This is a genomic window from Spirillospora albida, assembly GCF_000718255.1.
Classification (GTDB): domain Bacteria; phylum Actinomycetota; class Actinomycetes; order Streptosporangiales; family Streptosporangiaceae; genus Spirillospora; species Spirillospora albida.
The window spans coordinates 1-54,228 of record NZ_JOFJ01000020.1 but is presented as its reverse complement, the minus strand read 5'-3'; the positions used below and the strand labels follow the sequence as shown (position 1 = coordinate 54,228).

Below are 54,228 nucleotides of genomic sequence, written 5' to 3'. Positions count from 1 at the left end.
GGCGCGGGGGCCGGGTTTGGCTTCTCCATTCCTGACGGGTCGCGTGTTGATCTTCGCGACGCAGGCCGGGATGGGGGCGCCCTCCTCGTGGTCGCGGGCCCGGTACGCGCTCGGGCTCTCGCCGACCAGCTCGGTGAACCGCGAGCTGAACGACCCGAGGGACGTACAGCCGACCGCGAAGCAGACCTCCGTCACCGACAGATCGCCCCGCCGCAGCAGCGCCTTGGCCCGCTCGATCCGCCGCGTCATCAGGTAGCTGTAGGGCGTCTCGCCGTAGGCGGCGCGGAAGCTCCGCGAGAAGTGGCCCGGCGACATGAGGGCGACCCGCGCCAGCGCCGGGACGTCGAGGGGCTCCGCGTAGTCGCGGTCCATCGCGTCGCGGGCCCGGCGCAGCCGCACGAGGTCCTCCAGCTTCACACGTCCACCATGCCACAGGACGCGTCATGCGCTGACCTGGCCGGTAGCGGCGCGCGTCCATGGGGGACGCGCGCCTCGGCGGTCAGACCGGGTAGCGGTTCACACCGGACAGGAAGGCGGCGTTGGCCGTCGGGTCGGTGCTCCAGCCGCTCGTGTGGGTGCTCGGGTCGTAGCCGGGGACGTGGAAGAAGGCGAAGTCGGGGGGCCGGGACTGGAAGTTCAGGTACCCAGGGATGTAGGCGTAGCCGTCGACGTACCTGTGCGTGCGGTTCTTGAGCGTCTTGACGTGGACGTGGGCGACGACGTGGACGGTCCAGCCGCCGTGCTGGACCTGCCAGACCAGGCCGTACGTCCGGTCCCACTTCTTGTTCGACGGGTGCGCGTCGTGCAGCCAGACGAACAGCGGGGCCGGCTGGTCCTGCTCCAGCTTCGCCATGATGTCGGCGCCGGTGAAGTCGGGTACCGCTCCACCGCGACGGCACTTGTTCGGATCCCATCTCGGGTCCGGATCCGCCATGTCAGCCTCCTTGCTGAGAACCGGCGAGGTCGTCCTCACGGTAAGCAGCGGTGGGCACGCTTTGTAGTCGGAAGGCCACATGCGGTCCGGTTCGGCGGAGTTCCCGGGAACACGAGAGCCCGCCGGGCGGTGGGCTCGGCGGGCTCTTCGGGGCGGCTACTTCTTCTTGGGCTTCTTGGTGGAGGGGGCGGCGCCCTGGTTCTTGACGGCCTCGATGGCGGCCTTGGCGGCGGCCGGGTCGAGGTACTCGCCGCCGCGCTTGAGGGGGGCGAAATCGTCGTCGAGTTCGTAGACGAGGGGGATGCCGGTCGGGATGTTGAGGCCGACGATGTCGTCGTCGGAGACGTCGTCGAGGTGCTTGACGAGGGCGCGCAGCGAGTTGCCGTGCGCGGCGACCATGACGGTCTTGCCGGTGGCCAGGTCGGGGACGATCGAGTCGTACCAGTACGGGAGGAGGCGGTCGACGACGTCGGCGAGGCACTCGGTGCGCGGGATCAGCTCGGACGGCAGCGACGCGTACCGGAGGTCGTTGACCTGGGAGAGGGGGTCGTCGTCCTTGATGGGGGGCGGCGGGGTGTCGTAGGAGCGGCGCCAGACCATGAACTGGTCCTCGCCGAACTCCTCGCGGGTCTGGGCCTTGTTCTTGCCCTGGAGGGCGCCGTAGTGGCGCTCGTTGAGCCGCCAGGAGCGCTCGACCGGGATCCACAGGAGGTCCGCGACGTCCAGTGCGATGTTCGCGGTGCGGATGGCGCGCTTCAGCAGGGACGTGTGCACCACGTCGGGCGTGATGTCGGCGTCGAGCAGCAGGTCGCCGCCCTTGGTCGCCTCGCTCTCGCCCTTCGCGGAAAGGTCGACGTCAACCCAGCCGGTGAACAGCCCTTCGGCGTTCCACACGCTCTCGCCATGCCGCAGCAGTACCAAGGTCGCCATGGTCAGAGCTTATCGGCACCGGCCGTCAGGACCGATTCGCCGGGTCCGCGAAGGACGCGAACGCCTTCAGGTTGGCGAGGCTCTCGCCGCGCTTGACGCGCCAGTCCCACTCCTTCTGGATGGACGTCTTGAAGCCGCGTTCGAGGGCCTTGTCGAAGTTCTCGTCGGAGTAGGTGAGGACGCAGCCGAGGATCCGGTCGATCTCGTCCGGGGTGATCGAGGCGAGGGGCAGCTTGCCCACGATGTGGACGTCGCCGACGTCGTCGAGGGCGAACGCCATGCCGTACATGCGGCCGTTCTTCTCCAGGAGGAAGCGGTAGAAGTCGGCGTGGTTCTCGTCGGGGCGGCGGCAGAAGAACGCCTCGACGTGCAGGCTGTGGTCGCCGATGATCAGCCAGGTCATGGTGGCGAGCTTGTGGGTGCCGGGCAGTTTGACGAAGAACGCGTCCTCGCGGGGCTCGTCGTACTCGAGCTCGGACGCGTCCAGGGCCTGCCGGATGGTCTCGGCGGGGGTCACGCGGTCACCTCCGCGGCGAACGTGGGCGTGAGGGCGGGTGGGGCGAGACGCACGGCCGGGAGTGACATGGCACCGGTATACACCTCGAGGAGTCGGTCGACGGTGGCGTCCCAGCCGAAGCCCTCGGCATGGCGGATGGCGCCGCGGGCGAGGCGGGCGCGCAGGCCGGGTTCGTCGTGGAGGCGGCGCAGGACGCCGGCGTAGTCGGCGGGGTCGTGGCCGCCGATCAGCACGCCGGACTCGCCGTCGGCGACGGCGGTGCAGAGGCCGCCGACGCGGGACGCGACGACGGGCGTGCCGCACGCCTGGGACTCTACGGCGACGAGGCCGAACGACTCGCTGTGGGACGGGACGACCGTCACGTCCGCGGCCCGGTACCAGTCGGCCAGGACGTGCTGGGGGCTCGGGGGCTCGAAGCGGACGACGTCCGCGATGCCGAGTTCGGCGGCGAGCGACTGGAGGCCGTCCGGGCGGCATCGGCCGCTGCCGCTCGGGCCGCCGACGACGGCGACGACGAGTTTCGAGCGCAGCGACGGGTCGTCCGACAGCATGCGGTGGACGGCGCGCAGCAGCACGTCGGGCGCCTTCAGCGGCTGGATCCGGCCGACGAACAGCAGGACGTAGGCGTCGCGGGGCAGGCCGAGGCGGCGGCGGGCCGGGCCGGTGCGGTGCGGGAGGAGACCGCGGGCGAGCAGCGGCGGTTCGGGGCGGAACATGCCGAGGTCGACACCGGGGCTGACGGTCGCGACGCGGGACGGTTCGGCGCCGTACAGGTCGACGAGCTCGCGGGCCTCCTTGTCGGTGTTCGCGACGAGCTGGTCGGAGGAGGCGACGACCTGCTCCTCTCCGAGGACCCGTTCGGGCGGGTCGGGCTTGTCCCCGTCGGCCAGCGCGAGGTTCTTGACCTTCGCCATCGTGTGCATCGAATGGACGAGCGGGACGCCCCAGCGGCGCTTCGCGGCCCACCCGGCCTGGCCGGAGAGCCAGTAGTGGGTGTGCAGGAGGTCGTAGTGGCCGGGGTCGTGGGACGCCTCCGCGCGCAGCACGCCGGACGTGAACCCGCACAGCTGGCGGGGCAGTTCGCCCTTGTCCAGCTCCTCGAACGGCCCGGCGACGACATGCCGGACGAGCACGCCGGGGGCCAGCTCCGCGACGGACGGCAGGGCCCGGGAGGTCGCGCGGGTGAAGATGTCGACCTCGATCCCCCGCGCGGCGAGGCGCTTGGCGACCTCGACGATGTAGACGTTCATGCCGCCCGCGTCGCCGGTACCCGGCTGGTCGAGGGGGGAAGTATGAACACTGACCGTCGCAACCCGGTTGATACGACGCGGCACCGGACACCACCTCCGGTAGTGCAACCTATCGACCGGTTTAGGTGTTCCCGTACGGCGGTCCGCAACCGTACGTACAGGTCACAGTGACCCACCTCACCGGCGACCCGGCTGTGCGCGCCGCGCCGCGGCCTGGAAGGCTTGCCCCATGCGTAAGACCGCGGTAATCACCGGAGCGAGCAGCGGGATCGGGGCCGCCACGGCGCGGCGCCTGGCGGCGGAGGGGTTCAACGTCGTCCTCGCGGCGCGCCGCAAGGACCGGCTGGAGGCCCTGGCCGAGGAGATCCGCGCGGACGTCCCCGGCACCGGGACCGTCGCGGCCGTCGAGCTGGACGTGACGTCGCAGGCGTCGGTGGACGCGCTGGCGGAGGCGCTCGGCGGATGCCACGTCCTCGTCAACAACGCGGGCGGCGCGCTCGGGCTCGACAGCGTCGCGACGGCCGGGCTCGACGACTGGCGGGCGATGTACGAGACGAACGTGATCGGGCTCGTGCGGGTGACGAAGGCGCTGCTGCCGAAGCTCATCGAGAGCGGTGCCGGGCATGTCGTGAACATCACGTCGCTGGCGGCGCACGTCCCGTACGAGGGCGGCGGCGGGTACAACGCCGCGAAGCACGCCGCGTACGCGGTGAACGAGGTGATGCGGCTGGAGCTGGTGGACCGCCCGGTCCGCATCACGGAGATCGCGCCGGGGATGGTGAAGACGGAGGAGTTCTCGCTCGTCCGGTTCCGGGGCGACGCGGAGATGGCCGAGAAGCCGTACCAGGGCGTCGCGGAGCCGCTCGTGGCGGACGACATCGCCGACTGCGTCGCCTGGGCGGTGACGCGGCCCCCGCACGTGAACATCGACCGCATCGACGTGCAGCCGCGCGTCCAGGCGGCCCCCCACAGGATCCACCGCGAGGGTTAGGGCGCGACGGCGCTCCAGGGCAGGGTGACCTCGCCGGCGCGCCAGCGGCGGCGGCCGTGGGGCGGGCGCGCGCGGACGGGGAACTCGCGGGCGAGGAGTTCCACGGCCTCGGTCCAGCGGGCGCGCGGGCCGAAGGCCGAGTGCGGCGCGGCGGTGGCCCAGCAGCGGTCGAAGGCCGTGAGGAGCGCGTGGACGGGCTCGCCCGGCACATTCCGGTGGATCAGCGTCTTCGGCAGCCGTTCCGCGAGCGCGGACGGGCGGTCGAGGGTCGGCAGGTGCGCCGCGAACGTGATGGTCTGCGGGCCGTCGGGGGTGAGGGCGACCCAGACGGCGCGGCGGCCGATCTCGTCGCAGGTGCCCTCCACCAGGACGCCGGACGGGGCGAGGCGGGCGGCCAGATCGTCCCAGGCCCGCCAGGCGGCCGCCTCGCCGTACTGGCGCAGGACGTTGAACGCCCTGATCAGGACGGGTGGACGGTCGACCGGCAGCTCGAATCCGCCCAGCCGGAACGCCAGCCCGTCGTGCGGTCCGGTGGCGGCGAGGAAGGCGTTCCCGGCGGCGACCCGCGCGGGGTCGATCTCGATCCCGACGACCTCCAGGCGCGGCGCGACCGCGCGGAGGCGGGCGTGGAACTCCGCGGTCGTGACGGGGGACGCGCCGTAGCCGAGGTCGACGGCGAGCGGCCGGTCGTCCGAGCGGAGGGCCGCGATCTGGGTGGCGGCGACCCAGCGGTCGACGCGGCGCAGGCGGTTGGGCGCGGTCGTGCCCCGGGTGATCTCCCCCTGGGGTCTGCGCGTGCGGGCCACCCCGGAATCATGCCCGCCGCACATCACCGAACGTGATTCGGTTACGGTGATCTCCGGCGGACCACCCCGAAGGAGGGCCGATGCTCGATCTGGCGACCCTGCACGAGGCCATCGCGGCCGAGATCCCCGACCGAGAGTGCATCGTGTGGCGCGATGGGACGGCCACCTGGCGGGAGGTCACCGAGCGGACCCGCCGGCTGGCGCACGTCCTGCACGGGCACGGCCTCGGCCTGCGGGACGCCGGCCCGACCGAGGAGTGGGAGTCGCCCCACGACCACCTCGCCCTGTACCTGCACAACGGCCCGGAGTACCTGGAGGGGCTGCTCGCGGCGCACAAGGCGCGGCTCGCCCCGTTCAACGTCAACTACCGGTACGTGGACGCCGAGCTCGCCCAGCTGTTCGCGGACGCCCGCCCCGCCGCGATCATGTACCACGCGCGGTTCGCGGACGCGATCGCCCGCGTCGCCGCGAACCTCGACCCCGCGCCCCTCCTCCTCCAGGTCGCGGACGAGTCGGGCACGCCGCTCCTGCCGGGCGCCCTCGACTACGAGGACGCCCTCGCGAAGGCCCCGGCCGACCCGGTGGCCGGTGTCCGGCCCGACGGCCGCGACCTGCACATCCTCTACACCGGCGGCACCACCGGGCTGCCGAAGGGCGCGCTGTGGCGGATCGGCGACCTGATGCTGGGGCCGCTCGGCCTGCGGCGCCGCGACGGCTCCCCGATCACCGACCTGGACGAGGCGGTGGCGCGGGCCGTCCGGGGCACCGCGCGCGTCCTCGTCGGCCCGCCGCTGATGCACGGCGCCGGGACCTGGTCGTCGCTCGGCGCGTGGATCGGCGGCGGCTGCGTGGTGTTCCCCCACCGGGTGGACGGCCTGGACGCCGCCGACCTGATGGCGACCGCCGAGCGGACCCGCGCCACCCGGATGCCGCTGGTCGGGGACGCGTTCGCGCGGCCCATCGTGGCGGCGCTGGAGGCGCGCGAGCACGACCTGTCGTCGCTCCGCTCGATGGTCAACTCGGCGGCGGCGATCAGCCCGCAGGTGAAGGCGCGGCTGCTGGAGCTGCTGCCCGGCGTCCGGCTGGTGGACGTGCTGGGGTCGTCCGAGACGGGCTTCGCCGTGACGCGCGCGGGCGCCGGCGCCGACCCGTTCCTGCCCGCGGCGGGGACGGCGGTGCTGAGCGAGGACCTCACGCGCCGGCTGGAGCCCGGCGAGGACGAGATGGGCTGGCTGGCGAAGGGCGGGTCCGTCCCGCTGGGGTACCTGAACGACCCCGCGAAGACCGCGAAGACGTTCCGGACCGTGGACGGGGAGCGCCTCGTCGTCGCGGGCGACCGGGCGCGGCTGCGGGCCGACGGCATGGTCGAGGTCCACGGACGCGAGGCCACGGTGATCAACACGGGTGGCGAGAAGGTGTTCGCGGAGGAGGTCGAGGGCGTCCTGCGGAACCTGCCCGGGATCGAGGACGCGCTGGTCGTCGGGCGTCCGAGCGAGCGGTGGGGCACCGAGATCGTCGCGGTGGTCCGGCCGGGCTCCGCCCCGGACGACGCGGCGCTGCGCGCGGGCTGCGCCGCCGAACTGGCCCGCTACAAGATCCCGAAGGCGTTCGTGCGGACGGACGACGGCCTCCGGCTGCCGAACGGCAAGGCGGACTACGCGGCGGCCCGCGCCCTCCTCGAGGAGAGCTGAGCGAAATGGCGTTCGGCCCTGTACGCGCCCCTTCGGCGCGGGGAATCATGGGGAGATGCCGGACATCGAAAGCCTGCTCGCCGACCTGACCGCCGAAGGCGACTCCCTCGACGCCCTGGTGGCGGAGCTGCCCGCCGACCGGTGGGCCGCCGCCACCCCGGCCGAGGGCTGGACGATCGCGCACCAGATCGCCCACCTCGCCTGGACCGACGATCAGGCCGTCGTCGCCGCCACCGATGCCGACGCGTTCGTCCGGCTTCTCGAGGAGGCGATCGCCGACCCGGCCGGGTACGTCGAGCGGGGTGCCGCCGAGGGCGCCGGAGAGGACCCGGCGAAGCTCCTCGCCCGCTGGCGGGACGGCCGCGCGCGCCTGGGCCGCGCGCTCGCCGCCGTCCCGCCCGGCACGAAGGTCCAGTGGTTCGGCCCCCAGATGAGCGCCGCTTCGATGGCGACGGCCCGGCTGATGGAGACGTGGGCGCACGGCGAGGACGTCGCCGACGCGCTCGGGGTCGTCCGCGCGCCGACGGCCCGGCTCCGGCACGTCGCGCACATCGGCGTCCGCGCCCGCGACTTCGCGTACCGCAACCGCGGCCTGGAGCCGCCCGCCGAGGCGTTCCGCGTCGTCCTGACCGGCCCGGACGGCGACATCTGGACCTGGGGACCCGAGGACGCCGCCCAGTCGGTCGCCGGCCCCGCCCTCGACTTCTGCCACCTCGCGACGCAGCGCCGCCACCGCGCCGACCTCGCCCTCACCGCGGACGGCCCCGACGCCGACCGCTGGCTCGACCTGGCGCAGGCCTTCGCGGGCCCGCCCGGCTCCGGCCGCTCCCCCCGAACCGGCAGGTGAGACGTTCACCACCTTGGCGTTCACACCGACCGAGGGTGGAGAAGTCTCCGGGTATGACGATTCTCATCGCGTTCGATGGTTCCGACGACGCGCAGGCCGCCATCGAGTTCGCGGCGCGGCACCTGCGGCCGGAACCGGCCGTGATCCTCACGGTGTGGGAGCCGCTGCTGTCGCGGATCACGTGGGCGTCGCCGCTGGCGGCGACCGCGCCGATGGTCGGCATCCCCGAGACGGGCGACACCCTCCCCGAGGAGCTGCACGCGAAGCGGCTCGCCGAGCAGGGCGCGGACCTCGCCCGCGCGGCCGGCCTGGCGGACGTCCGGGCGGTGGCCGCGCGCGGCGACGGCCCGGTCTGGGCCACGATCACGGACGCCGTGGAGCAGCTGGACGCGTCGATCGTCGTCACCGGCTCGCGGGGCCTCGGCGGCGCCCGCTCGGTGCTGCTGGGCAGCGTCTCCACGCGCGTCCTGCACCACGTCCACCGGCCCACGCTCATCGTCCCGCCGGCGGGCAAGCCGAAGGACTAGCGGAGAGCGCTCGCGAAGACGTCGTAGGCGTCCCGCGCGAACAGGACGAAGCGGGCCTCGCTCACGCGGGTGGACGCCGACCGGACGGCCGCGAGCGCGATGCGGGCCGCGTCGTCCATGGGCCAGCCGTAGACGCCGGTCGAGACGGCGGGGAACGCGACGGACGCGGCGCCCAGGTCGTCGGCGACGCGGAGGCACTCGCGGTAGCAGGACGCCAGCACGGCGGAGCGGTCCTCGGTCGCCGAGTAGACGGGGCCGACGGTGTGGATCACCCAGCGGGCGGGCAGCAGGCCCGCCGTGGTGGCGACCGCCTGGCCCGCGGGGAGCCCCCCGCCGTAGTGGGACGCGCGCAGCCTCCGGCATTCGGCGAGGATCTCCGGGCCGCCCCTGCGGTGGATGGCGCCGTCGACCCCGCCGCCGCCCAGGAGGGATGAGTTGGCCGCGTTCACCACGGCGTCGGTCTTCTGCTGGGTGATGTCACCGTGCACCAGGGTGATGTCCATGCGCCCTCCGCGTCCGGTTTGCGGCAGAATTATCCCACTCGGGCCAGGCGAAACGCACCCGGTCGCCCGTCGGCGGTACCCTCGTGGCGGACGGAGGCGAGACGACCACAACGGCGTGAAGTCGCGGAGGTAACCCCCTTGAAGATCCTGCTCGCCGGTGCGACCGGAGTCGTCGGGCGCCGGCTGCTCCCGCTGCTCGTCCAGGCCGGCCATGACGTGACCGGGACGACGCGCCGCACGGAGCGCTCCCGGATGATCGCCGACCTGGGCGGGGAACCGCTGGTCCTGGACGTCCTGGACGCCGACGCCGTCCGCGCGGCGGTCGAGGCGGCGGCGCCCGACGCGGTGATCCACCAGCTGACCGACCTCAGCGATGAGGACTTCGCCGCCAACTCCCGGCTGCGTGTGGAGGGCACCCGCAACCTGGTGGACGCCGCCAAGGCCGCGGGCGTCGAGAAAATGATCGCCCAGAGCATCGCGTGGCTGTACGAGGCGGGCGACTCCCCGGCGGTCGAGACCGACGCCCTCGACCCGTCCCTGCCCCCCTACGAGGGGATCGCGGCGCTGGAGAGCGCCGTCGCCGAACTGCCGGACGCGGTGGTGCTGCGCTACGGCGCCCTGTACGGCCCGGACACGTGGTACGCCCCCGACGGCGCGATCGCGTTGCGGGCCAAGGCGGGCAGCCTGCGCCTCACCCCGGCGTGGACGTCGTTCGTGCACGTCGACGACGCGGCGGCGGCCGCGCTGGCGGCGCTCGACTGGCCGTCCGGCCCGGTGAACATCGTGGACGACGAGCCCGCCACGACGGCGGAGTGGCTGCCGGTGTTCAGCGCGGGGCTCGGCGCGCCGAGCCCCGGCACGGCCCGGCACGCTGCGGCGACGGGACGTCCGGTGTCGAACGCGAAGGCGCTCGGGCTGGGCTGGAAGCCGAAGGTGCCGTCGTGGCGGGCGGGCTTCGCCGAGATGGGCTGATCGCCCGCACCTCTCCGGGAACGTGACAATTCCGGCCCGGCTCAGCCGAACTGGAACGAGCGCTTCGCCAGCCCGAACCAGAACCCGTCGATCACCGAGCGGCGGGTCGTCTCGGCGGCGGCGCCGAGCGCCATGAACAGCGGCGCGAAGTGCTCGGTGCGCGGGTGCGCGATGCGGGCGGCGGGGGCCTTGGCGCGGAAGTCGAGGAGCCCGTCGATGTCGCCGGTCCGGACGGCGCGGTCGGCCCACGCGTCGAACTCGACCGACCAGGCGGGCGGGTCGGCGTCCGCGCCGGGCCGCATCTCCCGCAGGTTGTGGGTGGTGAACCCGCTCCCGATGATCAGCACGCCCCGGTCGCGCAGCGGGGCCAGGCGCCGCCCGAGGTCGAACAGCTTCTCCGGTTCCAGGGTCGGCATCGACATCTGCAGGACGGGCACGTCCGCGTCGGGGTACATCTCCTTGAGCGGAACGTAGGCGCCGTGGTCGAGGCCGCGGGTCTCGTCCTCCCGCACGTCGGGGATCAGCTTCCGGACGTCCGCCGCCAGGTCGGGCGCGCCGGGCGCGTCATAGGTCACCTGGTAGTAGCGCTCGGGGAAGCCCCAGAAGTCGTAGACGAGCGGAACCCGCCGGGTCGCGCCGATGCTGAGCGGCGCCGCCTCCCAGTGCGCCGACACCATGAGGACGGCCTCGGGCCTGGGCAGCCCGGCGGACCAGCGGGCCAGTTCGGCGGTCCAGGTGGTGTCGTCGGCGAGCGGCGGGGCGCCGTGGCTGAGGTACAGAACGGGCATCGGGCTGGTCATGGCGGGCTCCTGTCCCTAATAGTTGAGAGTTCAAGAATAACCGTTCAAACTTGAACTTTCAAGACTTGAGCGTTCAAATGACCAGGTAGGCTGGAAGCATGACCGAGACCCGCTGGCTGGACGACGACGAGCAGGAGACCTGGCGCGCCTTCCTGTGGACGTCGCGCCTGCTCGGCGAGGCCCTGGACCGGCAGCTCCAGCGCGACTCCGGGATGCCGCACGCCTACTACATGATCCTGGCGATGCTGTCGGAGGCGCCGGACCGCCGGCTCACGATGACCGAGCTCGCCGCGATCGTCCACTCGTCCCCGAGCCGGCTGTCGCACGCCGTCAACCGGCTGGAGGAGGCCGGCTGGGTCCGCCGCGCCAGGCACGAGACCGACCGCCGCACGACGATCGCCGAGCTGACCGACGCCGGGTACGCCGCCCTGGCGGAGGCGGCGCCCGGCCACGTCGCCGAGGTCAGGCGCCACCTGTTCGACCCGATCGACCGGGAGCGGATGCTCGCCTTCCGCGACACGCTCCACTCCCTGCTGGAATCGCTCGACCCCGACCGCCGGGCGCCCTGCGCCCCCGGCGAGGGATGAGCACCGCCCCCGGCGAGGGATGAGCACCGCCCCCGGCGAGGGATGAGCACCCCGGGGAGCGCTAGTCGGCGAAGGTGACCGCGTGCGTCTTCGCCTCCGGGTGCGCGGCGGCGAGCAGGCGCAGGCCCTCCGCCTCCAGGTCGTCGCGCGCCCCGGGCGGAAGGGGCGCGAACGGGTCGAGCCGCAGGACGGCCTCGCCGCGCCTCTTCTCGATCTTCCACATGCCGTGGACGAACCCGTCCACGAGGAACGTCGCGCGGATGATCCCGTTCACGGTGAAGACCCGCTTGCGGTGCTCCTCGGTGATGATCCGGGCCCGGTCGGCGTGCGACAGCAGGAGGTTGTCGAAGTCCGGGACGAACCGGACGGGCGCGGGCGCGGCGGCGCCGGGACGCGGGGCATCGGGCAGGTCGTAGAGGGTGCGCCCGTTCTCGTCCCGGAAGGCGCGGAGCCGCGGGGCGAGCCGCTCGACGACCTCGCCGAGCCGGGTGAGGCCCGACCAGTGCTGCGCGTCCCGCACGGAGGCCGGGCCGAACGCCGCGAGGTAGCGCAGGACGAGCTCGTCCACGGTGAAGCCCGGACCGGTGCCGAGCCACGCCTCCAGCGTCGTGTGGCGGGCCGTTCCCGACGCGCCCCAGATGCCGCGCGGGGGCACCTGCACGAGGGGCAGCATGCACCGCACCCCCCAGTTGAGCTCGGCGGCGTCCGTGCCGGGCCACCGCTCGGCGAGGATCTCCCGCAGCTCCTTGTCGGAACGCGGCGCCTCCTCCAGGTGGGCGCGGGCGTGGGCGGCGACGGCCGGGAGGTCGACGCCGTCCAGCGCCCGGCCGCGCGGGCTCTCCAGGTACCGGTCGAGGATGACCTGGGTCAGCGGCCGGATGCCGTGCGCGTCCCGCGCGCTGACCAGGTGCAGCGTGCCGCGCATCAGGACGATCCGCAGCGCGCGCCGCTCGCGCATCAGCCCGGCGACCTCGTCGAAGGCGAAGTCCGCCAGCCGGCTCCACAGCCCGATGTACGGCGGGTTGGGAGCCTGCGACTGCATGCCGACGAGATGCTCGATCGCGTCCAGGGCGGGCATCGCGTGCCGTTCCAGCAGGAGCTGCCGGTCAAGGTAGGCGCGGTTCAGCTCGCGAAGGGTCAGCCGGTCGGCCGTCATGATCCTCCAAGTTCTCGGGGGGCGGGTCAGCCGTCGTAGCGGCCGCGCAGCTCCTGCCAGGTGGGGGCAGGGCCGGGCAGTTCCTCGGCACCGGTCAGGTGGAGCGCGTCCAGCATCAGGGCGAGGTAGCGGTGCTGCAAGCGGTTCATGCGCTCGTCGTCGCCGATCCGGATCGTGTGCAGATGCTCCAGCAGGACGCTGATGTCCCCGACCTCGATCTCCGGGCGGAGGGCGCCGGCCTCCTTGGTCCGGTCCAGGAGCCGCTGCGTGGCTGCGTGGATCTCGCGGCCCTTGCGGCTCATGTCCTCGGTGACCTCGAAGCTCCCGGCGAGCCTCATGGTCAGCGACCCGGCGCCGATGTCGAGGCAGCGGCGCATGAACCCGGCGAACGCCGCCCACGGGGCCGCGTCGTCGGCGAGCGCGGCCTCCACCTCGGCGAGGTAGCGGTCCATGCCGTCCGCGGCGAGCTTCTGGAGGAGGTCCTCCTTGCTCTTGTAGCGGCGGTAGAGGGCGCTGATCCCGACGCCCGCGTGCTCCGCGACCGCGGAGATCGGCGCCCCCGGGTCGGCGGTGAACACGGCCCGCGCCGCCTCCCGGATCAGCTCGTCGTTGCGCGCCGCCTGCGCCTTCCGGCCGCTCATCGGCGCCCTCGTCGTCTCCATGGACACCATCATAGCGGAACGAAGAATTCCGTTCTACAGGGCTCCCATCGCGGCGCGCACCTCGTCCAGGGTCTCATCCGCGATCGCGTTCGCGCGCGCGTTCCCCTCCTCCAGGACTCGGCGGAGATGGGCGCGGTCGTCGATCAGCTCCGCCCGGCGCGCCCGGATCGGACGCAGGAACTCGTTCACCGACTCCGTGACGACGCGCTTCAGCGCGGCGGAGCCGCCGTCGCCGATCTCCGCGGCGACCTCGTGCGGGTCGCGCCCCTGGCAGAGGGCGGCCAGGAGCACGAGGTTGGAGACCTCGGGGCGGCCGTCGGGGTCGTAGGCGATGTGCCGGTCGGAGTCCGTGACCGCCCGCCTGATCAGACGGGCGGTCTCGTCCGGCGTCCCGGACAGGGCGATCGCGTTGCCGCGGCTCTTGCTCATCTTGCGCCCGTCGGTGCCGAGCAGCAGCGGCGCGGACGAGAGCAGGGCGTCCGGGACGGGGAACAGCGGCCCGTACCGCTCGTTGAAGCGCCGCGCGACCAGCCGGGCGATCTCCTGGTGCGGGAGCTGGTCCCTGCCGACCGGGACGAGGTTCGCCTTGCAGAACAGGATGTCGGCGGCCTGGTGCACGGGATAGGTGAACATCAGCCCGCTCACGGTGGCGCGGCCGGACGCGGCGATCTCCTCCTTCACCGTGGGGTTGCGCTGGAGCTCGGCCACGGAGACCAGCGACAGGAACGGCAGCATCAGCTGGTTCAGGGCCGGGACGGCGCTGTGCCGGTAGATCGTGGCCCGCGACGGGTCCACGCCGGCGGCGAGGTGGTCGGCCACGAGGTTCTCGACGTGCTCGCCGAGGTGGTCGGCCACGTCCCGGTCGGTGAGGACCTGGTAGTCGGCGATCAGGACGAACAGCTCGACGCCCGCGTCCTGGAGCCGGACGCGGTTGGCGAGGGTGCCGAAGTAGTGGCCGAGATGGAGGGGGCCGGTGGGCCGGTCGCCGGTCATGATCCGGAACGCGGACGGGTCGGCCAGCACGCGGTCTTCGAGGGTCTCCACGGTTCTCTCTTCCTGGTCGGGGGCCTGCGGACGGCCTCCACGGGGAAGAGGAGAGGGCCGTCCAGTGGACGGCCCGGGGCATGTCGGGGTCGGCCGTCCTAGGACGGCCGCCAGCTGCGGCATACGGTCTGCATGGCGCCAGACTACCCCCGCGACGATCGGCTGTCGGCGGATTATCCGTCACGGGATCGGTTGGTAGCGTGGACGGCATGACCGCCATGGCCCCCTCGCGCAACGCGCCCGACCTGTCGTTCCTCCTCGACCACACCGGGCTCGTGCTGCGCTCGCAGATGACGGCGGCGCTCGCGGAGATCGGCCTGACACCGCGCATGCACTGCGTCCTCGTCCACGCGATGGAGGAGGAGCGCACCCAGATCCAGCTCGCCGAGATCGGCGACATGGACAAGACGACGATGGTCGTGACCGTGGACGCGCTCGAGACGGCCGGCCTCGCGGAGCGCCGCCCTTCCGCGACGGACCGGCGGGCGCGGATCATCGCGGTCACCGAGAAGGGCGCGAAGGTCGCGCACCGCAGCCAGGAGATCGTGGACGCCGTGCACCGCGCGGCGCTCGACGCGCTCCCCGCGGACGAGAGGGAAATCCTGCTCCGCGCCCTGAGCCGCCTGGTCGGCGGCCACCTGTCGGTCCCGGCGGAGAGCCCGCGCCCGGTGCGCCGGCCGCGCGAGCGCCAAAGTTAGGCCCGTGAGAGATCGTCTCTAACAAAACTATCTGCTAGCGTCTCTCCTGTTCCCCCTCGGACAGGAGACCGACGATGCGTTCCCTCTTCCAATCGCGCGGCGCCGCCCTGGGCGTGCTGTCCTCCGCCGCCCTCATGACGATCCTGGACGGCTCGATCGTCACCGTCGCGATGCCCGCCATGCAGCGCGACCTCGGCTTCTCACCCGCCGGGCTCAGCTGGGTCGTGAACGCCTACCTGATCGCGTTCGGCGGCCTGCTGCTGCTCGCCGGGCGGCTCGGCGACCTGATCGGCCGCAGGGCGATGTTCCTCGCCGGCAACGCGGTGTTCACGGCCGCGTCCCTGCTCGCGGCCGTCGCGACCGGTCCCGGCACGCTGATCACCGCGCGGTTCCTCCAGGGCGTGGGCAGCGCGATGGCCTCCGCCGTCATCCTCGGCATCCTGGTCACGCTGTTCACCGACCCCGCCGAGCGGACGCGGGCCATCGGCGTGTTCGCCTTCACCGGGGCCGTCGGGGCGTCGCTCGGGCAGGTGCTCGGCGGGGTCCTCACCGACGTGCTGAGCTGGCACTGGATCTTCTTCATCAACGTGCCGATCGGAGTGGCGGTCATCGCCCTCGCGCTGCCGGCGCTGCCGCGCGACACGGGCGCCGGCCTGGCGTCCGGCGCGGACGTGCTGGGCGCGCTGCTCGTCACGTCCGGCCTGATGCTCGGCATCTCCGCGGTCGTGGGGATCGAGCGGCACGGCCTCCTCGCCGGCCGCACCCTCGCCCTCGGCGGCGTGGCGGCGCTGCTGCTCGCCGGGTTCCTCGTCCGGCAGGCGACGGCGGCGGACCCGCTGATGCCGCTGCGGGTGCTGCGGTCGCGGACGGTGGCGGGCGCGAACGTCGCGCAGATCCTCACGGTCGCGGGAATGTTCGCCTTCCAGGTCCTCGTGGCGCTCTACATGCAGCGGGTCCTCGGGTACGGGGCGCTGGAGACCGGCCTCGCGATGCTCCCGGCGGCCGTGTCGATCGGCGCGGTGTCGCTGCTGGCGTCGGCGCGGCTGAGCCGCCGGTTCGGGGAGCGGGCGGTGCTGCTCGCGGGCCTCGTCCTGCTGGTCGCGGCGATGGGGTGGCTGGCCCGCGTCCCGGTCCGGGCCGACTACGCGACCGACCTGCTGCCGGTGATGGTGCTGATCGCGGGCGGCGGGCTCGTCCTGCCCGCGCTGACGGGCCTCGGCATGTCCGGGGCGCGCGAGGACGACGCCGGCCTCGCGTCCGGTCTCTTCAACACCACGCAGCAGATCGGGATGGCGCTCGGGGTCGCGGCGCTGGCGACGCTCGCCGCGTCCCGCACCGAGCACCTGGTCGCGGACGGCCGGGACCAGGCCGCCGCGCTGACCGGCGGATACCAGCTGGCGTTCACGGCGTCGGCGGGGCTGCTGGCCGCCGCCTTCCTCGTCGCCCTCCTGCTCCCCCGCTCGGCCCGGCCGCAAGACGACCCGGTACGGGGTGAGGACGACTCAGTGCGGCATGACGAGCAGCAGCAGGGGAAGCCCGGCGACGACCGGGACGGCCGCCGCGGCGGCGGCGCGGGTCGCGCGGGGCAGCGACTCGGGCTCGAGGAGCCGGTTGACGCGGGCCATGACCGGGATGTCCGGGGTGTTGGCGACACCGAGGGCGCCGCGCGGAGCGGGGCCGGGACGAGCGGCGGCGAAGCGCAGTAGGGCGGTCGCGAGTTCGCGCGGCGGGCGTCCGTGCCGGGCACGGTCGTCCGCCGCCATCTCGATCAGCAGTTCCACCGCGTCCAGACATCGCCCGACCAGGCCGAACTGGGGGAACACGTGCCGCAGCGACGCGAACGGCAGCAGCACCAGGTCGTGCCGCTCGCGGGCGTGCGCGCGCTCGTGCGCGAGGACGGCCGCCAGCTCGCCGCTGTCGAGCAGATCGAGGGTGCCCTTGCTGACGACGACCTTGGACGAGCGGACGCCCGGCACGCAGTACGCGGCGGCGCCCGGGTGGTCGACGACGAGGGTGCCGGGGACGGCGGCGTCACGGCGCGACACGAGGGCGAGCAGCGCGCGGTGCCGGCGGCGCGCGCCGACGACCCGGACGACCGCGTACGCCAGCATCACGAGCAGCACCGCCGTGAGGGTGACGGCGGCGAGCAGCGCGGCGAGGTTCACGACGCCCAGCCGGGCGGCGCCGTCGCCGGGCAGGCCCGCCAGGCCGCCCGCGACGCCCCGGCCGTAGGGGAGCATGGCGGCGCCGAGCAGCGCGCCGATGGTGGACAGCCCCCAGCAGAGGCCGAGGGCCTGCCAGAGCGCGATGCCGATGCGCGGCGCCCGCCACGTCCACCGGGCCGCGGACAGCAGGTGCGCCCCGCCGACGGAACCCAGGGAGAGCACCGCGAGCAGGGCGGCGCCCATCATGCGGGCGGTTCCTTGCCCGTGACGCCGTCGAGCGCCTGCCGCAGGACGTCGATCTCGTCGCTGGACACGGAACGGACGAAGTGGACCAGCGCCGCGTCCCGGTCGCCGGTCTCGTTGAGGGCGCCGAGCATCAGCTCGGCGATGTACCCCTCGCGGCTCTCGACGGGGCGGTAGCGCCAGGCGCGGCCGTCGCGCTCGCGGTCGAGGAAGCCCTTCTTGGCGAGCCGGTCGAGGACGGTCATGACGGTGGTGTGCGCGAGGTCCCGGTCACCGGCCAGGGCACGGCTGACGTCGCGTGCGGTGGCCGCGCCGGAGCCGGCGTCCTCCCGCGCCCACAGAACCTCCATGACCGTGCGTTCAAGCTCTCCGAGACCCTTCACGCAGGCCAGATTATCCGACTGAGAGCGATGTCACCACGGCGGGTAGTACTACCCACTTAAGTACTACGATGTGTAGTACTACGGTCTGTCGTATGAGCACCGTCGCGTTACTCACCGGCGCCCTCGACGGGGGCGGAGCCGCGTCCCCGGCCGACTTCATGGCCGCACGCCAGCAGATGGCGTTCACCCTCGGGTTCCACATCGTCTTCGCCTCGATCGGCATCGGGCTGCCCGCCCTCACGCTGCTCGCCGAATGGCGGTCCCTGCGCACCGGCGACCCCGTCTACGCCGAACTGGCCCGGCGCTGGATGAAGGCCGCCGGCGTGCTGTTCGCCGTCGGCGCGGTCTCCGGGACCGTCCTGTCGTTCGAGATGGGCACCCTCTGGCCCGGCTTCATGGACACCTACGGGCAGGTCTTCGGCGCCGCGTTCGCGCTGGAGGGGATCGCCTTCTTCATCGAGGCGATCTTCATGGGCGTCTACCTGTACGGCTGGGACCGGCTGACGCCGCGCGCCCACTTCATCGTCGGCGTCCCGATCGTGGTCGCGGGCCTGATGTCGGCGACGTTCGTCCTCACGGTGAACTCGTGGATGAACCAGCCGCGCGGGTTCAAGCTGGTCGATGGGGAGGTGACGGACGTCGACCCGCTGGCCGCGATGTTCAACCCGGCGACGCCCGTCCAGGCGGCGCACCTGATCCTCGCGTCCCTGATGGTCTGCGGGTTCCTCGTCGCGTCCGTCTACGCGGTCGGGTTGCTCCGCGACCGCAGGGCCGGACGGGACGACCGCTACAACCGGCTCGGGTTCGCGATCCCGTTCTCGCTCGGCGCCGTCTGCGCGCCGCTGCAGGTCCTCGTCGGGGACTTCGCCGTCCGGTTCGTCGCCGACAGCCAGCCCGCGAAGTTCGCGGCGATGGAGGGCATCGAGCACACGCGGGCGGGCCAGCCGTTCAAGTTCGCGGTCTTCGAGATCCCGAACGCGCTGTCGCTGATGCTGCGGTACGACGCGCACGCGACGCTGCGCGGGATGGACTCCGTCCCGGCCGGCGAGCGGCCGCCCGCCGAGGTCGTGCGGGTCGCGTTCGAGCTGATGATCGTGCTCGGCGTGCTGCTGCTGGCCCTCGCCGCCTGGTGGGGCCTGGCCTGGTACCTGCGCCGCCGCCGCGCCGCGCGGGCCGGGCTGCCGTGGCACCCCTGGTTCCTGAGGGCCGCCGCGCTCTCCGGCGCCGCGGCCGTCATCGCGATGGAGGCGGGCTGGACCGTCACGGAGGTCGGCCGGCAGCCCTGGATCGTCTACGGCGTCATGCGCACCGAGGAGGCCGTCAGCCCTGAGCCCGGCCTGCGCTTCGGCCTCTACGTCGTCCTCGTCGTCTACGCGTTCCTGGCGTTCGCGACCGTCAGCGTCCTGCGCCGGATGCGGCACGAGTACGAGCCCGCGGTCCCGGACGCGCCCGCGCCCGAGCCGTCCCCCGAGAAGACCGGAGCCGCGTCATGACCCACGCCGACGTCGCCCTCGGGCTGATCCTCACCGGGCTGTCCGCCTACCTGCTGTTCGGCGGCGCCGACTTCGGCGCCGGCCTGTGGCACCTGGTCTCGCGGCGCCGCCGCGACCAGGAGGTCATCGAGCACGCGATGGGGCCGCTGTGGGAGGCCAACCACGTCTGGCTGATCTTCGTGGTGGTCATGACCTGGACGGCGTTCCCGCCGGTCTTCGCGGACGTGATGTCCGCGCACTGGGTGCCGCTGTCCCTCGCCGTCCTCGGCATCGTGGCGCGCGGCAGCACGTTCGTGTTCGCCAAGGCCGACCCGGACCAGCGCTGGTACCCGTGGCTGTTCGGCGTCTCGTCCGTCCTGACGCCGTACTGCCTCGGATCGGTCGCGACCGTCGTCGCGACCGGCGGATCGTCCTGGCTGAGCGCCGCCGGGACCTACGGGGGCGTGCTCACCACCGCGCTGTGCGCCTACCTCGCCGCCGTCTACCTGATCTGGGACGCGCGGCGGCTCGGCGACACGACCGCCTCGCTGCGGTTCCGGGGCTACGCGCTCATCTCGGGCGCGGCCGTCGGGCTGCTCGCGCTGCCCGGCGCGGCGGCGCTGGGCGTCCGGTCGCCGCTGATCCTGCTGTCGGCGGCGTCGGGCGCGCTGTCGCTCGCCCTGCTGATCCGCCGCGCGTACCTGTCGGTGCGGGTGACGGCCGGGCTCGCCGTGGCGTCGGTGCTGTGGGGCGCCGCGGACATGGCCGGGCTCGACCTGGACGCGGCGGCGGCCCACCCCGCCGCGCTCGACGTCGTGTTCGTCGCGCTCGGGGCGGGGGCGCTGATCCTCGTCCCGTCGCTGGCCTGGCTGTACGTGCTGTTCCAGCGCGGCCCGGGGCGGCCCGCCGGCACGGCGGCCGACACGGGCCGCTGACCGCCCCGCCGTCCCCTACGGAACCGGTTCGAGCTCCAGCTGCTCCGCGACCGGCCGGGGGGACGGCGGCGGCTCCGGCGGCTCCGGCGGGCGGCCCCTGCCGGGCCACCACCAGTTCGCGTGGCCGAGCAGGCTCATCAGCGCCGGGACGAGCACCAGCCGCACGATCGTCGCGTCCAGCGCGACCGCGACCGCGAGGCCGAGCGCCATCATCTTCACCGTCGGGTCCGGCTGCGGCACGAAGCTGGCGAACACGAAGATCATGATGAGCGCGGCGGAGGTGATGAGCCGGGCGGTGGCCCCGATGCCGGTCACCACGCTGCCGTGCGGATCGCCCGTCCGGTCGTACTCCTCGCGGATCCGCGACAGCAGGAACACCTCGTAGTCCATGGACAGCCCGAAGATCAGGGCGAACATGAACAACGGGATGAACGACATGATCGGGATCGCCTGGTCCACACCGAACAGCTGCACGCCCCAGCCCCACTGGAACACCGCGGTGACCACCCCGAACGACGCGGCGATCGACAGCAGGTTCATCAGCGCGGCCTTGATCGGCACGACGATCGACCGGAACGCGATGACGAGCAGGATCAGCGCGACCCCGACGACCGCGACGACCACGACGGGCATCCGCTCGCCGACCGTGTCCGCGATGTCGATGATGGCGGGGTTCTCGCCGCCGAGGTGGACGACCGCGCCGGGATGGGCGTCCCGGACGGCGGGGATCTCGGTGCCGCGCAGCCGGTGCACCAGGTCGGTCGTCGCCTGGGTGTGCGGGGCGCCGTCCGGGATCACCCGCAGGGTCGCGGTCGTCCCGGTGACGACGGGCTCGCCGACGAACACCACGCCGGGCGTCTCGGCGATCCGCTGCTTCAGCTCCTGCGCGAGCAGCACAGCGCGCTTGTCGGGCTTCTTCGCGAGGTCCGGGGCGCCCTTCACCGGCGGCGCGGGCGCGGGGGCGGGAGCGGGCCCGACCGGGCCGGTCAGGCCGCCGAGGCCCGCCCGCCCCTTGACCACCGGCACCTGCGGCCGCGGCGCCCTCTCCTGGCCGGGCACCTTCGCGACCACCACGAACGGGCTGTAGTGGCCCGGCCCGAACTCCTCCGCGACGATGTCGTACGCCTGCCGCGCCTCCATTTTGGGCGACGACATGCTGTCGGCCATCACGCCGAACCGCAGGCTCAGCGTCGGGATCGCGAGGGCCAGCAGCACCAGTGTCGCGACGATCGCGTAGGGCCAGGCGTGCCGGTCGACATGCCGTCCCCAGGACGTCCACCGCTCGGAACCGCGGTCCGGCCGGACGCGCGGCAGCCGGTACCTGTCGATGCGGTCGCCGAGCGCGCCGAGCACGGCCGGCAGCAGCGTCAGCGACGCCACCACCATGATCGCGACGGCGAGGGCGGCGGCGAACCCGATCCGGCCGATGAACGCGATGCCGGACAGGAACAGCCCGCAGATCGCGAACACGACCGTCCCGCCCGCGAACACGACGGCGTGGCCGGAGTGCGCCATGGCCCGCCCGACCGCCGTCTCGACGTCGTCGCCGTCGGCGAGCTGCTGCCGGTACCGGGTCACGACGAACAGCGCGTAGTCGATGCCGGCGCCGATCCCGAGCATGGCGGCGACCATCGGCGCGGTCGGCGCCAGCTCGAACAGCGACGCCGAGAAGTGGATCAGCGAGTAGGCGACCACCATCCCGCACAGCGACACCAGGATCGGGATCCCCGCCGCGAGGTAGGAGCCGAACGCGAGCAGCAGGACGATGAGCGCGAGCAGGATCCCGAGGCCCTCCTGCGGCCCGCCCTTCGGCTGGTTGACGATCATCGCGACGATGCCGCCGAACTTCACGTCCACGCCCGCCATCCGCGCGGGCTCCACGGCCTCTTCCAGCGCGTCGAGGTCGGCGGCGCTGACATCGCCCATCGTCCCGACGAAGTTGAGCCGGACGACGACGGCGTCGTCGCTCTTCAGACCGCCCAGGCCCGGCGCGTAGGGGTTCTCGGTGAACGCGACGCGGTCGAGCCTTGAGACGTTGTCGATCGCCTTCCCGATGGCGAGGGCGACCCGCCAGTCGCCGGGCGAGGCGTCCGGCGTCTCGTGGAAGACGATCGTCGCGGTCGGGCCGGTCATCGCGGGGAAGTCGGCGCTCAGCGTGTCGATGGCGCGCTGGGTCTCGGTGCCCGGGAGCGTGCCCTGCTGGACGAACATGCCGCCGTGGGTCATCCCGAGGACACCGGTGGCCAGCATCAGCACGGCCCAGACCTCGAAGACCGCGCGCCGCCGCCGCACGCAGAACCGTCCCAGCGCGTCGAGGAATCGGGCCATGGCACCAGGACAACATGCAGCCGTGCAGAATTGCAATAGATGCAAAATTGCAGCCGTGGTAAAATGAGTGACATGCATCACGCCGAGCCCGCGAGCGCTCCGCCGGAGCAGGGCCTGCGCGAGCGGAAGAAGGAGCGCACCCGGCGCGCGATCGCCGGCGCCGCCCTGCGCCTGTTCGCCGAGCGCGGCTACGAGGAGACGACGATCGCCGACATCGCGGCCGCGGCCGAGGTGTCCCCCCGCACGTTCTTCAGCTACTTCCCCAGCAAGGAGGACGTCGTCTTCGCCGAGATCGACGACCGGCTCGCCGAGGTCGCCGACCGCCTCGCGCACCGCCCGGCGGACGAGCCGCCGCTGGAGACGATCCGGCACAGCGTCGTCGCCGTCCTGGAGGCGATCGTCAGCGAGCACGGCGCGTACAGCGCCGTCCAGGTCGGCCTGATCCTGGAGCGGCCCGGCCTCCAGGCGCGCGCGCTCCAGCGGATGACCGACACCCAGCAGACCATCGAGGAGCTGCTGCGCGAGCTGTGCCCCGGCCTCGACGAGATCGACGCCGTCGCCGCGTCCGGCATCGCGGTCGGCGGCATGCAGGCCGTCATCGTGCACTGCCGCCGGAACGGGTACGAGCCCCGCTCGATGCGGGTGGCCCTCGACCGGGCCCTCACGATCGTCGAGAACGGCCTCGGGTCGGTCGAGGCGCTGCGCCGCACGCCGGACGCCTAGAGCCGCCGGATTCGCCCCGAAGTGGCCCGTGACCGGCTAATATGCCGTCCGGCCGAGGTCACCGCCCTCGGATCCCGCCGCCCTGTTCGCCTCCCCTGGATCCGAGAGAGGCCCCGCCCCCTTGCCCCGCTCACGACTCGCCGTCTCCGGTCTCGCCGTCCTGCTCACGGTCGGGTTCTGCGTCGGCTCCGCGGCGCCGTACCGCACGGGCGGCCGCGGCACCGCCCTCGCCGAGCCCGTCCACCGCGCGCCCGTGGTGTTCTTCCTCGGCGACAGCTACACGATGGGCATCCGCGGCATCACCCCGGAGCGCGCCTACGCCGCCGAGGCCGCCCGGACGCTCGGCTGGCAGATCGTCCTCGCCGGGCACGCCGGCACCGGGTTCGTCGGGACGGGCCTCACCCGCAGGAACTTCGGCATGCTGTTCGACGAGCAGCTCGCCTGGCGGCCGACCCCCGACATGGTCGTGTTCTCCGGCGGCCACAACGACGTCTGGTACGCGCCGCGGCTCGCCGGGCGGAACGCGCGGACGCTGCTCACGCGGGCCCACCAGCGCTGGCCGAAGGCGCAGCTGCTGCTGATCGGCCCCATGTGGGGCGGCGACCCCGGGCCGAAGTCGCTGCGCGTCCGGGACGAGCTCCGGATCGTCGCGGCCGAGCTCGGGATCCCGTTCATCGACCCGCTGGCCGAGCGGTGGATCACCGGGAACGTCCGGAAGCGGACGGGGAACGCGGTGCGGTACATCCGCAGGGACGGCACCCATCCGAACCCGGCGGGCAACCGCTACATCGCCGACCGCCTGGTCGCCGACCTGCGCGACCTCGGCCTGGCGCGGCCGGTCCTCGGCCGGACGAAGGTCACCTCGACGGCCCCGACCCCGGCGGCTCCGACCCCGGCGGGCGGCGGTCACCAGGGGCCGTAGGGCCCCATGTTCGACTTGCCGCCGCGGCCGCCGCCGCGCTTCTTGTACGGGGCGACGGCGGGGCGGACGTCGGCCAGGTAGACCGCCGCCCCGATGAACGCGGCGACCGGCAGGATGCCGAGCAGCAGCATGATCGGCGACGCCCCGAGCGCGAACGGCGCGATCGCGTGCACCGCGCCGAGCACCACCGCGACGATCAGGATGATCATCCAGAGCTTCTTGCTCTGCTTGCCCGCCGCCGAGTACGCGTTCTCGGGCACGGTCAGCGCGTCGAACAGCGCGTACGCCTCCATCGCGAAGGCGATGACCAGAAGAAGCCAGAAGAAGTAGTCCAGCACACCGAAGCTCGCCACCGGCGATCAGCACTCCTGCCTGTCTCGGACGGCGACTCCACGTCGCTCACGGATCGCTGCCCCAACCTTATGCGCCCTGTCCAGGGTATTCAGCGCGGACAGGTCAGGGGAAGGACGAGCGGGCCCGGCCGGGGGTTCCCGGCCGGGCCCGCTCGCGCCGATCCGTCGCTCAGGCGTCGGTCTTCTTCGCAGCGGGCTTGCGCTGCGCGGTCCGCGCCTTGGCGGCGGGCTTCGCCTGGGTGATCTCCTTGTTCGCCTCGGTGATCTCGGCGATCTCCTCGGCCTCGCGGTGCACGACCTTCCGGCCGCGCTCGGCGAGCTCGTCGATGAACTCGACGGTGCGGGTGCCGACGTGCGTGACGTACGCGACGGCCGCGCCCGGCAGGTCCTTGGTGTCCACCCGGTCCTGCACCTTGTCGAGGTTCTCGCGGACCTCGCCGCGGTAGCGGTCCACGGCCTCGCGGACCTGGACCCGGTACCGGTCGACGGTCTCGCGGACCTCGCCCTGGTACTTCGTCGCCGTCTCACGGGCCTTGCCGACCTGCTCGGGGACCTCGCGGAGCTTCTCGACCGCGAAGTCGCCGGCGCCGGCCACGGCGTAGACGGCCTTGTTCTCGCGGAGCGTGCTGGCCAGCGTCATCCGACCTCTTCCCTTCCGTCCTCTTCCGGAGCCGCGTGCCCGGGACCGGGCACGCCGATGGCCTCGTTCTCCTTGAGGAACGACGCGTAGATGTCGAGCATCACCTGCTTCTGGCGCTCGGTCAGGACGAGATCGGCGCGGAGCGCGGCCTGCACATCGGTGTCGGCCTCGCGTTCCTCGAGGATCCCGGCCTGCACGTACAGCGCCTCGGCGGAGATCCGCAGACCCTTGGCGATCTGCTGCAGGATCTCGGCGCTCGGCTTGCGCAGCCCTCGCTCGATCTGGCTCAGATACGGGTTGGAGATGCCCGAGACGTCCGCGAGCTGGCGGAGCGAGATCTTCGCCCGCGTCCGCTGCTCCCGGATGTACTCCCCGATCGAGCCGACCTTCGAACTTGCCATGTCTCCACCCTGCGTCATGGTGCTTGCAATTGCAAGCACGCTTGCTAGCACTTGGCCGTGACACCGCTCACAGATGGTGAATACCCAGGTCAGGAGCCATGTGCGCGGTGCCGTCAAGCCGGCGCGCGGCATTGCGGACGCCTTTAACCGCGGCTAGTCGACGTCGGCGGACGGGACCGTCCAGGTGTTGCAGACGGCCAGCCGCCGGCCCGAGAACCCCGTGCCCACCCAGCCGGCGTAGGTGCGCCCCGAGCCGTGGTCGCGCTGGTCGGGCGGGAGCCGCTCGTCGCCCCTGCCGCGCACGTCCACGATCATGGCGGCGTACTGGGCGCGGGTCATCGGGAGGGTGGCCCGCTCCGCGCCGAGGAACGCGCCCGCGAAGCACTGCGCCTGCAGTTCGATGCGGCGGCTCGCCTCCGTCCGGGCCGCGGCGTCGGAGGTCTCCATCAGCCGGTGCCCGTACGCCAGGATCCCCGACCGCTCCTGGACGTGGTGGCCGTACTCGTGCGCGATCACCCGGGCGAACACCGCGAAGTTCTCCAGCGGCTCGCGCCCGGACGTCTCCACGATGTGGCCGGCCCCCACATAGATCGAGTTGTTGGCCGGGCAGTAGAACGCCGACGCGCCCGGGTTCGGATACGTCCCGCAGGGGCTGCGGCCCGGCGCGTCCCAGAACACGCGCTCGGGCGGCTCGAACGCCAGGTCCGCCTTGCCGAACTGCCGCCGCCACGAGCTGTCGAGGCAGTCGCTGAGAACGTCCATGAAACGCCGCATCGACGCCGATCCGTCCGAGATCGGCGGGACGCGGCAGCCCACCGGCGTCAGCGGGCCGGTCGCGTACAGCCTGCTGTCGGTGGCGGCCGCGCGGTCGGCCGTCTCCGCCGCCCGCGCCCCGCCCGTCCGCAGGCCGATGGCACCGTCGCTCGCGAACGCGGCGAAACCCACCGCGACCACGACGACCAGCGAGGCCAGCCCGCCGATCACGGCCGCGGCCGCGCCCCCGGCCGAGCGGCGCGGCGGGCGGCGCGGCGGGCGGCGCGGCGGCGTGTACCGGTACGGCGGCCCCGGCGGCGGCCCGGGGGCAGGCCGGCCGTACTGCGGCGCCGGAGCCGGCGGTGGGTGATGACCTGCCATAGCGCAGGATCATGCCACGCGTTCCCGCTACGATTTGCGCCCATGTCTGCTCTTGCGGCGATGTGTCGCTTGCTGACCGTGGCGTCCGTCGCCTTCCTCCCTCTGGCCGCCGCCGCTCCGGCCGCCGCCGGGGCCCCCGCGCACGGACCCGCCGCAGCGGACCGCGCCGTCGGGGCGGCCTCCGGGCGGGTCATCAAGGACGACGTGGTGCTGACCACCGGCCGGGGCGGCGTGACCCGGGTCAAGGAGACCGTCGTCTACCGGTTCGACGGCGGGAAGAGCCTCGCCCGGACCTACGTCGCGCGCGTCCACGAGAGCGTCACCGAGGACCGCGTCTACAAGATCGAGAACGTGCGGGCGAGCAGCCCGGACGGCGGCCCCACCCGCGTCTCGACCTCGACCGAGGGCGTCCGCACCACCGTCAGGGTCTCCGGGGACGGGGCGCTGAACGGGCAGCGCACGGTCGTCCTGGAGTACGACCTGCGCGGCGCGATCGCCCCGATGGGGACGCTGGAGGAGCTGCGCTGGGCCGCCGCGGGCGGCTGGGACGTCCCGGTCGACGAGGCGCGCGCGACCGTCGCGGCGGGCACGGCGATCCGGCACGTCAACTGCTTCTCCGGGCCGCTGGAGAGCACCATCGGCTGCACGCAGTACTACATGAACCACACCCGGACGCAGGGCGTGTACAGCCAGCGCAAGATGCTGCCCGGCGAGTACCTCACCGTCGTCGCGGGCCTGCCCGCCGGGACGACCGGCGGCAAGGCGCTGCACGAGCGCCGGCACACCGTCGCGACCGCGTTCTCCGTCAACGCCGTCACCGCGGGCGCGCTGCTCGGCGTCCTGGTGCTGCTCGGCGGCGGCCTCCTCGCCCTGTACCTGCTGCGCGGACGCGACGCCCGGATCGTCGGGAAGAAGGCCGCCGAGGGCGACCACGCGCCCCTCGCCGGCAGCGAGTTCGAGCCGCCGGACGGCGTCCGGCCCGGCCAGATCGGCACGCTGATCGACGAGCAGGCCGACGTCATCGACGTCACCGCCACGATCGTCGACCTCGCCGTCCGCGGCTACCTGCTGATCGAGGAGGACGACCGCGCCGTCACCGGCCGCCTCGACTGGACGCTGCGCCGCCTGGACCGTCCCGTCGACGACCTCCTGCCCTACGAGCGGCTGCTCCGCGACGCGCTGTTCACCTCCCCCGACGGCACGGCCCGCGACGCGGTCAAGCTGTCCGCGCTCGGCGGTACGTTCGCGACGCAACTCGCCAAGGTCCGCTCCGCGATGTACGACGACGTGGTCGCGCAGGGCTGGTTCGCCCGGCGTCCCGACACCGTCCGGTCCCGCTGGACGATCACCGGCATCGTGCTGACCGTCCTCGGGGTCGCCGGCACCGTCGCGCTCGCCCTCACCACCGATGTCGCGCTGGCCGGCCTCGCCGTGATCATCGCGGGCGCGGCGCTGGCCTATGGCGGCCAGTTCATGCCGGCGAAGACCGCCCGCGGCGCCACCGTCCTCGCGCACACCATCGGGTTCCGCGCCTACCTCGAGCGCGGCTCCCTCGACGGCGCGGACGCCGATCTCCCCTCGCAGCAGCGGATCGCCCTGTTCTCCCGGTTCCTCCCGTACGCCGTCGTGTTCGACACCGTCCCGACCTGGGCGGCCGTCGTCGAGGACGCCGGGGAGCGGGCCGAGGGCGCCGACAACCTCTACTGGTACGAGGGCCCCGCCGAATGGGACCTGTCGAAGTTCGCCGAGTCGATGCGGGTCTTCACCCTCACCACATCCGGTTCGATCTCCCAGTCCCGCGGCATGTAGGGCCCCCTCTCCGGGTGGTTGAAAACCGGACGGTGGGTAGAGGGTCCAGCAGGAGGTGGACTCCCATGCCAGTGATCGCATCCGTGACGGCCGCCGTTGCGGCGGAGAGCTCGCCGACCGGCGACGTCTACCTCTGGATCATCGGCCCGATCGCCGTCTTCCTCGCCCTCGTCCTGTGGATCGGAATGACGATCGCCGCGTCCCGGCGGCGCGTCCGGCCCGGGGCGAAGGATGACGGGCTCGCCCATCGCGGCGACGTCATGGGCGGCGTCGTGCGCGGCAGCCCGTCCCAGCGCAACCGGCGCGACCCGGCCCCCGAGGCCCCGAGCCACCGCACGGAGGGCCACGGCACGGACGGCCGCGATCCCGGCTGAGGCGCGACGCCCGCCGGGTTCGTCCAGTGCGACCCCCCACCCCGGCCCGGCGGGCGTTGTCTCATCCCGGCCATCCCGCGCGGCGCCCTACCATGTGGTTCTGACTCGGGAGGTTCGGTGCCGTTTTCGCTGGTGACAGCTTGATCGGCCGGCGCGGTGCCGGCGCGCTGCTGCTGATCGTCCTCATCGCCGTCAACCTGCGCCCGGCGATCACGGGCGTCGGGCCGCTGCTGACGGAGATCCAGGACGACTTTCGGCTGTCCGGCGCGGCGGCCGGGGCGCTGACCACCCTGCCGCTCGTGTTCTTCGGCGCGTACGGGCTGCTCGCGCCGTTCCTGCCGCGCGCCCCGCGCAGCGAGGCGCTGCTGGTCGCGGCGATGGCGCTGCTCGCCGCCGGAATCCTGCTCCGCCTGCTGGACGCGCCGTTCTGGCTGTTCGCGGGCTCCCTCGTCGCGGGCGCCGCGATCAGCGTCGGCAACATCGCGGTCCCCGCGATCATCAAGCGGGACCATCCCGAGTCGATCACGACGGTGACGGCCGTCTACACGGTCGCGGTCACGGCGGGCGCGTCCGTCACGTCCGCGGTCGTCGTGCCGATCGAGGACATCACGGGCTCCTCGTGGCGGCTGCCGCTGGGGCTCCTCGCGATCCCCGCCGCCGTCGCCGCGCTGTGCTGGCTGCCGAGGGCGTTGCGGGGCGGCACCCCGCCCCCCGGCCGGCGGGTCGCCGGGGCGGTCTGGAGGTCCGGGCTCGCCTGGCACGTCACCCTGTTCATGGGCGTCCAGTCCATGCTCGCCTACGTCGTGTTCGGCTGGCTGCCGACCCTCTGCCAGGACCGCGGGATGGACGACGCCACGTCCGGGTACGTCCTCGGCGTGTCGGCGCTGCTGCAGGCGGTGGGCGCCCTCTCCGTCCCGGCTCTGGAACGGCGCGTGCGCGACCAGCGGCCCCTGGTGATCGCGTCGGTCGTCCTCACCATGGTGGGCTTCGCGGGCGTCACCTGGGCTCCGCTGGGCTCGATCTGGATCTGGACGGTCGTCCTCGGGTTCGGGCAGGGCCTGGGCTTCGCGGTCGCGCTGGCGTTCATCGGGTTGCGCGCCCACGACGCGGACGTGGCGGCGCAGCTGTCGGGGATGTCGCAGGGCGTCGGCTACGTGATCGCGGCGCTGGGCCCCCTCGCCGTCGGCGCGCTGTACGACGCCACCGGCGGCTGGACCGTTCCGACCATCGCGATGCTGCTGCTGAGCGCCGCCCTGGCGATCCCCGGCATGGCGGCGGGGCAGAACCGCACGGTGGCCGTCCCCGCGCCTCAAGAACCGGCAAAGAACACTCCCTGACCCGGGCGAACCATCCTTCTTCGGGCATAGACGGGCCGACGGGTTCGTCCGCGATCGGAGGGAAGTGGATCGGATGCTCGCGACCGTCCTGGCGGAAACGGCGCCCACCGGCGCCACCATCGGGCTGTTCCTCATCCCGGTGCTCGCCACCGTGGCCCTGGTGAGCTGGCTGACCCTCACACTCCAGGCGTCGTCGCGGAAGGTTCACCCCGAACGCCGCAACGACCAGTTCAACTACCGCGGCATGGAGCAGGGCGGCTACTACACGTACACGCCCGGCATGTACTCGCACAGCTACCCGCCGGACCGCCTCCTGCAGCCGGCGGAGTTCCGCAAGGACAACCCGCAGCCCGGCCGGGAGCCGAAGATCCCCGGTTAGAGCACGCCCGGCGCCACGCGGACGGCGCCCACGACTCCTTCGCCGCCGTGCAGTTCCACGGTCGCGAGGGAGTCGAGTTCGTCCGCGCCCGGGATCCCGAGCGCCCGCGCCAGCGCCACCGTGATCGGGGTCCGTGCCCGCATCGCGCCGTCGTCGATCTTGACGGCGCCGGCCCGGCCGTCGGCGTAGGCGAACGCGTCCACGCCCTCGGCACCGCACTTGACCAGCAGGCCGGGCACGGCGTCCATCAGCAGCCGCTCCTCGCGCCGAGTCCCCGACGTCCACTGCGGATGCGTCCGCATGGCGTCGGCGACGCGGCGTTCCGGCGTCCCCTCCCCCGCCAGCACCAGCGCCCGGAACGCGCGCGCCACACCGAGCGTCGACACCGCGAACAGCGGCGCGCCGCACCCGTCCACGCCCACGGCCACGACCGGCTCCCCGGCCAGCTCCTCCACGGCCGCCCGGACGGCCACCTGCAGCGGATGCGCGGCGTCCAGGTAGCCCCCGGTCGGCCACCCGGCGATGACGCAGGTCGCGAGCATCGCGGCGTGCTTGCCCGAGCAGTTCATCCGCAGCCGCGAGGGAGCGCCCCCGGACCGCGCGACCTCCTGCGCGACCTCCGGGTCGACCGGCCACTGCGCCGGGCACCGCAGATCGCTCTCGCCGAGCCCCGCGCCCGCGAGGATCTTCTCGGTGCCCTCCACATGGAACGCCTCGCCCGAATGGCTGCCCGCCGCGAGCGCGAGGAGCTCGCCGTCCAGCTCGAGGCCGCTCCGCAGCATCGCGACGGCCTGGATCGGCTTGTTCGCCGACCTGGGGAAGATCGCCGCCTCCGGCGTCCCGGCCCGCACCGCGACACACCCGTCCGCCGCCAGCCCGACGGCGGCCCCCCGGTGCCGCGACTCCACCAACCCGGACCGCTCGACCTCGACCAGCACAGGATTGATCACTACAGCCCCCCACGAAAAAGCGCCCCTCCCGACCGGGACGGACCCGCTGCCTCCATGGTCGAGTACCCGGCTCACCAGCGAGAACCGGGTACTCGACCTGTGGATGACGTGCCGGCCCGCCGCTTTGGCTAGCGGGGCTTCGTCCCCAGCAGAGCGCGGGCTTCCGCGATCGGCATCGGGGGGCGCTGGGCCAGGGCGGCCGCCTGCGCGGCGCGCTCCACCAGTTCGGCGTTCGCCTTCACCGGACGGCCCTTGGCGAACGTCACCGTGTCCTCCATGCCGACGCGCAGGTGGCCGCCCGCCGAGAGGGCGGCGAACATCACGGGGAGGGACGTGCGGCCCACACCCGTCGCCGACCAGGTGGCGCCTTCCGGGAGGGCCTCCACGGCCGCGACCAGGGTGCGGGCGTCGCCCGGCATGGCGCCCGGGACGCCCATCACCAGGTCGCAGTGGACATGCCCGCCGTAGGGAAGGCCGTGCTTGTCCAGGAGGCGGTGCAGGGCCGCGATCTGGCCCAGGTCGAACAGCTCGAACTCGGGGACGATCTCCAGTTCCCGGGTCCGCTCGTACAGCTCCACCATGAACGGCCACGGGTTCATGAACACGTCGTCGCCGAAGTTGACCGTCCCGCAGGTGAGGGAGCACATGTCGGGCTCCGCGTCCAGGACGCGGAGGCGGTCCTCGTAGGGGTCGGTGACCGCACCCCCCGTGGACAGCTGGACGATCAGTCCCGTGCCCTCCCGCAGCGCCCGCACCGTGTCCCTGAGGCGGGACGGGTCGAGCGTGGGCCGCGCGTCGTCGTCGCGGATGTGCACGTGGACGATGGCGGCACCGGCCGCCTCGCATTCCTTGGCGGTCTGTACAAGTTCATCCAGGGTGACGGGCAGGGCCGGGACATCCGCCTTGGCGGACTCCGCGCCCGTGGGCGCCACCGTGATGAGCGTCGTTGCTCCCATAAGCGGCAGAATGCATGGTCATGCGTGCTGTAGTCCAGAGGGTGAGCAGGGCGAGCGTGTCCGTCGAGGGCCGTGTCGTGGGTGCGATCGAGGAGCCGGGCCTCATGGTCCTCGTGGGCGTGACCCATGACGACGACGCGGCGAAGGCGAAGCGGATGGCCGCGAAGCTCTGGGGGCTGCGCGTCCTGCACGACGAGAGATCATGCTCGGACGTGAACGCGCCGCTCCTCGTGATCAGCCAGTTCACCCTCTACGGCGACGCCCGCAAGGGGCGGCGCCCGACGTGGACCGCCGCGGCGCCCGGCCCCGTCGCCGAACCCCTGGTCGACGCGGTCGTGGACGAGCTCCGCGCCCTCGGGGCGAAGGTCGAGACGGGCCGCTTCGGGGCGGACATGCAGGTGTCGCTGGTCAACGACGGGCCGATCACCCTCGTCGTGGACCTGTGAGTCACGCCAGCCCGTAGACCATCCCGGCCAGGGCGACGAGCGTCCCGGCGGACGCCAGGAGGATCAGCATGCGGTCGGCCTGCGCGAGACGCCCCCGCACGGACGGCGAGAAGACGACGACGCCGGTGTCGCGGTGCGCCCGGCCGTCGGCGTCCCGGCCCTTCGGGCGGAACGGGTTGCGGAGGCCGGCGAGGCGCCACAGCGCGTCCGACTTCACGCGCTGGTGCCGCTCCCCGCAGGCGAACAGGCGGCCCCGGACGGGTTCGCGGCACGCGTAGCCCTGCCGCGTCATGACCCGGCAGATCGTCGGGACCAGGACGAACTCGTACAGGCACCAGAGCAGCAGGCCGAGCAGCGCGATCCGCCACGACCACAGGAGGACGGCCGCCACGCCGACGACCGCGAACACGCCCCACCACACGAGCGGCGACTCGCGCCGGGGGCGGCGCCGCGTCCCGCGCCGGGGGGCTGGCGGTTCCTGGGGGTTCGCGACCATCGGTGGAAATCTACCTTGCCGGGGCCGACTTTCGCCGGATTTCTCCGCTTCCCTACCGGGCCGCGGGACGCCTCCGCAGGTCGATCTGCGCGTTGGCGCCCGTTTCCGGCGACACGACGACCTCCTGCGCGGCGGCGACCCCGCCCGCGAGGAGCTCCGCGTCCACCGGCGTGTTCCGCTTCACCAGCGCCAGCGCGATCGGCCCCAGCTCATGGTGCCGCGCCGCCGTCCCGACGGTGCCGACGGCCCGTCCGCCGGGGATCTCGACCGGGTCGCCGTGCGCGGGCAGCCGGTCGACGCTGCCGTCCAGGTGCAGGAACACCAGCCGGCGCGGCGGGCGCCCCAGGTTGTGGACGCGCGCGACCGTCTCCTGCCCCCGGTAGCAGCCCTTGTTCAGGTGGACGGCCGTCTCCACGAGCCCGACCTCGTGCGGGATCGTCCGGTGGTCGGTGTCGAGGCCGAAACGGGGCCGGTGCGCCGCGATCCGCAGCGCCTCGTAGGCCCACAGCCCCGCCGGACGCAGGTCGGGGAACCCGCCCCTCGGCACGACGCGCGTGAAGGTGCCCTCCGCGTCGGGCCAGCCGAGGCCCTCCGCCCCGGGCCCGGTGACGACGGCGTACTCGTCCGACACGTCCTGGACCTCGACCCGCAGCATGAACCGCATCGAGTCGAGGAACGCCACCAGACCGGACGCGGCGCCGGGCTCCACGTGCGCCCACACGGCCTCGCCGTCGTCGATCACGAACAGGTGGTTCTCGATGTGGCCCTTGGGGCTGAGCAGCAGCGCCTCCGTCGGCGCGAACGGCGCGAGGCCCTCGAAGCTCTGGCTGAGCAGGCTGTGCAGCCACTTCAGCCGGTCCGGGCCGGCGATCCTGACGACGCCCCGGTTGCCCCGGTCGACGAACGCCGTCCCCGCCGCCAGTGCCCGTTGCTCCTGCGAAGGCTCCCCGTAGTGCGCCGCGACCTCCTCGTCGGGACGATCGGCGGCGACGGCTCCGGGCGACTCCAGCAGCGGGCTCTTCATGGCCCCAGACTATTCGCCGCGGCAGTTCTTGCACCGCCCGTAGACGGTGAGGTGGTGCACGTCCGTCTCGAACCCGGCGTCGCGCTCCAGCACCCGCGCGAGCCCCATCGCCGCCTCCGGATCGACGTCCTCGACGGTATGGCAGCCCCGGCACACCAGGTGGATGTGCTCCGCCTCGGCGGCCAGATGGTAGTTCGGCGGGCCGTGCCCCAGATGCGCGTGCTTGACGAGGCCCAGTTCCTCCAGGAGCTCCAGCGTCCGGTAGACGGTGGAGATGTTGACGCCACGCGCGGTCCGCTGCACCTCGGTGCAGATCTCCTCGGGCGTCGCGTGCTCCAGGTTCGTGACGGCCTCCAGCACCAGCTGGCGCTGCGGGGTCACCCGGTATCCCCTAGCCCGCAGCTCCTCCTGCCACGACTCGACCATGCCCCGAGTCTATGCCGGACGAGATCGCCGTTAACTCGCTTGCCGCATCGCGTCGCCGTCGCATAGCTTGCGAGGTACGCGCGAAAGGAGGTGGTCCACGAAATGATCGATTTTGGGACTCGCGAGGTGGCTGTCCGCTAGTCGCCGTCCCGCCTCGGCACCATGCGCCTCCGGGCCATGGCCACCGGTCGCGACGGCGACCGGCGAATACCAGGCAGGCACCCGATCCCCGGACCCGTGGACCAGTCCCGTCCACGCCCCGCCCACGCGGGGAAGGTCCGGGGATCGTTCATGTCCAGGGACGATCAGGCGACGCGCTTGAGCTGCGCGGACAGGTGCGACTGGAGCTTGTTCCCCACCGCCGCCATGTCGTACGCCCAGCCGAGGTCCTCGCCGATCAGGCCGTACAGGCGGTGGCCTCCGGTGACCTCCTTCGCCGACTCGGTGCGCGCGACGACATCGGTGTGGAGCTCGACCCGGCTGAACGCGACGTTCCCGACGTAGATCTCGACGATGCCCGTCGGGTGCGCCAGCGTCACCTCGACCCGGTGGTCCGGCCGCGGGCGCCAGTAGCCCGTCTCGGTCGCCAGCGGCCGGCCGAGCGTGCCGTCCGGCTCGATCAGCCAGGAGCGGCTGGAGTAGATCAGGAACGGCTTGCCGTTGTGGCCGAAGGTGATCTCCTGGCCGAAGTTGAAGTTCTCGATCGTGGGATAGCCGCCCACACCGGCGCCCTCCCAGGTGCCCAGAAGGAACTTCAGCGGTTCGAGATCGGGATGCAGGTCGAACTCCATGGGCACCGAGCGTAGCGGCGCCGCGGGGCGGCCCGCGCCGGTGTCCCGGCGGGAGGGGACCCGCGTCCCTGGCGCAAGCGCGTCCCGGCGCGCAGCATCGGTCGGGTGAGCGTCATCGTCATCGTCATCGCGCTGTTCGCCGCCGTGTTCCTCGCGGTGGGCTGGGTGTGGCGCGTCCGCCACCGGTCCATGCGCCGCGCGGCGCGCGCCACCTGCGCGTCCCTGCCCGCCCCCGGCTCCCCCTGCGACCTCGTCGGAACGGCCGTCCCCCTCCGGCCGGCGCCCTTCTCCGGGACGCCCTGCGCCTGGTACCGCGTCCGCGCCACGGCTAAGACGCCGAGCGGCAAGAACACGTTCCTGGACGAGAAGTCCGACGCGCCCTTCTACCTGGAGGATCACACCGGCCGCCTCGCCATCCATCCCGAGCACGCCTTCATGGACGGCCCGGTGCGGACCTTCGACGAGCGCCGGGCGACCAACGGCACCCTCCCGGGCACCTCGGGCGAGGTCGGCGAGTACCACTACGAGGAGTGGACGCTGCCCGCCGGAACGTCCGTCTACGTCCTCGGGACGTCGGCCAACGGCACCATCGGAAAGGACCCGGAGATCGGCCAGTACACGATCAGCACCCGGGACGCGCGCGCCTACCGGCGCCGCGCGGTGCTGTTCATGGCGGTCGGCTACGGCACCGGCGCGCTGCTCGTCGCGCTCGCCGCGCTGCTCGTCATCGTGGACCACATCACCTGAGGCGCCACCTCGGCCGGCCCGTCACTTCAACCGGCTCAGCCGCACCACGAGCAGCACGGCGGCCACCGCCACCAGCCCGAGGACCACGACCAGGACACCCGCGTTCACCATGCCGCCCACCTCACGGATGCTACTCCGCCCAGGTCTAGAGTTCGGGCTATGGCGAGACCACTGGTGATCAAGGTGACCGCGGGCGCCGACGCCCCGGAACGGTGCAACCAGGCGTTCACGGTCGCGGCCGCCGCCGCGGTGAGCGGCGTGGCGGTCTCGCTGTGGCTCACCGGCGAGGCGTCCTGGTTCGCGCTTCCCGGCCGCGCCGCAGGCTTCGAGCTCGCCCACGCGACGCCCCTCGACGATCTGCTCTCGGTCGTCCTCACCGCCGGCCAGGTGACCCTCTGCACCCAGTGCGCGGCCCGCCGGGACATCGGCCCGGACGACGTCCTCCCCGGCGTCCGCATCGCCGGCGCCCCGACCTTCGTCGAAGAGATCACCAAGGACGACGTCCAGGCCCTCGTCTACTGAAAGCGGTAGCGGGTCTGGCTGAACCCGCCCTTCCCGAAGCCGAAGACGGTGGCCGGGACGATCTCGTACACCCGCGCGACATGCCCCTCATGGACGAAGTCACCGTCCTGCACGGAGTACGACCAGTCCTCGCCGTACTTCTCGACGTGCGCCGCCGCGAGGCGCCGCAGTCTCTCCTCGTCCCGGACGCGGGCGGCGCGGCCCTCCACGACGATGTCGAGGCCGTCGCCCATGCGATTGCATCCGGTCGTCATGACGCAGTTCGGGTTCTCATCGAGGTTCCTCGCCTTGCGCTCCTCGGCGCCCGTGGAGAAATAGAGGGCGTCGTCCATCCACACGGCGATGAGCGGCGTCACGTGAGGTCGCCCGTCCGGCCGGACGGTGCTGAGCCAGTACGTCTCCGCGGCCGCGAGCCGCTCCCGCGTGACGTCCCATTCGACGGCCTCGGCGCCCTCCGAGCTGTACCGGGCGTCCAGTTCGACCTTCATCCTGCACCTCCTGCCGAGACCGACCGTCACGCGCCCCGAAAGTCATCGCGATCGGTTGATCTCCCTCAGAACGGAAATGAGTGTGCCGACATCCCCGCGTCGTGAGGAGCCGCCATGGTCGACATACCCGGCTGGGCCTGGGCGGCGACGATCGGCCTGATCGTCTTCCTCTTCGTCCTCGACCTGCTCGTGGCCGTCCGGCGCCCGCACGCGGTCGGCCTGCGCGAGGCCACCTTCTGGTCCGTCTTCTACATCGGCGTCGCGGTCCTCTTCGGCGTCGCGGTATGGGCGTTCATCGGCCACACGGCGGGCACCGAGTACTTCGCGGGCTGGATCGTCGAGAAGAGCCTGTCGGTCGACAACCTCTTCGTCTTCGTCATCATCCTGGCGCGGTTCAGCGTCCCGGCCGAGTACCAGCAGAAGGTCCTGCTGTTCGGCATCGCCGCCGCGCTCGTCCTGCGCACCATCCTCATCGCGATCGGCGCCGCCGCGGTCAGCCTGTTCTCGTTCACGTTCCTGCTGTTCGGGCTGATCCTGATCTGGACGGCCGTTCAGCTGATCCGCCACCGCAACGAGGAACCCGACGTCGAGGACAGCTTCCTCGTCCGCCGGGCGCGCAAGATCCTGCCGGTCAGCACCGATTTCCACGGCGGGAAAATGCTCGCCCACGAGGACGGCCAGCGCGTGATGACGCCCCTGCTCCTCGTCTTCATCGCGATCGGCAGCACCGACATCCTGTTCGCCCTCGACTCCATTCCCGCGGTCTTCGGCGTGACGTCGGAGCCCTTCATCGTCTTCTCCGCGAACGCGTTCGCGCTCCTCGGGCTGCGGGCCCTGTTCTTCCTGATCGAGGGACTGCTGGAACGCCTCGTCTACCTCTCGATCGGCCTCTCCCTGATCCTGGCGTTCATCGGCGTGAAGCTCATCATGCTCTTCCTCCACGAGGACGTGGCGCACGCCGTCCCGAAGATCCCGACGCCGCTCTCGCTGGCCGTGATCCTGGTGATCCTCACGATCACGACGGTCGCGAGTCTCGTCCGCGTCCGCCACCACCCGGAGGAGAAGGCGCACGCCGGCTCCATCCGCATGTCCCGCAAGAAGGACAAGGACCGCGAGGAGTCCCGCGCCCGCTGACCGAAGAACCGGTCAGCGGTCGCACTTCGCCCAGACGACCTTGCCGCCCTCGTTGAGGGGGCGGACGTCCCACGCGCGCACCAGGCGTGACATCAGCACCAGTCCCCGGCCGCCGGTGGCGGCGTGGTCCTCCGGACACTCCACCGGCCGGCCTTCACCGCCGTCCCAGACCTCGATGACCGGACGCCCGTCCCCCTCGTCCAGGAAGACGCGGACGATGATCGGCCCTTCACCGTGCCGCAGCGCGTTCGTGACCAGCTCGCACACCACGAGCCGTCCCACGTAGTCGTCCTCGATCCCCCACTCCCGGAACCGCTCGGCGAGGAACCGCCGCGCCAGCCGCGGCGCCTCCTCCGTGGCCTCGAGGACGATCGTCGGCACCTCGGGCGCCATGGCTGTCACCGGCATTGCTCCGCCTCCGCAACGTAGCCGTTTCGTGCGCCCATTCAGGCACGACCCCATCGCTCTGCGTCACGAAGCACAGGTCGCCCCTGAGAATCGCCCTTGATCGAGTTCGCCGACTTGGTGGCCGCTTGTGTCGAGGTTGGAGACCATGCGTGCATGGCACCACGGCGAACGAAGGCGAAGGTCAGTCCCGGCCTGATCACGTTCGGGCGCAGATTCCGCAGGTTCCGGGAAGCCAAGGGATGGAGCCAGGAGAACGTCGCGCGCCGGGCTCATGACGGGCAGGGCGTCACATCGCAGTACATCGGCCAGGTGGAGACGGGCCGGACACGCTGCACCAGGGAGTTCGCAGAGGCGATGGATCGCGAACTCGGAGCGAACGGCGACCTCGTGGAACTCTGGGAGGACTGCGTCAAGGGCGCCGAATTCCCCACCTGGTACGAGTGGCTGCCCGTGGAGGAGACCGCATGCGAACTGACGTCCTACAGTCTCTCGCTCGTCCACGGCCTGCTGCAGACACCGTCCTACGCGACGGTGGTCCTCTACGGCGATAAGGAGAAGGTGGACGAGCGCCTCGCGCGGCAGAACATCTTACGGAGGGAGAATCCGCCGCCGCCCGGTTGCACTTTCCTGATGGACGAGGCGGTTCTTCTACGGAAGGTCGGAAACCCGCAGATCATGCGGGAGCAATGCGAGCACCTGCTGGAGGCTCCCAAGAAGCTGGGAGTGACACTGCACATCGTTCCGATGCGGGGCGACCACCTCGGTAGCATCAGTTCGTTCACGATCGCCACGACGGAAGACGTGCGCGAGATCGCGTACATCGAGAGCCCGGCTCGCGGGTTCACCCTGGAGGAGTACGACGACCTGATCGCCCTGCGCCGGGCGCTCCGAGAAGTCCGCGCTTTGGCTCTCCCCCAAGACCAGTCACTTGACTTCATTCGGAAGGTACAAGCAGAACGATGGACTTGAGCACGGCAACCTGGCGCAAGAGCAGCCACAGCGGCGGCACCGGAGGCGAATGCGTGGAGGTGGCCTCAAGCCCTCGCTGCGTCGGTGTGCGTGACAGCAAGGATCCGGAGGGCGGGCATCTCGCGCTCAGCCGGGAGGCGTTCCGGGTGCTGGTGGCGGATCTCAAGCGCTGAGCGCTCACCTCCCGGGCCGCCGCGGTGGCGCCGCCGGCAGGGACTACTGGACATAGGAGGCTCGACGTGGACTCGAGCATGATCGCGTGGCGCAAGGCGTCCCGCAGCACCGACACCGGCGGCAACTGCGTCGAGGTTGGCCGGGTCGGCCCGTGCGTCGGTGTGCGTGACAGCAAGGATCCGGAGGGCGGGCATCTCGCGCTCAGCCGGGAGGCGTTCCGGGTGCTGGTGGCGGCCCTCAAGCGCTGACCGGTCGCCTCCCGGGCCGCCGCGGTGGCGCCGCCGGGCGGCGCCACCGGGCAAGGGACTACTTGAGCGCGGCGAGGGCGCCGTCGTAGTCGGGCTCCTGGGTGATCTCCGGGACGAGCTCGGTGTAGACGACCTTGCCGTCGCCGTCCACGATGATCACGGCGCGGGCGGCGAGGCCCGCGAGGGGGCCGCTCTGCTGGGCGACGCCGTAGTCGGCCAGGAACTCGCGGCCGCGCATGAGGGACAGCGTCGTCACGTTCTCCAGCCCCTCGGCGCCGCAGAAGCGCTTCTGCGCGAACGGCAGGTCGGCGGAGATGCAGAGGACCGTGACGTCCGGGTGCTCGGCGGCCACCTCGTTGAAGCGGCGGACGGACGCCGCGCACACTCCGGTGTCGATGCTGGGGAAGATGTTGAGGACCTTGGTGCCGGAGAAGTCGCTCAGGGACTTCTCCGACAGGTCCGCACCGACGAGCGTGAAGCCGGGCGCGGTGCCGCCGACGGCGGGAAAGGTCCCGCCGACGTCGACCGGGCTGCCCTTGAAGGTCACCTCGGACATGAACGCCTCCTGATGATTGTGATCGCGATCTTCATCGTAGGGGGACGCGCCCGGCCTCCGGCGGATCGGCTAGCCCATGACGGCGTTGAGGCGTTCCTCGCGGAGGCGGCCGGCCCAGGAGTCGTCGATGGGCTGCAGGTCGCGGCCCACCGCCCAGCGCAGCAGCAGGTCGGCCAGGCCGGGGTTCCGGACGAGCGCCGGGCCGTGCATGTACGTGCCGAGCACGCGGCCCCGGTAGGCGCCCTCGAAACCGTCGCCGTTGCCGACGCCGTGGACGACCTGCGCGAACGGGCGGGCGTTCGGGCCGAGGTGCGTGACGCCCTGGTGGTTCTCGAAGCCGGTGATGCGCGGGACGTTCAGCTCGGCGGCGACATCCCCGACGATCTCGCCGACGGCGCGCTGCTCACCCCTGGTGGAGCGGATGTCGAGCAGGCCGAGGCCCTGGACGGGCTGGCCCTCCTCGCCGCCGAACTCGTGGCCGAGCAGCTGGTAGCCGGCGCAGACCGCGAACACGACGGCGCCGGACTGGACGGCGCGCGCGAGGCCGCCGTCGCCGCGCAGGCGCTGTGCGGCGAGGATCTGCGGGCGGTCCTCGCCGCCGCCGAGGAGGTAGATGTCGCCGTCGGCGGGGACGGGCTCGTCCGAGCGCAGGCTGACGGTCTGCGTCGGGATGCCGCGCAGGGCGGCGCGGCGCTCCAGGACGATCGTGTTGCCCTGGTCGCCGTAGGTGCTGAGCAGGTCCGGGTAGATCCAGACGATCTTGATGCGGTCAGACGACACGGCCGTACCTCGTTCGGATGCTCTGGAAGGCGGTGTAGTTGGCGATGATGTCGAGGTGGCCGGGCGGGACGGACATGACCGCCTGGTCGATGTCGTCCACGACCGTGAAGGACACCTCGGCGGCCTCCAGCCGGGCGGCGAGGTCGACGCGGCGCTCGCCCGTCACCCAGACGGGGCGGCCGCGCAGGATGCGGTAGTCGACGTCCCAGAGCCAGGACGTGTCGCGGCCGTCCGGGCCCTGCGCGTTGATCGACAGGGCGACCGGGCCGGGCGCGGGCTGCAGGACGTCGAACGCCTCCAGCCAGCCCGCCGGGTTCTTCGACAGCAGCAGCCGCATCGTCCGGCCCTGGTGCTCGACGGTCGTGTACCGGCCGGCGACCGACGTGACCTGGGCGAGCAGCGGCAGCGCCTGCTCGGGCGGGACGCCGAACTGCGCGACGACGGCGAGCGCGACCAGCGCGTTCGACCGGTTCGCGCGGCCGGGCAGCGACAGGCCGGTGAGCGGGAACACGCGGCCCTGCGGGTCGGTGATCTGGTCGCCCTTGAGGGTCCAGTCGGGGCGGGGCCGCCGGAAGTGGCACTGGCGGCAGGCCCAGTCGCTGTCCTCTTCGGTGTCGCGGCGGTCGAGGGGGCCGCCGCACTCGGGGCAGCACCAGGAGTCCTCGCGCCAGTGCTGGCCCGCGGCGACCCAGGTGACGCTCTTGGCGGTGGACGCCCCCCATGTCACGAGCGGGTCGTCGCAGTTGGCGATGACGTGGCTCTGCGGGGACGCCTCCAGCGCGCGGCGCCACTTGCCCGCCAGCAGCCAGATCTCGGCGGCGCGGTCCATCTGGTCGCGGCTGAGGTTCATCAGCGCGACGACGTTCGCGCCGGTCTCCCGCAGGACCATCGGGACGTACTTCTCGTCACACTCCAGGACGCCGTAGTGGGCGCCGGGCGCGGACGCGAGCGCCGACACGTGCCCGGTCGGCATGTTCGCGCCGAACGCGTTCGTCGCGACCTCGCCGAGCGGCGTCATCGCCGAGGTGATGAGCCGGGTCGTCGTCGTCTTGCCGTTGGTGGCGCTGACGAGGACGAGCTTGCGGTCCTTGGCGAGGCGGGTCAGCAGCTCGGGGTCGAGCCGGAGGCCGATCCGCCCTCCGATCACCGAACCGTCGCCGCGGCCCGCAAGCCGGGACATCTTCGCGGCCGTGCGACCGAGCGCGACGGCCAGCTGCGAACGCAGCGGAAGATCGCTCATGGACTCCGTCTTCTCTGTTGTGCCGGGCCTCGGGCTCCGCACCGAAAGAACCGCTTTGAGCCTAGCCGTTCGGGAGCCCGGATCGGCGCGACCCCGCCCGGCCGGACACGGCGCCCGTAGAATATGACGAGGATCACAGGGGGTCGGGTAAACCGGCGGGACGCTTCTTGACCTTGAGCGACATGTCGTGATTCGGTGCCAGCCCCGACTGAGGTACGCCGATATCCCGGCCCGGCAGCCGAGGACGGCGTTACCCACTACGTTTGTCGGGAGCCGTGCTGTTTTACGGGGAAGCGTCCCTGCCGCCGGCGGCGGGACGGATCGCGAGCACGGGCGAAGCGCCGATATTGCGAGGTCTGAGCGATGCAGTGTCCGACGTGCGGCCATCACACGCCCGGGACGCTCGGCACGTGTTCGAACTGCGACGCGCCCATCGACGTCTATTCGGCCGGCCCGGCGACCAGCCCGCCGCGTCCCGCCGACGGGTTCGGCCCACCGCCGGGCCAGGGCGACGCGTTCGGCCAGGGGGTCGGCGACCCGACCCTGGCGGCCCCGCCGCCCGCACCGTCCTGGTCGACGCCGCCCACTCCGCTCTCCGCGCCGACGGCCCCGCCGCAGGCGGGCGCCCCGCTGTACGAGGCATCGTCCCCGGCGCCGGAGCAGGCGCCGCTCCACGACCCCGAGTCGACCGCGGCGTGGACGTTCGACCCCGACGCCGACCCGCCGACCCCGCAGGCCGGCACCCCGGCGCCCGCGTGGAACAGCGCGCCGCCCGCGCCGACGTTCGGGTCGCTGCCGGTCCGGGAGCCCGAGGCGCCGGAGTCGATCGTCCCGGAGTCGTGGTTCGCGCAGCCGCGCAGGCCGTCCGGTGACACCGGCGGCACCCAGATCCTGCCGCCGCAGCCCGGCGGCCCGGCGATGGACGGCGCGACGCAGATCACCCCCGGCCCGATGATGGGCGGTGTCCCGCAGAGCGGGGCGCCGTTCGGCATGAACCCGGGCTTCGACCAGACCCGGCTCGACCAGCCTCGGTTCGGCGAGCCTCGGTTCGGCGGGCCGCAGTTCGGCGGGCCGCAGTTCGGCGGGCCGCAGTTCCAGCAGGGCCCGATGGGGCCGCCCATGGGGCCGGGCGGGTTCGCGCCGCCTCCGTCCGGCGGCCGCGCCGGCAACGGCCCGAGCAAGCCGCTCCTCGCCGCGGTCGGAGCGCTCGTCACGGTCGCCGTCGTCACGATCGCGTTCGTGGCGTGGCCGTCGGGGGGCGACCCCGCGAGCGGCGCGCAACCGTCCGCGTCGTCGTCGGGCAAGCAGCAGCCGGTCGCGCAGAAGAACCCGATCAGCGCGGCCGCGCGCGCGCAGGCCGCCGCGATGAACGCGGTGCTGACCGACAGCCACGAGACCCGCCGGGTCCTCGCCCGCGCGCTCGCCGGGGCGGGCAAGTGCAAGACGCTGCCCGCCGCGATCCAGGGCTTCCAGACCGTGGCGCAGCGCCGCCAGAACCAGATCCAGCGCACGCAGAACCTGAAACTGGACAGGCTCGCGGGCGGTGAGCGGCTCCGCGGCTCGCTCCGGCAGGCGCTGCAGGCGTCGCTGGACGTCGACCGCGTGCTGCTCGTCTGGGCGCAGCAGACCCAGGGGAGCTGCCGCGGCAAGCCCCGTCCGAGCGCGGCGCAGGTCCCCGGACGCGCCGCGCACGAGCGCCGCGCGACGCTCGCCAAGAAGCAGTTCGTGACGCTGTGGAACCCCGTCGCCAAGGACACCGGCCAGCCCCGCCGGGCCTGGACGCAGGTCTGACCGCACCATCACAACCGGGTTGCGACCGGACGGACGGGACCCGTCCGGTGGGGCACGGCACAGTATGTTGGCAGCGTCGAACGTCCAGATGAGGGGCTTTCATGCGGTGCCAGCGGTGCGGAAGCGACACCAATCCGGCGTTGCCGAACTGCACCCGGTGCGGTGGCCGGCTGGAAGGCGCGTCCACGCGCGATTCGGTCGGCGGGCCGGTGCCGCCGCCGTGGGGCGGCGATCCGCGCGAGCCGTGGCCGCCCTCGCCGCCGGCGCCGGGGCGCCACGCCGCGGACGGCCCCGTGCCGCCGCAGGACGACCCGGACCGCTGGGCCGAACCGACCATCTGGGAGCCGCCGCCGCGGCGCCGCAGCAGCACGCCGTACTTTCTGATCGCGGGGGGCCTGGTCGCGCTCCTGACCGTCGCCCTGGCGATCATCTTCTGGCCGTCGGGCGGCTCGGACGACCCGGCCGGACCGCCCGTCACCGTCCCGAGCCGCGGTGAGGTGTCGGAGAGCGCCGTCTCGCCCACCGCGGGCGGTCTCGCCGAGCAGGCCCGCGCCGTGGACGGGCTGCTGGAGGAGATGACGGCGACCCGTTCGGAGCTGGGCACCGCGGTGGAGGAGGGCTGCGACACGGGCGCCCTCCGGCGCGTCCTCGCGCAGCGCGAGGAGCAGCTGGAGAAGGCCCGAGACCTCGACGTCAGCGCCCTGGAGGACGGTGTCGCGATGAAGGAGGCGCTCGTCCGGGCCCTGGAGGCGTCGGCCGAGTCGAACCGGCGCTACGTGGAGACCTCCCCCGGCTGCCCGCCCGACGACGAGGTGCAGGACTTCAACCAGCGCGCCAGCGACGCCAAGACGGAGTTCATCCGCTACTGGACGCCGATCGCCGAGGAGCAGGGCCTGACCGTCCGCGGCGCCGACACGATCTGAGCCGGCGGGCGCCGCCGGGCCGTACCGCCGTCAGCCCATGCCGAGGGCGGCGGTGAGCTGCCGGACGCCCTCGGCGAGCGCCGCGACGCCGCCCACACGGCGGCCGAGCCGTTCCAGGGCGCCTTCGGTCCGCTCGGGGTCGGGGTCGCCGCTCTCGGCCTCCTCGCGGATGTCGGCGAGGTCGCGGCGGGCGCGGTCCGGTTCGGGCAGCTCGGCGGCGTGCGCGTCGAGAAGCCGTCCGACGAGGGCGAGCGCCTCGGTGACGGCCGCCGGTGACGCCGCGTTGACCTGCTGGTTCTGGGTGACGTTGTCGCCGGTCGCGATCTGGCCGGACACACTGGCGTGCCCGCCGATGCTGATGCCCCGGTCGCCGGGCTGGTTCATGTCGTCGCTCCTACGGGTTGATGCGAGGTTGCTGCCTCTGCTCGACCCGGCCGCCCACGGCGACCTGGCCGCTGATGCTCCCGCCGTGCATGATCACGCCGTTGTTCATGATCATCGCGGCCTGGTCGCGGTAGGCGGACACGTCCACGCCGCACTCGCGGGCGAGGTAGTCGAGCACGGCCTCGTTGACGCGGCGCTCGATGAGGCGCGCGTACTTGTCGACGTCGAACTCCTGGAAGAAGTCGGCCAGCTTCGCGTCGGCCGTCGCCTCGCGGACGCTGAGCGTCGCGCCGTAGTCGTGGACGAGCTCGTCGGCGGGGTCCGCGCCGAAGTCGGACGAGAAGGAGTCGCCGAGGATCTGGCCGAGGACTCCGGCCAGCCGCGGCACCGCGAGCGCGGACGCGGCGAAGGCGACCGCGCTCCCGGCGCGCAGCGCGTTCGGCAGCAGAGTGGACGACCGCCAGCCGGGCATGGCGTCCACGATCTTGTAGACCGGCCGGATCGGCGGCAGCACGGTGGCGGCGAACTGCCCGTACAGCATGCGCCCCTCGACGGCGAGGTGGAGGAAGACCGTGAGCACGGTGTCCTGCTCCTCGGCGGGGGCGAGGACGGCGCCGTCCCGGCCGCGGACGGCCTGGCCCGGACCGGCGACGGTGACGCGCTGGAAGGCCCGCATCCCGGCCTGCGGATGCCGCACGATCGCCTCGACGGCGGCGTCGGTCGCGGACGAGAAGGGCAGCCACGAGGCGGGGTCGATGAGCGGGTGCCCGCTGTAGGGGCTCTGGTCGCTCGGACCGACCGGCCGCGTGCGCTGCACGCAGGTGCCGGGGGCGGCGATGTGCCAGCGGATGACGAGCCCGCCGATCCGCTCGTTCTCCGGCAGCGGCGGCTTGGCGGTGGCGGCCGTCTCGTCGCGCATCTCGTCCAGCCGGGCCCGGACGCGTTCGTGCATGACCCACGGGTCGACCGGCCGCGGGACCAGGCCGGGTTCGGGGCCGCCGGTCCGGTCGAGTTCCAGGACGATGGACCAGACCCGGGAACCCGGCGACTTCGGGTGGCCGGTGCCGAGGAAGGGGTTGTCGCCGGCGTAGAGGGTCACGTTGCCGGTCTGGGACGCGCGGACCCTCGCCAGGGCGCGCGCGAACCGCTCACCGCCGGCGGCCGGGCCGGGGCCGTGCGCCCCGGGGGCGAGCCGGCGGGCGAGGACCCGGTACACGACCGCGACGTGCCCGCTGGACACGGCGGTGAAGGCCAGATGGATCAGCAGGAGCCACAGCACGTCCCAGGGCCCGGGGCCGCCCGTGGCGGACGCTTCTTCGCCCAGGGAGTAGGCCGGTTCTCCGAAGGAGTCCGCCTGCTCCGGATCACCCGTCAGGTACCCCAGCAGGAGCAGCAGGCCGACCACCAGCGTCCCGGCGATGGCGAGCCGCCGGTTCAGATACTGGGCGAGGACCGCGCGCAGGAGGACGGCGGCGCCGGCGAGGACGAGGTAGGCGACGGCGTGCCAGGTCAGGAGGACCAGGAACACGGCCCACAGCAGGCAGATGGCGGCATCGCGCCCGAGGCGCAGCAGCCGCGCGTGCCGGGCGTGCCGGATCACCGGCTCCAGGTCGTACCCATCGGAGGGGACGATCGCGCGATGGCGTCCGTAGACGTACTCCTTGAGCACGGTGTCGCAGAAGCCGTTGTCGAGGTAGACGGCCGCGCACAGATAGCGGGTGAGGCTCTGCATCGGGCCGGTGCGGGGCCCGGCGTCGCGCCCATGGTGGAAGGGGGCGGGCTCGTCCTGCCCCGCGTTACTCGTCTGCGCGCTCAACGCCGGTTCCTCCGGGGGGTGGCTGGACGGAGCGTTCCGCGATCGGGGGAGAAACTAGCGCCTGCGACCACCCGCGCGTAGGTTACCGACCGGTTCTGTTAGGGCCCGGTTGCTCGGCGGTCGGGAAGGTGGGCCCGGCGGACGGGTCGGCGAACGGCTCGATGAAGCGCTCGTCCCAGCTCAGGACGGGCTCCAGCCAGTCCTCCACGTGCATCGTCCGGGCGGCGTGGTCGATCTGCTCCTCCTCCTCGAAGCCGATCGCGATGACCGCGAGGTCGCTGTAGAAGGACGCGTGCTCGTCCTCCCCGTAGAGCGCGATGCACGCCAGGGGCCGGTTGGACTCCAGCTCCATCGACAGGGGGTGGCGCCGGAGGGCGCGGAGCCGGTGACCCAGTCTCGGATCGGGCTGGTGGCGCAGGCCGGGGAGCGGGTAGTCGAGCGCCGGGGCGGGGGCGTGCTTGTCCGGGGCGCCGCCGCCGTAGGGGAACAGCCGGTCCATCTCGTGGAGCCACCGCAGTTGCGGGATGACCCAGGCGGGGCCCGGCGGCGTCCCCGGGGATCCTCCGCTCAAAAGGCCCTGCGCGACGTTCGCGACCGTCCCGGTGAGGTCGGACGGCGGGAACGCGGTCCGGAGGGCACGGGAGCGGCGCGTCACGGCCCGCTCCAGGACGGTCGCCAGCGCGCACTCGCGAAGCCGCGGCTTCAGGCGCGACCAGGTGCGGGCCAGCTCGGGCGGCACCGCGGGCACCGGCCGGTTCACGACATGCGCGAGGACGAGGGTCTCCGCCCACATCCGCAGCCACGCCCAGTCGGGGTGGCCGGCGATGAGGTCGGCCTCGCGCAGCTCGTAGAGGGTGCAGGGGCGGCCGGAGCGGCATTCGCAGCCGCAGGCGGCGGAGCGGCGGCCGTCCACCGGCGGGGGCGATCCGGGCCGCTCGGCCTCGCGGGTCTCGCCGAGGGGGACGCGGACGCGCAGGGGCCGGTCCATGCCGTCCGCGAACACGGCCGCGACGCCCGGCCGCAGGGACACGACCTCGCGGGACTGGTCGTGGTCGAGGTTCATCGCCGCGCCGACCTGCGCGCGGTCGTCGTGCGCGGGCAGCCGGTGCACGACCTTCAGGGCGGTGTTCTTGATGACGTCCGGGACGAGCTTGGTCGGGATCTGCTCGGCGACGATGATGCCCTCGCCGTAGGCGCGGATCTCGGCGAGCATCCCGGCGAACAGCTCGACGGCGTGCGAGCTGCCGTGCTCGGGGCCGCGGTTGCGCAGCAGCCGGTGCGCCTCCTCGATGACGATGACGTGCCGGAGCGCGGACCCGGTGGCGCGGTCGCGGCCCCGCTCCCGCATCCGGAGGTGCTCCACGATGCGGATGATGAGCGTCCCCATGAGGAACGCCTTGTCCTCGTCGTTCGCGACGTCCTCGATGGCGAGGACGAGGTTGTCGCGGAGCATTCCCCCGATGTCGGCGGGGTGGCCCCCCTCGAAGAACCGTCCGGCGGAGCCGATGCGGAGGGAGCGGAGCCGGACGTCCACGAACCCCTGGACGTCCGCCATCAGCTCACGCCCGTAACCCACGTCCGAGATGACCTGCAGAGCCGCGTTCTGCAGCTGCTCCAGCGTCGGGACGGACGGGTCGATGCGCGACCCGGGCACCCCCGCGCCGGTCACGACGTCCCACCCGTTGTTCTCGTAGACGCGCTGGAGGGCCTGCGCCATGATCTGGGGGAACGGCTCCTGCGCGTCGAACGCCGCCTGGAACAGCGCGCGGACCATGTCGATGTGCGCCTGGACGGGATAGCCCGGCTCGGGCGCGAGCGGGTTCACCGACAGCGGCACCGACGCCGGGTCGGACGGGTTCACCACCGTGACGCGCCCGCCGAGGTCGGCGACGCGGCCCGCCATCGCCGCGTACTCCGACTTCGCCGGCTCGATCGCCAGCCACGGGATGCCCGCCCGCGTGAGCTGCTCCAGCAGGTGCCGGACGGTCTGCGACTTGCCCGCGCCCGTGGCGCCGGTCACGAACACGTGCCGGTTGATGGTGGAGCGCGGCACCGTGAACCGGCCGACCTGCCGGTCCTGGCCGTCGAGGATCGCGCCGAGCTCGATCTGCGGCTCGTTCGTCGCGGCCTCGGTCTCGGACGTGACGTCGAAGTACCCCGCGTCCAGGACGCGCAGGCCGGGCACCTCGCGGCGCGGCAGGCCCGCCAGCGCGGCGAGCGCGCCCGCCGTCGCGGTGAACGGGAAGCGCTGCTCCTGCTCCGACATAGGCCGCGGCGACGCGGGCTCGGCGCCGGGCCGCAGCGTCTCGGCGAACGTCCCGCCGCCGTGCCCGGACCGCAGCCGGTACGGGTGGTGGCCGAGCTCCATCGACCCGACGAGGACGGGCGCGATCTCGCTCAGCTCGGCCTGCGTGGCGGCGCCCGCGACGACCCGGACCCGCCAGAGCCCCGCCTCCCGGAACGCGTCCAGCTCCGCGAGCCGCCGGTCGGCGCGGGCGACGGCGAGCCGGGCCTGCTCGTCCTCGCCGCGGCGCAGCATCCGCAGCTCGTGGTGCAGCTCCCGCATCTCGGTGTCGATCATCCGCTCATCGCACGGGTCGGCGACGACGAACCACCCGAACGGCCGCTCCATCAGCGTGACCAGCGTCGACTCGAACAGCCCGGCCCCCGCGTCCATGGCGCCGGACTGGGGGGCGAGCCGGCCGGGGCAGCGCGTCCACGCCATGCGCTCGGCGCGCCGCAGCCACGCGTCCGTGATCGGGACGCCCCGCGCGCCGCTCGGGAACAGCAGCCCCTCGCCTGACCCGCCGACCGGACCCGCGTTGGTGATCAGCTCCAGCGGCGCCCCGCTCCCGCCGGACAGCCAGCCGACGACGAACGGCCGCCGCAGCCGCGCCGCCGACAGCGCGGCGGGCAGCACGCTGACGAAGTCGCTCTCGGCGGACGACTCCCGCTGCGGCGCCGGGATCGCCAGGATCCGGTACCAGGGACCGGGCAGGCCCGGCCCGTCCGGGACGGGCTCACGCATGGCGGGAAACCGCGGATAGGGGGGCGTTGTCACCTTTGCATCCTGTCCCCGCCGGACGTTCCGGCGCCACCGGGGGCCGCATCAGGACGGCGGATCGGCCTTGTGGCGCCCGCTCGCCTTGCGGACGATCCGGGTGGGCCGCGTACCGCGCGGCAGGGCGTGCCGGGCCCGCGGCACCTCCGGCACGGGCTCCTCCGGCGCGGGTTCGATCGGTTCGGGTTCGTCCGGCGCCTCGTCCTCGGGCACCTGCTCCTCGAACTCCATCGAGTGGGCGGTGGGCAGCGTGATGATGCCCGGGTTGGCGTCGACGAGGAGCGTCCGGCGCCCGGCGGTGCCGGAATGGGTGAAGACCATGGCGGTCGGCGGCAGTTCCTGCAGCTGCGGGGGTTCGATGAGCAGTTCGCGGAACCGCTGCTTCTCCGCGTTCCCGGCGGCGACCGTCCGGCCCCAGGCGGTCGCGGAGCTGATGCCCTCGACCAGGACGGAGTCGTCGGCGGCGGGCGCGGGCAGCGGCGACCACACCGGATCGGTGAGCCCGTCCCCGCGCGGCCGCGCGTACGCGACGGTGCTGGCGTAGCTCTCCCCCGCGACGTCGAACAGCGTCTCCCCCGCCGCGTCGGTGATCTCGGCGACCAGCAGCGGCTGGCCGGCCCCGATGTGCTCGGCGGCGACCCGCGCGTCCTCGGGGTTGCCGAGCCGCATGAACCCGACGGCCGCGTGCCCCCGCCGCCCGAGCCGCTCCCGCACATGCCGCGGAATGGACCGGTACATCAAGACCAGCCCGGTGCCGGTGGCCTCGCACGCGTCGATGAGCCGATCCAGGACGTCCCCGCGCAGCTTCTCGGCACCGCAGAGGAACAGCGTGTGGTCCCAGCGTCCGCCGGGAGGCGCCTCCCGGATCCGGTGCGTCAACGCGGTGGTGACGTACGTGCCGAGAATGCGATTGGTCAGCACCCCGGCCCGCCGATCCATCGACACGACATGCAGCCGGGACGGCGGCAGCCGCACAGGCTCGGTCGCGAGCTTTTCCAGCTTCCTGAGCTGCGCCTCCAGCGCCCAGGCCCGCCGCACCACGATCCGGTCGGTGGCGTCCCGTCCGAACAGCGTCGTGACGCGCTCCAGTTGCTCATCCGTGAGCAGCCCCTTCCGGAGGTCGTCCCGGGGGTCGCCCACCTGCGCGAGGACCCGCAGCGCCGCCGTGATGCGCGGGATCGTGACGTCCTCCCCGAGGACCTCGATGAGCCGCTCCAGGATGGAGTTGTCGAACGACAGGTCCCGGGTGCCGCCCTCCTCCTCGCCCGCGCCGACCACGAGCGACAGGACGTCGGCGAGCGCCTCGGCCCGCAGCCCCCGCGTCACGTCCAGCCTCGGGAGGTCGGCGGGCAGCACCCACACGAGCGGATCGTCGCCCCGGTCGGCGGCGAGCCGCAGCAGGTCGTGCGCGACGGCCCCCTCCGACAGGTCGATGACGGTGAGCCTGGCCCCAACGGCCAGCCGCGCCGCGCCCATCGTCGTGACGGCCGCCGACCAGCCGGAGAGGGTCCCGCCGACCACGTCGACCCGGTCGACGCCCGGCGGCACGGCCACGGGATACCACTCGCGCTGGCTCTCGTACAGGCGACGGCACCGCTCCCACTCGGCCCGCGCCTCCCGGTACGCCTTCTCGGCCGCGACGCGCCCCCGCTCCTCGGCGGCCCGCGCCCGCTCGGCCTCGTCCCGCTCCCGCGCGAGCCTCTCCCGGACGCCCCGCTCGTCCCGCCACAGGTTCCCCACCGTGATCGCGAGGACGACCACGCAGGCGAGCAGCGCGATCCCGGCGAACGCCCACGGGATGACCCCGGCGATCCCGCAGACGAGGAACAGCACGACGAAGCCGACCGTCCCGCCCGCCGCCGTCCGCAGCGGCCGCCCGGCGAACTGGTCGCCCAGGGGACGCGCCGCCGGCGCATGGACGCGCTCGGGCCGCGCGGGCGGCTCGGGCGGCGGCCCGGGATCCGGATGCACCTGCGCGTACCGCCAGCCCACGTGCACGCGGTCGGCCTGGGTGAGCCGCGCCATCGCGGACCCGCTCGGCATGTCCGTCACGTCGCAAGACCCCTGGGTGTCTCAGGTGGGGGGCGGGAACGCCCGGGGCGGTCGTTCGTCATCGGGCTCGTCGGGGGTAGATGCCACTACTCGCCCAGGGTAAAGAGCCGAAGCCCGCCCCGCGCCCCCTTCACCACAACATGATGAGAGATACCCGACTTAACACCCCAATTCGGTCCCGCACCCACCTGCATCCCCGACCTCCACCGGGCGTCCCCTGGTCCGATCCGGCCACGCCATGCCGCCACAACGCAGGCGATGACTTCTCAGGCGGAATCCATAATCTCGTCAACCTGGCCAAAGAGCCGCAGATGGTATGGAACGAGATCAAGGCGAAACGCATCCAGTCCGCGATCCTTGTGCTGCTCCAGCCGTCCATGGTGCCGGACCGCGACACCGACGCCTCGACCTCTCAGTTGCGACGTGTCCCGTGCAGGACTGGCCCGGCGCCGTGCCGCTCCGGCATACACCGTCGAGGGGAGGGCGTCGATGACCCGGTCGGCGAACGGCCGCAGGCCGGTGGATGTTCCTGGCCACCGTGATCGGCATAGGCCCTCGGCGGCTGGTGGGCTATTCGATGGCCGAGCATATGTGGCAAATTGGCCAGCTTCAACACCTTCCTGCGGCCATCCGACGCCACGGCTGGGGCGACACAATTCCTGGCACCGCGACCTTCTTCCCCGGCGACACCCGCCCGGTCCCTAAGAAGATCAGCCGCCGTCTGGTCGAGTGCGTCATGGCCAGATCGAGTCGCCCGGCAACCTGGCCCGACCCGGCCAGCCGGGTTCAACTACCTCCCTGGACGCCGGCCAATGCGCCCCTTACCTGCACTACTTCATAACCAAGCCGTCCCATTGACGAGGAACTGCAGGACGAGTTCTCCGAGCAGCAGAGCCGGGTGCTGCAGCGCTGGCCGGACGGCATTCCGCTGCTGTTCCCCGCGGCCGCACTTCAACGCCACCGAGGAGATCTCAGGCAACTCCAACAGCTTCCGTGCCACGGCTGAACCGCTGGCTGGACAGCTGCGAGGTCAAGGACGAGCACGGCGGCCAGATAGAAGCTGACCCCCACCAGTCGCGGCACACCTCCTTCGCCTGCCGCCTCATCAAGCGGGACGTCCCGCAAGAGGTCGTCCGCGTCCTGCTGGATCACCAGTCGCACAGGATGACCGCCCACTACGCCAAGATGACCGACAAGACGGTCCGGCGGCATTGAGAGAAGCCCACTAGGCTCAACTGAGGCGCCCCGGATCTTCCGGACAGGTCCCCAACTAGGGTTGGGGAGAACCGGAAGGGAAGGTCGTTGGCACGACAGAGGCGGCATTTCACCCAGG

Annotated in this window: 58 protein-coding genes and 1 pseudogene (1 of these 59 only partly in view); 26 read left to right on the top strand and 33 right to left on the bottom strand. The window is 72.8% G+C overall.

Features of this window, described 5'->3' with window-relative positions:
- The 5 genes from IE99_RS0123790 to mshA all read right to left on the bottom strand — a co-directional run.
- Window positions 1-372, bottom strand: the 5' portion of a protein-coding gene (locus tag IE99_RS0123790) for a helix-turn-helix transcriptional regulator (protein ID WP_245623323.1). It extends 3 nt beyond the left edge of the window; the window shows 372 of its 375 coding nt (coding positions 1-372); it begins with the start codon at window positions 370-372; the stop codon falls past the left edge of the window.
- A 127-nt stretch (window positions 373-499) separates the two neighbouring features.
- Window positions 500-934 (bottom strand): hypothetical protein, encoded by a 435-nt coding sequence (locus tag IE99_RS0123785; RefSeq protein WP_030175066.1) that lies wholly within the window; start codon window positions 932-934, stop codon window positions 500-502.
- 156 nt (window positions 935-1,090) lie between these two features.
- Window positions 1,091-1,864: a phosphoglyceromutase gene (locus IE99_RS0123780; protein WP_051713118.1), complete on the bottom strand. Its 774-nt coding sequence runs from the start codon at window positions 1,862-1,864 to the stop codon at window positions 1,091-1,093.
- Between the two features lie 25 nt (window positions 1,865-1,889).
- Window positions 1,890-2,381: a type III secretion system chaperone family protein gene (locus IE99_RS0123775; protein ID WP_030175060.1), complete on the bottom strand. Its 492-nt coding sequence runs from the start codon at window positions 2,379-2,381 to the stop codon at window positions 1,890-1,892.
- Complete coding sequence (mshA, locus tag IE99_RS0123770; RefSeq protein ID WP_037559980.1) at window positions 2,378-3,715, bottom strand: D-inositol-3-phosphate glycosyltransferase; 1,338 nt, start codon at window positions 3,713-3,715, stop codon at window positions 2,378-2,380. Before mshA ends, IE99_RS0123775 begins: the two co-directional genes overlap by 4 nt.
- A 145-nt stretch (window positions 3,716-3,860) precedes the next feature.
- On the opposite strand from mshA, the gene IE99_RS0123765 reads away from it, so the two are divergent.
- Window positions 3,861-4,622 carry an SDR family NAD(P)-dependent oxidoreductase gene (locus IE99_RS0123765; RefSeq protein WP_030175055.1) on the top strand — a complete coding sequence of 254 codons (762 nt, stop codon included), beginning with the start codon at window positions 3,861-3,863 and terminating at the stop codon, window positions 4,620-4,622.
- Here IE99_RS0123765 and IE99_RS0123760 read toward each other — a convergent pair.
- Window positions 4,619-5,428 (bottom strand): methylase, encoded by an 810-nt coding sequence (locus tag IE99_RS0123760; RefSeq protein WP_030175052.1) that lies wholly within the window; start codon window positions 5,426-5,428, stop codon window positions 4,619-4,621. The genes IE99_RS0123765 and IE99_RS0123760 overlap by 4 nt on opposite strands.
- Window positions 5,429-5,508: 80 nt before the next feature.
- Between IE99_RS0123760 and IE99_RS0123755 the strand changes: the two genes are divergently transcribed.
- The 3 genes from IE99_RS0123755 to IE99_RS0123745 are packed head-to-tail and all read left to right on the top strand — an operon-like array spanning window position 5,509 to window position 8,493.
- The gene (locus IE99_RS0123755; protein WP_030175049.1) at window positions 5,509-7,119 is read left to right on the top strand and encodes an AMP-binding protein; all 1,611 of its coding nucleotides are present in this window, start codon (window positions 5,509-5,511) and stop codon (window positions 7,117-7,119) included.
- Between the two features lie 55 nt (window positions 7,120-7,174).
- Entirely contained in the window at window positions 7,175-7,966 is a 792-nt protein-coding gene (locus IE99_RS0123750) for a TIGR03084 family metal-binding protein (protein ID WP_030175044.1), read from the top strand.
- Between the two features lie 53 nt (window positions 7,967-8,019).
- Window positions 8,020-8,493: a universal stress protein gene (locus tag IE99_RS0123745; RefSeq protein ID WP_030175041.1), complete on the top strand. Its 474-nt coding sequence runs from the start codon at window positions 8,020-8,022 to the stop codon at window positions 8,491-8,493.
- On the opposite strand, the gene IE99_RS0123740 is transcribed toward IE99_RS0123745, so the two are convergent.
- Window positions 8,490-8,996, bottom strand: a complete 507-nt coding sequence (locus IE99_RS0123740) for an O-acetyl-ADP-ribose deacetylase (RefSeq protein ID WP_030175039.1) — start codon at window positions 8,994-8,996, stop codon at window positions 8,490-8,492. The two genes, IE99_RS0123745 and IE99_RS0123740, sit on opposite strands and share 4 nt — an antisense overlap.
- Window positions 8,997-9,134: 138 nt before the next feature.
- Between IE99_RS0123740 and IE99_RS0123735 the strand changes: the two genes are divergently transcribed.
- On the top strand, window positions 9,135-9,968 hold the full coding sequence (locus tag IE99_RS0123735) for an NAD-dependent epimerase/dehydratase family protein (RefSeq protein ID WP_030175036.1): 834 nt from the start codon (window positions 9,135-9,137) through the stop codon (window positions 9,966-9,968).
- 41 nt (window positions 9,969-10,009) lie between these two features.
- Here the strand turns inward: IE99_RS0123735 and IE99_RS0123730 are convergent, their stop codons facing one another.
- Complete coding sequence (locus IE99_RS0123730; protein ID WP_030175033.1) at window positions 10,010-10,768, bottom strand: DODA-type extradiol aromatic ring-opening family dioxygenase; 759 nt, start codon at window positions 10,766-10,768, stop codon at window positions 10,010-10,012.
- A gap of 98 nt (window positions 10,769-10,866) precedes the next feature.
- Between IE99_RS0123730 and IE99_RS0123725 the strand changes: the two genes are divergently transcribed.
- Window positions 10,867-11,355: a MarR family winged helix-turn-helix transcriptional regulator gene (locus IE99_RS0123725; RefSeq protein WP_030175030.1), complete on the top strand. Its 489-nt coding sequence runs from the start codon at window positions 10,867-10,869 to the stop codon at window positions 11,353-11,355.
- Between the two features lie 61 nt (window positions 11,356-11,416).
- Here the strand turns inward: IE99_RS0123725 and IE99_RS0123720 are convergent, their stop codons facing one another.
- The 3 genes from IE99_RS0123720 to trpS are packed head-to-tail and all read right to left on the bottom strand — an operon-like array spanning window position 11,417 to window position 14,217.
- Entirely contained in the window at window positions 11,417-12,511 is a 1,095-nt protein-coding gene (locus tag IE99_RS0123720; RefSeq protein ID WP_030175028.1) for a winged helix DNA-binding domain-containing protein, read from the bottom strand.
- Between the two features lie 26 nt (window positions 12,512-12,537).
- The gene (locus IE99_RS0123715; RefSeq protein ID WP_030175025.1) at window positions 12,538-13,173 is read right to left on the bottom strand and encodes a TetR/AcrR family transcriptional regulator; all 636 of its coding nucleotides are present in this window, start codon (window positions 13,171-13,173) and stop codon (window positions 12,538-12,540) included.
- A 33-nt stretch (window positions 13,174-13,206) separates the two neighbouring features.
- Complete coding sequence (trpS, locus tag IE99_RS0123710; protein WP_037559979.1) at window positions 13,207-14,217, bottom strand: tryptophan--tRNA ligase; 1,011 nt, start codon at window positions 14,215-14,217, stop codon at window positions 13,207-13,209.
- Window positions 14,218-14,426: 209 nt separating this feature from the next.
- Here trpS and IE99_RS0123705 point away from each other — a divergent pair, with 209 nt between their 5' ends.
- Window positions 14,427-14,915: a MarR family winged helix-turn-helix transcriptional regulator gene (locus IE99_RS0123705; protein WP_030175019.1), complete on the top strand. Its 489-nt coding sequence runs from the start codon at window positions 14,427-14,429 to the stop codon at window positions 14,913-14,915.
- A 74-nt stretch (window positions 14,916-14,989) separates the two neighbouring features.
- Window positions 14,990-16,204: pseudogene (locus IE99_RS0123700) on the top strand (MFS transporter); the annotation flags it as partial.
- A 213-nt stretch (window positions 16,205-16,417) separates the two neighbouring features.
- On the opposite strand, the gene IE99_RS0123695 reads toward IE99_RS0123700, so the two are convergent.
- Both IE99_RS0123695 and IE99_RS0123690 read right to left on the bottom strand, forming a co-directional pair.
- Window positions 16,418-17,326 carry a M56 family metallopeptidase gene (locus IE99_RS0123695; RefSeq protein WP_084219873.1) on the bottom strand — a complete coding sequence of 303 codons (909 nt, stop codon included), beginning with the start codon at window positions 17,324-17,326 and terminating at the stop codon, window positions 16,418-16,420.
- Window positions 17,323-17,706: a BlaI/MecI/CopY family transcriptional regulator gene (locus IE99_RS0123690; RefSeq protein ID WP_084219872.1), complete on the bottom strand. Its 384-nt coding sequence runs from the start codon at window positions 17,704-17,706 to the stop codon at window positions 17,323-17,325. The genes IE99_RS0123695 and IE99_RS0123690 overlap by 4 nt, the downstream gene beginning before the upstream one ends.
- A 92-nt stretch (window positions 17,707-17,798) precedes the next feature.
- On the opposite strand from IE99_RS0123690, the gene IE99_RS0123685 reads away from it, so the two are divergent.
- Window positions 17,799-19,199 (top strand): cytochrome ubiquinol oxidase subunit I, encoded by a 1,401-nt coding sequence (locus IE99_RS0123685; protein ID WP_245623321.1) that lies wholly within the window; start codon window positions 17,799-17,801, stop codon window positions 19,197-19,199.
- Window positions 19,196-20,113: a cytochrome d ubiquinol oxidase subunit II gene (locus IE99_RS0123680; RefSeq protein ID WP_030175004.1), complete on the top strand. Its 918-nt coding sequence runs from the start codon at window positions 19,196-19,198 to the stop codon at window positions 20,111-20,113. Before IE99_RS0123685 ends, IE99_RS0123680 begins: the two co-directional genes overlap by 4 nt.
- 15 nt (window positions 20,114-20,128) lie before the next feature.
- On the opposite strand, the gene IE99_RS30660 is transcribed toward IE99_RS0123680, so the two are convergent.
- Window positions 20,129-22,441 (bottom strand): MMPL family transporter, encoded by a 2,313-nt coding sequence (locus IE99_RS30660; RefSeq protein ID WP_051713114.1) that lies wholly within the window; start codon window positions 22,439-22,441, stop codon window positions 20,129-20,131.
- 72 nt (window positions 22,442-22,513) lie between these two features.
- Here IE99_RS30660 and IE99_RS0123670 point away from each other — a divergent pair, with 72 nt between their 5' ends.
- Together IE99_RS0123670 and IE99_RS30655 are read left to right on the top strand one after the other, a co-directional pair.
- Complete coding sequence (locus IE99_RS0123670; RefSeq protein WP_030174998.1) at window positions 22,514-23,164, top strand: TetR family transcriptional regulator; 651 nt, start codon at window positions 22,514-22,516, stop codon at window positions 23,162-23,164.
- 121 nt (window positions 23,165-23,285) lie between these two features.
- Window positions 23,286-24,086, top strand: coding sequence for an SGNH/GDSL hydrolase family protein (locus IE99_RS30655; protein WP_051713112.1), 801 nt, complete (start codon window positions 23,286-23,288; stop codon window positions 24,084-24,086).
- On the opposite strand, the gene IE99_RS0123660 is transcribed toward IE99_RS30655, so the two are convergent.
- The 4 genes from IE99_RS0123660 to IE99_RS0123645 form a co-directional block, all read right to left on the bottom strand.
- Entirely contained in the window at window positions 24,071-24,439 is a 369-nt protein-coding gene (locus IE99_RS0123660; RefSeq protein WP_245623320.1) for a DUF2516 family protein, read from the bottom strand. The genes IE99_RS30655 and IE99_RS0123660 overlap by 16 nt on opposite strands.
- A gap of 169 nt (window positions 24,440-24,608) precedes the next feature.
- Window positions 24,609-25,079 (bottom strand): hypothetical protein, encoded by a 471-nt coding sequence (locus IE99_RS0123655; RefSeq protein ID WP_030174990.1) that lies wholly within the window; start codon window positions 25,077-25,079, stop codon window positions 24,609-24,611.
- Window positions 25,076-25,480, bottom strand: coding sequence for a helix-turn-helix domain-containing protein (locus IE99_RS0123650; RefSeq protein ID WP_030174987.1), 405 nt, complete (start codon window positions 25,478-25,480; stop codon window positions 25,076-25,078). Before IE99_RS0123650 ends, IE99_RS0123655 begins: the two co-directional genes overlap by 4 nt.
- Before the next feature lie 153 nt (window positions 25,481-25,633).
- Window positions 25,634-26,614 carry a neutral zinc metallopeptidase gene (locus IE99_RS0123645; RefSeq protein ID WP_030174984.1) on the bottom strand — a complete coding sequence of 327 codons (981 nt, stop codon included), beginning with the start codon at window positions 26,612-26,614 and terminating at the stop codon, window positions 25,634-25,636.
- Window positions 26,615-26,656: 42 nt separating this feature from the next.
- On the opposite strand from IE99_RS0123645, the gene IE99_RS0123640 reads away from it, so the two are divergent.
- The 4 genes from IE99_RS0123640 to IE99_RS0123625 all read left to right on the top strand — a co-directional run bounded on the left by IE99_RS0123640 (window position 26,657) and on the right by IE99_RS0123625 (window position 30,513).
- Window positions 26,657-28,423, top strand: coding sequence for a DUF2207 domain-containing protein (locus tag IE99_RS0123640; protein WP_030174981.1), 1,767 nt, complete (start codon window positions 26,657-26,659; stop codon window positions 28,421-28,423).
- A gap of 65 nt (window positions 28,424-28,488) precedes the next feature.
- Window positions 28,489-28,797 carry a hypothetical protein gene (locus IE99_RS0123635; protein WP_157610461.1) on the top strand — a complete coding sequence of 103 codons (309 nt, stop codon included), beginning with the start codon at window positions 28,489-28,491 and terminating at the stop codon, window positions 28,795-28,797.
- Between the two features lie 140 nt (window positions 28,798-28,937).
- Window positions 28,938-30,134 (top strand): CynX/NimT family MFS transporter, encoded by a 1,197-nt coding sequence (locus IE99_RS0123630; protein ID WP_245623319.1) that lies wholly within the window; start codon window positions 28,938-28,940, stop codon window positions 30,132-30,134.
- Between the two features lie 73 nt (window positions 30,135-30,207).
- The gene (locus IE99_RS0123625; RefSeq protein WP_030174973.1) at window positions 30,208-30,513 is read left to right on the top strand and encodes a hypothetical protein; all 306 of its coding nucleotides are present in this window, start codon (window positions 30,208-30,210) and stop codon (window positions 30,511-30,513) included.
- Here IE99_RS0123625 and IE99_RS0123620 read toward each other — a convergent pair.
- On the bottom strand, window positions 30,510-31,463 hold the full coding sequence (locus tag IE99_RS0123620) for an asparaginase (RefSeq protein WP_030174970.1): 954 nt from the start codon (window positions 31,461-31,463) through the stop codon (window positions 30,510-30,512). The genes IE99_RS0123625 and IE99_RS0123620 overlap by 4 nt on opposite strands.
- Window positions 31,464-31,591: 128 nt before the next feature.
- Window positions 31,592-32,419, bottom strand: a complete 828-nt coding sequence (locus IE99_RS0123615) for a beta-keto acid cleavage family enzyme (protein WP_030174967.1) — start codon at window positions 32,417-32,419, stop codon at window positions 31,592-31,594.
- Between the two features lie 20 nt (window positions 32,420-32,439).
- Here IE99_RS0123615 and dtd point away from each other — a divergent pair, with 20 nt between their 5' ends.
- Window positions 32,440-32,865: a D-aminoacyl-tRNA deacylase gene (gene dtd, locus IE99_RS0123610; RefSeq protein ID WP_030174965.1), complete on the top strand. Its 426-nt coding sequence runs from the start codon at window positions 32,440-32,442 to the stop codon at window positions 32,863-32,865.
- Window position 32,866: 1 nt separating this feature from the next.
- On the opposite strand, the gene IE99_RS0123605 is transcribed toward dtd, so the two are convergent.
- From IE99_RS0123605 to IE99_RS0123590, 4 genes are all read right to left on the bottom strand, one after another.
- Window positions 32,867-33,361 carry a hypothetical protein gene (locus IE99_RS0123605; RefSeq protein WP_030174962.1) on the bottom strand — a complete coding sequence of 165 codons (495 nt, stop codon included), beginning with the start codon at window positions 33,359-33,361 and terminating at the stop codon, window positions 32,867-32,869.
- 52 nt (window positions 33,362-33,413) lie between these two features.
- Window positions 33,414-34,385 (bottom strand): CAF17-like 4Fe-4S cluster assembly/insertion protein YgfZ, encoded by a 972-nt coding sequence (gene ygfZ, locus IE99_RS0123600; protein WP_030174958.1) that lies wholly within the window; start codon window positions 34,383-34,385, stop codon window positions 33,414-33,416.
- Between the two features lie 9 nt (window positions 34,386-34,394).
- Window positions 34,395-34,811 (bottom strand): Fur family transcriptional regulator, encoded by a 417-nt coding sequence (locus IE99_RS0123595; RefSeq protein WP_030174955.1) that lies wholly within the window; start codon window positions 34,809-34,811, stop codon window positions 34,395-34,397.
- Between the two features lie 305 nt (window positions 34,812-35,116).
- Window positions 35,117-35,602, bottom strand: coding sequence for a heme-binding beta-barrel domain-containing protein (locus IE99_RS0123590; protein WP_030174951.1), 486 nt, complete (start codon window positions 35,600-35,602; stop codon window positions 35,117-35,119).
- 105 nt (window positions 35,603-35,707) lie between these two features.
- Here IE99_RS0123590 and IE99_RS0123585 point away from each other — a divergent pair, with 105 nt between their 5' ends.
- Complete coding sequence (locus IE99_RS0123585; RefSeq protein ID WP_030174949.1) at window positions 35,708-36,349, top strand: GIDE domain-containing protein; 642 nt, start codon at window positions 35,708-35,710, stop codon at window positions 36,347-36,349.
- Window positions 36,350-36,508: 159 nt separating this feature from the next.
- The gene (locus IE99_RS0123575) at window positions 36,509-36,871 is read left to right on the top strand and encodes a DsrE family protein (RefSeq protein ID WP_030174945.1); all 363 of its coding nucleotides are present in this window, start codon (window positions 36,509-36,511) and stop codon (window positions 36,869-36,871) included.
- Here the strand turns inward: IE99_RS0123575 and IE99_RS0123570 are convergent.
- The gene (locus tag IE99_RS0123570; protein ID WP_030174942.1) at window positions 36,865-37,359 is read right to left on the bottom strand and encodes a pyridoxamine 5'-phosphate oxidase family protein; all 495 of its coding nucleotides are present in this window, start codon (window positions 37,357-37,359) and stop codon (window positions 36,865-36,867) included. The genes IE99_RS0123575 and IE99_RS0123570 overlap by 7 nt on opposite strands.
- Window positions 37,360-37,473: 114 nt before the next feature.
- Between IE99_RS0123570 and IE99_RS0123565 the strand changes: the two genes are divergently transcribed.
- Window positions 37,474-38,493 carry a TerC family protein gene (locus IE99_RS0123565; protein ID WP_030174939.1) on the top strand — a complete coding sequence of 340 codons (1,020 nt, stop codon included), beginning with the start codon at window positions 37,474-37,476 and terminating at the stop codon, window positions 38,491-38,493.
- A 12-nt stretch (window positions 38,494-38,505) separates the two neighbouring features.
- Here IE99_RS0123565 and IE99_RS0123560 read toward each other — a convergent pair whose 3' ends face one another.
- Window positions 38,506-38,901 carry an ATP-binding protein gene (locus IE99_RS0123560; RefSeq protein WP_169744474.1) on the bottom strand — a complete coding sequence of 132 codons (396 nt, stop codon included), beginning with the start codon at window positions 38,899-38,901 and terminating at the stop codon, window positions 38,506-38,508.
- A 96-nt stretch (window positions 38,902-38,997) separates the two neighbouring features.
- Here IE99_RS0123560 and IE99_RS0123555 point away from each other — a divergent pair, with 96 nt between their 5' ends.
- The 3 genes from IE99_RS0123555 (at window position 38,998) to IE99_RS29690 (ending at window position 40,292) form a co-directional block, all read left to right on the top strand.
- The gene (locus IE99_RS0123555; RefSeq protein WP_030174933.1) at window positions 38,998-39,870 is read left to right on the top strand and encodes a helix-turn-helix domain-containing protein; all 873 of its coding nucleotides are present in this window, start codon (window positions 38,998-39,000) and stop codon (window positions 39,868-39,870) included.
- On the top strand, window positions 39,861-40,043 hold the full coding sequence (locus tag IE99_RS31460) for a DUF397 domain-containing protein (protein ID WP_084219868.1): 183 nt from the start codon (window positions 39,861-39,863) through the stop codon (window positions 40,041-40,043). Before IE99_RS0123555 ends, IE99_RS31460 begins: the two co-directional genes overlap by 10 nt.
- Before the next feature lie 66 nt (window positions 40,044-40,109).
- Window positions 40,110-40,292: a DUF397 domain-containing protein gene (locus tag IE99_RS29690; protein ID WP_037559978.1), complete on the top strand. Its 183-nt coding sequence runs from the start codon at window positions 40,110-40,112 to the stop codon at window positions 40,290-40,292.
- A 58-nt stretch (window positions 40,293-40,350) separates the two neighbouring features.
- Here IE99_RS29690 and tpx read toward each other — a convergent pair whose 3' ends face one another.
- The 3 genes from tpx to IE99_RS0123530 form a co-directional block, all read right to left on the bottom strand.
- The gene (gene tpx / locus IE99_RS0123540) at window positions 40,351-40,848 is read right to left on the bottom strand and encodes a thiol peroxidase (protein ID WP_030174930.1); all 498 of its coding nucleotides are present in this window, start codon (window positions 40,846-40,848) and stop codon (window positions 40,351-40,353) included.
- Between the two features lie 69 nt (window positions 40,849-40,917).
- The gene (locus IE99_RS0123535; RefSeq protein ID WP_030174927.1) at window positions 40,918-41,628 is read right to left on the bottom strand and encodes a type 1 glutamine amidotransferase; all 711 of its coding nucleotides are present in this window, start codon (window positions 41,626-41,628) and stop codon (window positions 40,918-40,920) included.
- Complete coding sequence (locus IE99_RS0123530) at window positions 41,618-42,868, bottom strand: Mur ligase family protein (RefSeq protein WP_030174924.1); 1,251 nt, start codon at window positions 42,866-42,868, stop codon at window positions 41,618-41,620. Before IE99_RS0123530 ends, IE99_RS0123535 begins: the two co-directional genes overlap by 11 nt.
- 363 nt (window positions 42,869-43,231) lie before the next feature.
- Between IE99_RS0123530 and IE99_RS0123525 the strand changes: the two genes are divergently transcribed.
- On the top strand, window positions 43,232-44,659 hold the full coding sequence (locus tag IE99_RS0123525) for a hypothetical protein (RefSeq protein ID WP_030174920.1): 1,428 nt from the start codon (window positions 43,232-43,234) through the stop codon (window positions 44,657-44,659).
- 140 nt (window positions 44,660-44,799) lie between these two features.
- On the top strand, window positions 44,800-45,582 hold the full coding sequence (locus IE99_RS0123520) for a hypothetical protein (RefSeq protein ID WP_157610460.1): 783 nt from the start codon (window positions 44,800-44,802) through the stop codon (window positions 45,580-45,582).
- Between the two features lie 30 nt (window positions 45,583-45,612).
- On the opposite strand, the gene IE99_RS0123515 is transcribed toward IE99_RS0123520, so the two are convergent.
- The 4 genes from IE99_RS0123515 to IE99_RS0123500 all read right to left on the bottom strand — a co-directional run bounded on the left by IE99_RS0123515 (window position 45,613) and on the right by IE99_RS0123500 (window position 52,886).
- On the bottom strand, window positions 45,613-45,966 hold the full coding sequence (locus IE99_RS0123515; RefSeq protein ID WP_030174914.1) for a DUF5955 family protein: 354 nt from the start codon (window positions 45,964-45,966) through the stop codon (window positions 45,613-45,615).
- 10 nt (window positions 45,967-45,976) lie between these two features.
- Window positions 45,977-47,782 carry a hypothetical protein gene (locus IE99_RS0123510; protein ID WP_030174911.1) on the bottom strand — a complete coding sequence of 602 codons (1,806 nt, stop codon included), beginning with the start codon at window positions 47,780-47,782 and terminating at the stop codon, window positions 45,977-45,979.
- 82 nt (window positions 47,783-47,864) lie between these two features.
- On the bottom strand, window positions 47,865-50,810 hold the full coding sequence (locus IE99_RS0123505) for an ATP-binding protein (protein ID WP_051713107.1): 2,946 nt from the start codon (window positions 50,808-50,810) through the stop codon (window positions 47,865-47,867).
- Between the two features lie 81 nt (window positions 50,811-50,891).
- A complete protein-coding gene (locus tag IE99_RS0123500) occupies window positions 50,892-52,886 on the bottom strand; it encodes a type IV secretory system conjugative DNA transfer family protein (RefSeq protein ID WP_084219881.1) in 1,995 nt (664 codons plus the stop codon).
- 1,002 nt (window positions 52,887-53,888) lie between these two features.
- Between IE99_RS0123500 and IE99_RS0123495 the strand changes: the two genes are divergently transcribed.
- Window positions 53,889-54,110 carry a tyrosine-type recombinase/integrase gene (locus tag IE99_RS0123495; protein ID WP_030174902.1) on the top strand — a complete coding sequence of 74 codons (222 nt, stop codon included), beginning with the start codon at window positions 53,889-53,891 and terminating at the stop codon, window positions 54,108-54,110.
- The last annotated feature ends 118 nt before the right edge of the window (window positions 54,111-54,228 follow it).

Bases quoted from the DNA above. Each gene is read 5' to 3' on its own strand.
- IE99_RS0123785 (WP_030175066.1), bottom strand. From the start codon at position 934: ATGGCGGATCCGGACCCGAGATGGGATCCGAACAAGTGCCGTCGCGGT.
- IE99_RS0123780 (WP_051713118.1), bottom strand. From the start codon at position 1,864: ATGGCGACCTTGGTACTGCTGCGGCATGGCGAGAGCGTGTGGAACGCC.
- IE99_RS0123765 (WP_030175055.1), top strand. From the start codon at position 3,861: ATGCGTAAGACCGCGGTAATCACCGGAGCGAGCAGCGGGATCGGGGCC.
- IE99_RS0123755 (WP_030175049.1), top strand. From the start codon at position 5,509: ATGCTCGATCTGGCGACCCTGCACGAGGCCATCGCGGCCGAGATCCCC.
- IE99_RS0123750 (WP_030175044.1), top strand. From the start codon at position 7,175: ATGCCGGACATCGAAAGCCTGCTCGCCGACCTGACCGCCGAAGGCGAC.
- IE99_RS0123745 (WP_030175041.1), top strand. From the start codon at position 8,020: ATGACGATTCTCATCGCGTTCGATGGTTCCGACGACGCGCAGGCCGCC.
- IE99_RS0123740 (WP_030175039.1), bottom strand. From the start codon at position 8,996: ATGGACATCACCCTGGTGCACGGTGACATCACCCAGCAGAAGACCGAC.
- IE99_RS0123730 (WP_030175033.1), bottom strand. From the start codon at position 10,768: ATGACCAGCCCGATGCCCGTTCTGTACCTCAGCCACGGCGCCCCGCCG.
- IE99_RS0123725 (WP_030175030.1), top strand. From the start codon at position 10,867: ATGACCGAGACCCGCTGGCTGGACGACGACGAGCAGGAGACCTGGCGC.
- IE99_RS0123720 (WP_030175028.1), bottom strand. From the start codon at position 12,511: ATGACGGCCGACCGGCTGACCCTTCGCGAGCTGAACCGCGCCTACCTT.
- IE99_RS0123715 (WP_030175025.1), bottom strand. From the start codon at position 13,173: ATGGAGACGACGAGGGCGCCGATGAGCGGCCGGAAGGCGCAGGCGGCG.
- IE99_RS0123705 (WP_030175019.1), top strand. From the start codon at position 14,427: ATGACCGCCATGGCCCCCTCGCGCAACGCGCCCGACCTGTCGTTCCTC.
- IE99_RS0123695 (WP_084219873.1), bottom strand. From the start codon at position 17,326: ATGATGGGCGCCGCCCTGCTCGCGGTGCTCTCCCTGGGTTCCGTCGGC.
- IE99_RS0123685 (WP_245623321.1), top strand. From the start codon at position 17,799: ATGAGCACCGTCGCGTTACTCACCGGCGCCCTCGACGGGGGCGGAGCC.
- IE99_RS0123680 (WP_030175004.1), top strand. From the start codon at position 19,196: ATGACCCACGCCGACGTCGCCCTCGGGCTGATCCTCACCGGGCTGTCC.
- IE99_RS30660 (WP_051713114.1), bottom strand. From the start codon at position 22,441: ATGGCCCGATTCCTCGACGCGCTGGGACGGTTCTGCGTGCGGCGGCGG.
- IE99_RS0123670 (WP_030174998.1), top strand. From the start codon at position 22,514: ATGCATCACGCCGAGCCCGCGAGCGCTCCGCCGGAGCAGGGCCTGCGC.
- IE99_RS0123655 (WP_030174990.1), bottom strand. From the start codon at position 25,079: ATGACGCTGGCCAGCACGCTCCGCGAGAACAAGGCCGTCTACGCCGTG.
- IE99_RS0123650 (WP_030174987.1), bottom strand. From the start codon at position 25,480: ATGGCAAGTTCGAAGGTCGGCTCGATCGGGGAGTACATCCGGGAGCAG.
- IE99_RS0123645 (WP_030174984.1), bottom strand. From the start codon at position 26,614: ATGGCAGGTCATCACCCACCGCCGGCTCCGGCGCCGCAGTACGGCCGG.
- IE99_RS0123640 (WP_030174981.1), top strand. From the start codon at position 26,657: ATGTCTGCTCTTGCGGCGATGTGTCGCTTGCTGACCGTGGCGTCCGTC.
- IE99_RS0123635 (WP_157610461.1), top strand. From the start codon at position 28,489: ATGCCAGTGATCGCATCCGTGACGGCCGCCGTTGCGGCGGAGAGCTCG.
- IE99_RS0123625 (WP_030174973.1), top strand. From the start codon at position 30,208: ATGCTCGCGACCGTCCTGGCGGAAACGGCGCCCACCGGCGCCACCATC.
- IE99_RS0123615 (WP_030174967.1), bottom strand. From the start codon at position 32,419: ATGGGAGCAACGACGCTCATCACGGTGGCGCCCACGGGCGCGGAGTCC.
- dtd (WP_030174965.1), top strand. From the start codon at position 32,440: ATGCGTGCTGTAGTCCAGAGGGTGAGCAGGGCGAGCGTGTCCGTCGAG.
- IE99_RS0123605 (WP_030174962.1), bottom strand. From the start codon at position 33,361: ATGGTCGCGAACCCCCAGGAACCGCCAGCCCCCCGGCGCGGGACGCGG.
- ygfZ (WP_030174958.1), bottom strand. From the start codon at position 34,385: ATGAAGAGCCCGCTGCTGGAGTCGCCCGGAGCCGTCGCCGCCGATCGT.
- IE99_RS0123595 (WP_030174955.1), bottom strand. From the start codon at position 34,811: ATGGTCGAGTCGTGGCAGGAGGAGCTGCGGGCTAGGGGATACCGGGTG.
- IE99_RS0123590 (WP_030174951.1), bottom strand. From the start codon at position 35,602: ATGGAGTTCGACCTGCATCCCGATCTCGAACCGCTGAAGTTCCTTCTG.
- IE99_RS0123575 (WP_030174945.1), top strand. From the start codon at position 36,509: ATGGCGAGACCACTGGTGATCAAGGTGACCGCGGGCGCCGACGCCCCG.
- IE99_RS0123570 (WP_030174942.1), bottom strand. From the start codon at position 37,359: ATGAAGGTCGAACTGGACGCCCGGTACAGCTCGGAGGGCGCCGAGGCC.
- IE99_RS0123565 (WP_030174939.1), top strand. From the start codon at position 37,474: ATGGTCGACATACCCGGCTGGGCCTGGGCGGCGACGATCGGCCTGATC.
- IE99_RS0123560 (WP_169744474.1), bottom strand. From the start codon at position 38,901: ATGCCGGTGACAGCCATGGCGCCCGAGGTGCCGACGATCGTCCTCGAG.
- IE99_RS31460 (WP_084219868.1), top strand. From the start codon at position 39,861: ATGGACTTGAGCACGGCAACCTGGCGCAAGAGCAGCCACAGCGGCGGC.
- tpx (WP_030174930.1), bottom strand. From the start codon at position 40,848: ATGTCCGAGGTGACCTTCAAGGGCAGCCCGGTCGACGTCGGCGGGACC.
- IE99_RS0123530 (WP_030174924.1), bottom strand. From the start codon at position 42,868: ATGAGCGATCTTCCGCTGCGTTCGCAGCTGGCCGTCGCGCTCGGTCGC.
- IE99_RS0123525 (WP_030174920.1), top strand. From the start codon at position 43,232: ATGCAGTGTCCGACGTGCGGCCATCACACGCCCGGGACGCTCGGCACG.
- IE99_RS0123515 (WP_030174914.1), bottom strand. From the start codon at position 45,966: ATGAACCAGCCCGGCGACCGGGGCATCAGCATCGGCGGGCACGCCAGT.
- IE99_RS0123505 (WP_051713107.1), bottom strand. From the start codon at position 50,810: ATGCGTGAGCCCGTCCCGGACGGGCCGGGCCTGCCCGGTCCCTGGTAC.
- IE99_RS0123500 (WP_084219881.1), bottom strand. From the start codon at position 52,886: ATGCCGAGCGGGTCCGCGATGGCGCGGCTCACCCAGGCCGACCGCGTG.